Raw genomic sequence first — 55,219 nt, 5'->3', positions numbered from 1 at the left:
GGATCCGATCACGGACAGTAGCCACGTCGAGCGTGAAGTCCAGACGGATCCGGCGCATGCGTTCGCGCTGGAACAGCAGCGCCTGCTGCCCGGCAGCGTCGGCAGGGTCCGCTGCCAGCGCGCGGGTGATGGCGGCGTCGGCGTCACGGAAGCGCCCCTGGTCGACATCGGCGACGATCTCCACCAACGGGTCAACCGCCCCTGCGACCGGGGGAGCGAGGAGTACCATCGGCCACCCGCACAGGCACAGCCACGCCGCCAGCCGGCGCCGGGGGCGCCTGCCGCGTACTGCAACCGTGTGCTGGCGCTTGCTGGCATCCACGTCGTACATCCCCACGTCGACTGGTCGCGGTTTGTGTAACACGACATTAATACACGGGTCAATAATTTATTCTTGCTTTTTATCTCTGAAGAAATAAATATTCTTACGGAACCCACCCCCCGGCCATGGCGTCATGGCATGTCTGGCGGGGCAAGGCCTGACCAAGGGGAGCGGATGAACGCATCGACGCCATGCCGGCACACGGCGGGACGGAACACTCCGGGGGACATCCCCCTTCGCCGGTGGCTGCACTGCCTCGCCCTGGCGGCACTGCTGTGCGGCACGTCGTCCGTGCTGGCACGCGAGCGACTGCCACAACCGCGTCACGCCGTGATCGGCGTGGAGGACCGCCACCTGCTGGCCGACTACTGGATAGGCAAGCTGGCGCACCCGCAGCGCGCGCTGCTCGACAGCGCCGACGTGGCTGCGCAGAACCAGCGCATGCAGCAGACCGACCGTCACGTCCATGCCCTCGAAGCGCTGCCGGCGGAGCTGACCCGTGCGGAGGTGCAGGCATGGCTGGTGCCGCTTTCCGCGCCGCCAACCCGTACCCTCTACGACATGCAGGGTCGCGAGGTGACGAAGACACAGTTGGCCGCGATCGCGGCCAATGCCGCGGTGGATGGCGTCGCGGAGCGCGCGCCGGCGCGATATGGCCTGGTGGTGCACCGGGCCGACCTGCGCACGTTTCCGAGCCGCGAACGTGTCTTCAGCAGCCAGGGCGATACCGACATCGACCGCTTCCAGGAGAGCGCCCTGTTCCCCGGCACGCCCGTCGTCATCGCGCATACCAGCGCGGACGGAGACTGGTACTTCGTGGTGAGTCCGCTCTACGCGGCATGGATCGAGAAGCAGTACGTCGCCGAAGGCGAGCGCGGCGTGGTCTTCGGCTATGGGCGCAGCTCGCCCTCACTGGTGGTGACGGGTGCGACGGCACGCACCGTCCACAACCCGGAGGAGCCGGGCCTGTCCGAACTGCAACTGGACATGGGCGTGCGCGTCCCCTTGCTTGCAGACTGGCCGGCCGACATGCCCGTGAACGGGCAACACCCGTACACCTCGCATGTCATCCAGCTGCCCGTCCGGCGCGCCGACGGCGCGCTGGCATTGCTGCCCGCGCTGCTGCCGCGCACGGCGGACGTGGCACCGGACTACCTGCCGCTGACGCAGGCCAACCTGTTGCACCAGAGCTTCAAGTTCCTCGGCGAGCGCTACGGATGGGGCCATAGCTACAACACGCGCGACTGCAGCGGCTTCGTTTCCGAGGTCTACCGCAGCATGGGCATCACGCTGCCGCGCAACACCAGCGCACAGGCCGTCAGTCCCGCACTGGAGCGGGTGGGTTTCGATGCCTCCGACAGCCACGAGAAGCGCCTCGCCGTGCTGCGTACCCTGCAAGTGGGCGATCTGGTCTACATCCCCGGCCACGTGATGATGGTGATCGGCCATGACCATGGCACCACCTACACCATCCACGACACCACCGGCATCACCTATCGTGGCGCGGACGGGAAGACCGTGCGCACCCGGCTCAATTCGGTCGCCGTCACCCCGCTGGAGCCGCTGATGTTCAATGCCGAGCAGCCCACCGTGGACCGCATCACCGCCATCCAGAGAATCCGTGCCCAAGGGGCTCCATGAAGATCACCGACATCAAGTTCGGCATGCTGCGCGTGCCGCTGAAGACCCCGTTCAAGACCGCGCTGCGTACCGTCGACACCGTCGAGGACATCGTGGTGATCGTGCACACCGACACCGGGCACGTCGGCTACGGCGAAGCACCGGCCACCGCCGTGATCACCGGCGACACGCATGGCTCCATCATCGAAGCCATCGGCAAGTTCATCCGGCCACGCCTGATCGGGCAGGAGATCGCCAACCTCAACCGGATCACCGACCTCATCCAGACATCGCTGGAACGCAATACCAGCGCCAAGGCCGCGGTGGAGATCGCCATCTACGACCTGTGGGCCCAGCTGTACGACGCCCCGCTCTACAAGATGCTCGGCGGTGGCGACCCGGTCATCACCACCGACATCACCATCAGCGTGGACTACATCGACAAGATGGTGGCCGATTCCATCAGCGCGGTGGAGCGCGGATTCGAGTCGTTGAAGATCAAGGTGGGCAAGGACATCGGCCTGGACATCGAACGCGTGAAGGCCATCTATTCCGCCGTCGAAGGCCGCGCCCTGCTGCGGCTGGACGCCAACCAGGGCTGGACCGCCAAGCAGGCGGTGTTCGCCATGCAACACCTCGAAGACGCCGGCGTGGTACTCGAGTTGCTGGAACAGCCGGTCAGGGCGCGCGATCTAGAAGGGCTGAAATACGTCACAGACCGAGTGCACACGCCGGTGATGGCCGACGAAAGCGTGTTCGGACCCGCCGAAGTCATCGACCTGATCAAGATGCGCGCCGCCGACATCATCAACATCAAGCTGATGAAGACCGGCGGCATCTCCAATGCCATCCGGATCGCCGACATCGCCTCGCTGTACGGCGTGGAATGCATGATCGGCTGCATGATCGAGACCAGCATCAGCGTCGCGGCCGCCGTCCATGTGGCCGCCGCGAAGGCCAACGTGATCACCAAGGTGGATCTGGATGGCCCGTCGCTGGGCCAGTTCAACCCTGTCGAGGGCGGGGTGATCTTCAACGAATCCGAGATCACGATCACCGATGCGCCCGGCCTGGGCATCCGTGAGATCCGCGGGCTGGAGATGCTGCCGGGCTGAGCCCGGTGGCGATGGCCCGTTGTCAGTCCCGTCCACCGCCATCACACTCACGCCATGACAACGTCCCTGGTGAAGATCCGCTCCGAACGCGACCAGATGTCGGCCATCGAGCGCCGCATCGCCGACTTCATCCTCGACAACGCGCACCTGCTGCGCGACTACTCCTCGCAGCAGCTGGCCAGCGCGCTGGGCATCAGCCAGTCGAGCGTGGTCAAGTTCGCGCAGAAGTTCGGTTTCAAGGGCTATCCCGACCTCAAGTACACCATCGGCGAGGCGGTGGCGCGCAATGGCAACGGCCAGGCGCAGCCACAGGCCTCCACGCTGGACGATGCAGGCGATGCCTACCAGCAGCTGCAGGACGGGCTGCGGCGCAGCAAGGCCTCGGCCGAAGAGGAAACCCGCAGCCTCAACCCGCGTTCGCACATCGAGCCGATCGTCGACCTGATCGACCGGGCGGACAAGGTGTTCGTGTGCGGCCTGGGCGACGATGGCCTGTTCGCACGCGAGTTCGCGATGCGCCTTTCACTGCTGGGCGTGCTGACGGTGCACCATACCGACCCGATCCTGATGATGGCCAACCTGTCGGCGACGCGACCCGGCGACGTGCTGCTGATGTTCTCGGAGTTCGGCAAGTTGCCCGAACTGTCCCAGGTCAGCCGGCAGTTCCAGGCCTGCGAAGGCAAGGTCATCTCGATCACGCGACACACCGCCAATCCGCTGCGGGCGCACGCCGATGCCGCGCTGGTGATTTCCGCGCACGACCCTGCGCCGCACGTGGAACAGCTGCTGTACCGCTCCTCGCTGCAGTCGCTGCTGGATTTCGTCTTCGTGCTGTTGTGCCAGACCAATCCGGACCGGAACCGGCAACTCGCCATCAACCTTGAACGCATCCACCATCTGCTGGAGTCGTGATGCCCGCACTGCAGTCCATGCGCCATTCATTCCGCTCGTTCGCCTTCGCAGCCGTCATGGTCGCGTGTGCCAGCGCATCCGCCGCAGGCACGCAAGCGTCCGCATCGGCACCCTGGCGCGATGCACGCCAGCTGGTGCTGGTCCTGACCGATGGCTGGGATGCCACCACCGGCACGCTGCAGCGCTTCGAGATCAGGGATGGGCGCTGGCAGCCTACGACGTCCGCAGCCCCCATCACAGTGGGGCGGAATGGATCGGCATGGGGCCAAGGGCTGCACGAGGTACAGCCGCAGGGGCCGCGAAAGCAGGAAGGCGACGGCCGTGCACCGGCCGGCGTGTTCACCCTGGGTGAGGCATTCGGCTACGCAGCCGAGGCGGACACGGCCATGCCGTATCGCCCGATGCACGCGACCAGTTACTGCATCGACGTGCCGGATTCTCCGCTCTACAACCGCATCATCGATACACGTGAACAAGGCGAAGCCGCTGCGAAGGGGTCGACGGAACCGATGCGGCTGGACCTGCACAACAACGGCGACCCGCGCTACCGCAACGGCCTGGTGATCGGCCACAACCCCAACGCAACGCCGCGCGGCGGCAGCTGCATCTTCGCGCACCTGTGGCGCAAGCCCGGCGAAGCGACAGCGGGCTGCACCGCCATGGCATCCGAGACGATGGACGGCCTGCTGGCCTGGCTGCGGCCGGAGGCACGGCCCGTGTTCGTACTGTTGCCCCGCGAGGAGTACGCGCGCCTTGTGCACGACTGGCGGCTGCCGGAGACGGCGCCATGAGGTGGCCCGGCGCCACGGCGCGCGTATTGCTCGGACTGGGCGCGGGGGCTGTCGCAGGCCTTTCCCTGGCGCACTGGCTGCCGGACAGCGCCGGCGCTGCCGTCGCCATCGCGCAGCCGATCGGCAAGCTGTGGCTCAGCGGCCTGCAGATGACCGTGGTGCCGCTGGTGCTGTCACTGGTGATCCTGGGCGTCGCCACTGCCAGCGACGCGGCGGCCTCCGGTCGCGTCGCGCGGCGTGCCATGGTGGTCTTCATCACCTTGCTGTCCCTGTTCGCCGCCTATGCCGCGATCGTCGCGCCCCTCGTGTTGTCGCTGGTGCCGCCCAGCGCCAGTCTCACGGCCACCTTGCGCGGCACATTGCCGGCGGCGGGCGAGATCGCAACGCCGGGGCTCGCGGACTGGATCGGTTCGGTGGTGCCCAGCAACGCCATCATGGCGGCGGCGCAGGGCGCGATGCTGCCGGTGGTGGTGTTCGCGCTGTTCTTCGGGTTTGCGCTGACCCGTGTGCAGGAAGACCGGCGTGCACAGATCATCGCGTTCTGCCATGGCATCGCCGACACGATGATCGTGATCGTGCGCTGGATGCTGCTGGCGGCACCGATCGGCGTTTTCGCGCTCGTGCTGGCCGTGTGCGCACAAGCGGGCATCGGCGTGATCGGCGCGCTGGCGGGCTACATCGCCCTGCAATGCGGCATGTATCTGGGCGCCACCCTGATCTGCTATGTGCTGGTCGCGGTTTTCGCGGGCCAGTCGCCGCTCGCGTATGCGAAGGCGATCCTGCCCGCCCAGGTGGTGGCGGCCAGCACGCAGTCTTCCCTCGCCTCGCTTCCGGCCATGGTGGAGAGCGCGCGCTTCCGGCTGGGCCATCCGCGCGCGGTGGCTGCGCTGGTCCTGCCGATGGCGGTGACGCTGTTCCGCATCACCAGCCCGATCCAGTACATCGTCGCTGCATGCTTCGTGGCGTGGGCCTACGGCATCGACCTGAATGCCGTGACGCTCGCCGCGGGCGCCGCGCTGGCGGTCGTGATCAGCCTGGGCTCGATAGGCCTGCCGGGGCAGGTGAGCTTCATGGCGACGGTGATGCCGGTGACGCAATCGATGGGGCTGCCGATCGAGCCGTTGGGCCTGCTGCTGGCGGTGGATACCATTCCCGACGTCTTCGCGACCACGGGCAATGTCACCGGCGACCTTACCGCGACCAGCATCGTCGCGCGGCAATCACCCGATGCGCGCGATGCGGATGAAGTCGAGGGCTGAGGCGACGCACTTTCCCGGGCACGACCGTTGGACGCGATGCATCGGAGAAGCCTCTTCGCCACCGGTGATGAAGCTCGATGGTGGACATCCCGCTGACCTGCCGCCCAACGCCTAGAACGGCTGGTATCGCGGCATGGCGCGCCGTGCACTCGATGCGGGGTGGTTCGAGTTGCGGTAGGCACTGACAAGCCGCCGCAGCGGATCCGCGATGTCGGGGTGCAGGTTCAGCGACGCGATCACCACGTCCCAGATGCCTTCGTGGGTCCATCGCGTGAAACGGACGTAGACGCTGTGCCAGGGGCCGCAGGCCTTGGGCAACCGACCCCATGGCTGCTGTGTGACTGCCACCCAGAGTACGCCTTCGAGGAAGGACCGCGTGCGTACTCCATTCAACGCTCTTGCGCGCACCAGCGGCGGCAATGCTGCAACGATGGCACTCCATCGCATCTCATCGAGTTGAACGGCGGGCGAGTCCATGTCCTCGTTCCTGCTGTCTGGCGCCGGCCCACAACCTTGATCTTCCATCATCGTCTAGCTCCTGCCGCTCCGAAAAAGCCTGCACGTCTGCACGCGCTGCGAAATCCTTCCGCTCAACGTTCCATTCGCCACGGCCTGATCGAAGAGGACAGGAACACAGGGCGAATCCCGGGAGGCCGATAAATGCAACCGGCGAAAGTTCCTTGCCTCGCCCCCTAATTTATGTACTGGTAAGTTTGATATTCAGGGCGTGTTGTGAGCTGAAGCGGATACTTCGCCCACCGTCGCTTCCCCCGAGGCGACGGATACACAACAACAAAATAAAAGGCGTTTCCATGAAGAAGTCCTTGCTTGCCCTGACCTTGCTGGCTGCTGCTCCTTTCGCTGCTTCGGCTGCCGAAGGCGTTTCCTACAACTATGTGGAAGGCGGTTACACCGCGACGAACATCGAGGGCCCCGACGCCGATGGCTGGGCGCTGAAGGGTTCCGTCGCCCTGCACCCGAACTTTCACGTGTTTGCTGACTACAGCAAGCAAGAAGTCGATGACGTCAATGTCGATTTCGACCAATGGCGCGTCGGCCTCGGCTACAACCACGAGTTGTCGCAGCGCGTCGACCTGCTGACCCGTGTCGCCTACGAGAAGGCGAAGACGGACAGCTTCACCACGCCCTCCGGCATTCGCGTGCCCAGCTTCAGTGCCGACGGCTACAGCGTCGAAGTGGGCGTGAACAGCGCGCTGACCAACCGCCTCAACGGCTACGCGCTGGCCGGCTACGAAGACGGCGACGACTACGACGGCGAGTTCTACGGCCGCTTGGGCGCGCAGGTGAAGTTCACTCCGAACTGGAGTGCCTCGGCCGACGTCAAGCTTGTCGACGGCGACACCCAGTGGTTCGTCGGTCCGCGCTTCAGCTGGTAAGCCGCAACAGCGTTCCCCCGCGACGCGTCCCTCTCTCCCCGCGTCGCACCCAGCCCGGCCCTTGTGGCCGGGCTTTTTCATGCGCCAAAGAAAAAGCCCGGCGGTTGAGGCCGGGCTGATTCGATACGCCGCGTCGGATTACTTGAACAGTGTTTCCGGATACTCCGGTTTCTGCTCACGCGACAGCAGGTGCTGCAAGCCGGCGGCGGGCGTGAGATCGCCATGCAGTACGGCACGCACCGCGCTGGAAATCGGCAGGTCGATGCCGTGACGGTCCGCCTGGCGCATGACTTCGTCAGCGGTCTGCACCGATTCGACCACCTGCCCGATGTCGCGCACCGCGTCCTGCAGCGACTGACCACGACCCAGCGCGAGGCCAAGCCGGCGGTTGCGCGACAGGTCGCCGGTGCAGGTCAGCACCAGATCGCCCAGGCCGGCGAGGCCCATGAGGGTTTCCGGCTTTGCACCGATGGCGGCGGACAGGCGCAGCATTTCGTTCAAGCCACGGGTGATCAGCCCGGCACGGGCGTTGAGGCCTAGCTGCATGCCGTCCGCCACGCCCGTGGCGACCGCCAGCACGTTCTTCATCGCGCCACCGAGCTCGGCGCCCACCATGTCATCACCGGTATAGGCGCGGAACGCCGGACCATGCATGACATCCGCCACCGCCTGTGCGAATTCCGCGTCGGCACCGTGGACGGTCACGGCAGTGGGCAGGCCCAACGCGACTTCCTTGGCGAACGACGGACCGGTGACCACGGCCAAGGGCACGTCCGGGCCCAGGATGTCTTCGGCCACTTCGTGCAGGAAGCGGCCCGAGCCGGTTTCGAAGCCCTTGGTGGCCCAGGCGACGCCGGCACGCGCCGGGCGCAACGGAGCGACCAGCTTCAGGGTCTCGGTGAAGGCATGGGACGGCACCACGACCAGGACCTGGTCCGCATCGGCGAGCGACGCAGCCAGGTCGGTGGTGGCGCGCAGGTTTTCCGGCAACGGGATGCCCGGCAGGTAGCGGGTGTTCTCGTGCCGCTGGTCGATGGCCTCAGAAACGACGGGATCGCGGCCCCACAGGGTGACCGCGTGCCCGTGCCGGGCCATCAGGGCCGCCAGTGCGGTGCCCCAGGAACCGGCACCGAGGACGGCGATTTTCAGTGGATTATCCGGCGTCGACTCGGCCATCCGTCCCCCTGCGTGTTGCGTCGCGGTGTCCGACGGTTGCACGGTCAATCAGGCGTTGCCGACGGGTTCCGAATTGGCCAGCTGGCCTTCACCGCCCTGCGCGGCGCGCTGGCGCAGCGATTCGGCGTACAGCGCCTCGAAGTTGATCGGCTGCAGGAAGAACGGGGGGAAGCCGCCGGCCTGCACCAGGTCGCTGACCAGCTGGCGCACATACGGGAACAGGATGTTCGGGCACTGCGTGCCGAGCAGCACGTCCACGGCCTGCGGCTCCAGGCCGATCAGGCCGAAGATGCCTGCCTGCTGCACTTCCGCCACGTACGCCGTCTTGTCGCCGGCCTTGCAGCTCAGGGTCACGCCGAGCACCACTTCGAACGCATTCTCGCCCAGGCGCTGCACGCGCTGGTTGAGGTTGAGTTGCAGTTCCGGCTGTACGTTTTCGGCGAACACCGCCGGGGCGCCGGGAACCTCGAAGGAAACGTCCTTGACGTAGATCTTTTCGACAGTGAAAGCGGGGCCAGCGGCTTCGGCGGCAGGCGCGACCGCGCCGTTGGTGGTCTCGTCGGACATTTCTTGACTCCAGAATCTGGATTGCTGCGGTGAATGGAAATTATGTCATGGCGGCACGCGGGGCCCTGTTCAAGGGCGGGGCCGCGGCCAAAGCAGGCTCAGCGGCCCTTGACCAGCGGCAGGTCGGCCTGTTGCCAGGCGGCGATGCCGCCATCAAGCGCATAGACCTTCTCGAAACCCGCTTTCTTCAGGCGCTTGGCGGCGCCCGCCGAGGCCTGCCCGGTGCGGCAGACCAGCACCACGGGCAGGGCCTTCGACCCGGCCAGCAGCTTGCTTTCGGGGTCGAAACTGCTGGGCAGCACGTTGCGACTGCCCGCAATGTGGCCCTTTTCGAAGTCGTTGCTCGCCGACAAGTCGACCACCAACGCGTTCTCGCTGTTGACCAGATGGGTCAGCTCGGCCGGGCGCAGCGCCGTATAGCCGCGGAACAGGCGCGCGATTTCGGTGTAGATGATCGCGACCGTCAGGCCGACGAGGGCCAGCGACAGCATCTGGTTCCAGGGCGAACCGGTGGCAAAGGCCAGGATTTCTTCGAAATTCACGGGAACTGGAGGCAATGGAGCGGGCGGCGATTGTCGCACAGGACGTCACCGGGGCGGCGGCGGGCTACTCCCCGTCCCACAGGTCCGGCAGGCCCACCACCAGCCACCAACGCTTCATTTCCGGATCCCAGCGCCAGCGTTCGCGGTAGCGCAGGGTCCGCTCCGCCATGGTGTGCTTGTTGATCACGCGCAGCTCCACCGCACGCTCCACCGTCCCGTCCGGGCCGGCATGGGTCGAAACGTCGCGGTAGCCGGAGATCTGGACCTGTTGGTAGCGCTCGAACTCCAGTTCGGTCATCGGGTGTTCGAGCTTGTAGGCGGGGTCGACGGCCTGCCAGGCGTTCTCGAAATCGCCCCAGCGGATCGAGGCCGCATAGGTATCCTGCATCTGCTGCAGCTTGCCGCGCTGCAGGCGACTCTGCGCAGCAGCGGGCGCAAGCACCAGCATCAGCAGGCCCGCCACCAACAGCATCTTCCTTATCACGCGCATGGCACCCCCTCGGTCATGCCGGCATGCTACCGCTTTGAGATGGCGACGAACCGTCCCACCAGCGTGGTGGCACTGCCGCCTTCAGGTAGCAGAATCCTGGCATCGACCTGGATCCGCGCACGGCCGCGCTGCACCAGCGTGTCCAGAAAGGCCTCCCAGGACTGCCCTTCGCCGAACATGGCGTCGGCCACCAGGTCGGCATACAGCGGTGCGAGATAGCGGATCTGGCTGTCGGCCACGTAGACCTCGGCTTTCAGGCCCGCCAGACGGAGTTTCAGCGTCACCAGTCCCCACCCTGCCACGGTCATCAGCGAGGTCAGGCTGCCGCCGAAGGCGTTGCCCTTGTCGTTGACGTTGGCCGACAACGGAGCGGTCAGGCGCAATGCCCCGTCGTGGAAACCGTCGACCTCCACGCCCATCGCCGCCACCGGCGGCATGCCACGACAGTACTCACGCAGTTCCTGCAAGGCTTCTTCCGCACTCATCACTCATAATCCGCGCATGGGACACCCAACGCCGCCGGCATGGTACGTCATCTCGCTGCGGCCCCAGGGCGGCCACGATGCACTCCGCCGTGCTGCGCGACGCCAGGGTGCCGGCTTGCTGGCCATGTCGCCCTGGCGCATCCAGCCATGCGATGACAACGCTACCCGTGCCGATCTGCGTGACGCCCTCGCCTGCGAGACCGTCGTGTTCACCAGCCCCGCCGCGGTCTCGGCGGCGCACGCCCTGCAACCACTGGACGCGCGACCCGGCCAATCATGGCTGGCGGTGGGTGCCGGTACTGCGACGGCGCTGCGCCGCGCCGGCATCGCGCACGTGTCGTTCCCTGCACGCATGGATAGCGAAGGCCTGCTCGCGCTGCCGGCGCTCACCGACGTGCGCGGGACCGACGTCGGCTTCATCACTGCGCCCGACGGCCGCAACCTGCTGATGCCCACGCTGGAATCCCGCGGCGCCCGCCTGCACCGCGCCGAGGTCTATCGGCGAGAGCCCGTCGCGCTGACACCCCGCACCCTCGCGGCACTCGCCGGCCTGCGTGCGCCCGCCTGCCTGCTGGTGAGCAGCGGCGGCGCCCTGGAGCAGGTCCTCGCACAGCTGCCGGGCCCGTTGCAGGCGCGCTTGCGGGCTGCCACCGTGGTCGCCGCAAGTGCACGCCTGGCCGACGCTGCGCGCGATGCCGGGTTCGCGCATGTCCTTCAAGCCGCCGGTCCGCGCCCGGCGCAGATGATCAGGACGGCCTGCACGGCCATGCTTCCCGGCATCCGGTAGCATCTGCGGCGCCCATCACGTTTTCGACCGCCGACAAGGATGCTTGTGTGAACGACGAACCGTCCCCTCCCCGCCGCGCCGATGGTGCGGGCCGCCTCATCGCCGTGTCGTTGGTGGTGCTGGCCATGGGCGTCGGCGCATGGCGTGGCTGGGCGTGGTGGCAGGCCCGCCATGCCGAGGAGCAGACCGCACAGTCGGCGGCCATGCAGCGCATCGAGGCACTCGAAGCGCGCACGGACGCCCTGCGGCGCGATCAGCGCGCGCAGGCGCAGCGCCTGCTCGATGCGGCGGCCACCAACCGCGTGTTGCGCGACGAAGTGCTTGGCCTGGGGCAGCGCGGTGCCTTGCTGGAGGAGAGCGTCGCCAAGCTGACCGACCCGAACCGGCACGGTGCGCAGGCACTGCGGCTGGACGAAGTGGAGCTCCTGCTTTCACAGGCGGCGCAGCGACTGGACATTGCGCGTGACCTGGACGGCGCGCGACGCGCTTACGCACTGGCCGCGGGCACCCTGGACGGGATGGACGATCACCGCCTGTTGAATCTCAAGCAGACGCTGACGCAGGAGCGCGCTGCGCTGGATGCGCTGGGCGCCGGCACGCAGGCGGCATCGCTCGCGCAGCTGGGCGCCCTCGCCGATGCGCTCGCGGGCCTCCCGCGCGACAGCATGGTCGACGCACCGGCGCACGCTCGCCCGGCATGGCAGCGCATGCTCGCGCCGTTGGTCGACGTGCGGCCCACGCGCGACACCACGCTGGTGGCGCCCGACGACCGCGCCACGGCCGACGCGGCGCTGCAGATCGAAATCAGCCTTGCGCGGGCTGCGCTGGAACGCGGGGACGCTGCCGGCCAGCGCGCCGCCCTCGCACGCATCGCCACATGGGTACCGCGGTTGTGGCCCGATTCACCGCAACGACGGCAGGTTCAGGTCCAACTGCGCACATTGCAGCAAGCGCCCGCACCTTCGCGACCGGCTGTGCTGGGCAGCACGCTGCTGCAGTTGCGCGCATTGCGTAACGCCGGCATGCGACTGTCGGTGCCGGCCGCGAACACGCCGGAGGTGACGCCATGAAACCATTCCGCACCGTGATGCTGTTGTTGTTGCTGGTCCTGGCGGGCGTGCTGGCCGCGCAATGGATGGCGGGTACCGACCGCGACCTCGGCGAGGTCTTCATCCGCTTCGGCGGTTACGACCTGCACACGAACGTGCCGCGTGCGCTGCTTTCGCTGATCCTGATCTGTGCAGTGGCATGGCTGGCCTGGCGCCTGGTTTCACTGCCGTTCCGTGCATGGGGTCGCCATCGCCGCAAGCAGGCGCGCGCGCGCCTCATCGACGGCCTGGACGCGCTGCACGCTGGACACTGGCAGAAGGCCGAGAAGTTGCTGGAGCGCGCCGCGGACGATGGCGAAGTAGGCCCCGTCGCACGCACCGCAGCCGTGCAGGCGGCGCAGGCGCGCGGCGATGAAGCCGCGATGCAGCGCCATCTCGCCGCGCTGCGGGAGCGCTCCGTGACGGCGCATGCGCTGGCATCGGCACAGATCGCGCTGGACGCGGGCTGGCCGGACGAGGCTCTCGCCATGCTCGATGGCGCAGACGTCCAGCCGCTCCCGCCGCGCGGCCTGGTGTTGCGTACGCAGGCGTTGGCCGCCACCGCACATGCGGGTGAAGCCTATGGCCTGTTGGGCGCACTGAAGCAGAACCAGGCCATGGCGCCTGCTGCGTTCGACGCGCTGGAGATCCGCCTCGCTTCGCAGTCGCTGCTCGAAGCGGCCGATCCCAACGTGTTGGCGGAGCGCTGGGAAACGCTGACCAAGCCGCTGCGGCTGCACCCCTCCGTGGTCGCTGCCTACGCCGAACGCGCTGCGGCACTGCGCTGGGAAGATGCCGCGACCCGCAGTATCGAGCAGGCACTGGAAGCCCGTTGGGATGAATCACTCGCCGCGCTGTACGGTCGCCTGCCGGTCGGGAAGCTCGACTCCCGCCGTGCCAGCGCGCAACACTGGCTGGCGGCCCATCCCGCCAGCCCTTCGCTGCTGCTTACCCTGGGTCGACTTTCGCGCCTGCAGGGGCAGTGGATGCAAGGACAGGAATTCCTGCACCGTGCGATCGCGCAGGGCGCGGGTGCGGAAGCATGGGAAGAGCTCGGCGATGGTTTCAGCGCGGCCGGCGACACGGCGATGGCGCAGCAGTGCTACGGCAATGCGCTGAAGGCCGCACGTGGCGGCGCGACCATGGAATTGCCCGGCCGCGACATGAAGCAGAAGATCCACGATGAGGCTGTCGTGGAAGAACGCGACGCGCACGGGTTGCCGCGACTCAGGGACTGAGCACGCGGCGTGCGGTCAGCCGACCGCCGGCTTCCGGCGCCAGCGCCGCCAGCCCAGCCACAGCGCAAGCACGCAGAACCACAGCGGCCACAGCGCCGCCAATGCGACGACGACCTCCAGCCCACCCCGCCAGCCGATGGCAAGCGCATCACGCAGCCGGTTGAAGAAGCCGGGTCCGTTGTCGCGGAACACCGCATCCACATCGACGCGTTCGGCCTTCCGGACCTGTGGATCCTGGCTCAGCGAAAGCGTGATCGTGCTGAAGGCGACCCGGTCTTCGAACTCTTTCTGCGCGATCAAAGCCTCGTCACGGCTGGCGCGCGCCGCACTACGTGACTGGATCGCATCGGTCTTATCGCCCAGCTTGCCGCCCGCCTGCACGGCCTCGCCCAGTTCCTGCTGCTCGTCCTGCGCGCGCTGGCGTGCCAGCTGCTGGCGCAGCAGGTCGAACTGTGCATCGCGGGCCGAGAAGCTGCGCCGGTCCAGGAATGCCATCTGCGCGGCGACGGCGCGCAGGAACGCCTGCGTGCGCTCGCTGGGCACGCGGACGGTCAACTCGCCCTGCAAGGTGTACTCGGTCAGTTCCAGTCGCTTGCCCTGCCCGAGCGGGCGGCTCAGCACGCGCTGCACCTGCGAGGCGATCTGGTTGTCGACGACGAATCCGCCCTGCGCGACGACCTCATCCTCGATCACCAACGCGGTGCCGTAGACATCCACCACCTGGAACCGTGCCTGCGCGGTGCGGATGAAGCGGCGTTGCGGGTCGATCTGGGTAGACACATCCGAGGCCATCTGCGAAGGGTCGACGCCGGGCGCCTGCATCGCGGGGGCCTCGACACTCTTCCGAGGTGCAGCCGCGGGGGCACTGTCCGACGCCGCTTCGGCCATGATCGCAACGCCGGCGTCGGCACTCGACTCGGCCGCCGCGGAGGCATCGGACTCGGCCATCTCCCGCTTGCTGCACGCGGCGACCATGAGCAACAGGATCAGGAAGGAAAAGGCGCGGGACATCCTGCACATACGATTGCGAGCTCCAGTGTGGCGGAAGGGAACGGTCGTTGAGTCGTCTCTCGTTGCAACGCTTGGTTAAGTTCAGTGGGGTTGGAACGCGGGGCCGCTAGAGCTCTGGCTCGCAGATGGCGCACTGGCCGTCTCGGTGCTCCGCTCTGGGAGCGGCCTTCAGCACACGGCGCGCCTCTGTCAGACGTCGGGCGATGGTCGCGGTCTCCTGGACGCCGTAGCGTCTGGCCTGGGCATACAGCACGACGACGTTCTCCATCGGCCCGCCTGCCATGTTCAATGCCGCCCAGTCCGACAGCAGATTGGCCACCACCGGATCCTTCGGCGCGACGAACTGCATGCGCTCACCGAGCTGGTAGGCGAACGCATGGTTGAGGTCATACGCGCTGACAGGCCGACCCTCGTTGCCCGCGGGTAACGGCGCGGGAAATGGCGGAACCGTGGCGTCGCCGAATTGCAGGCCGGCGATCGAGTGCCGCGCCAGGTACGCAGGATCCCTCGCGGCAGCCAACTTGCTCTCAAGGATTCTCGCGTGCAGCCACTCGGTACCGACGTGTTCTGCAGGATTGCGCTGGATGCCCAGGCGGATCCAGGCGAGCGCCGGTGCATCATGACCCGACAGCTCCAACGCGGTACCCAGGTTGGCGGCGGTTTCATGACGACCGGGATAGCGCCGCTCAAGCGATAACAGCAGACGCACGGCCCGTGGATGCTGGCCTTGGTACATCAGCAGGATGGCCAGGTCGGTCAGGTTCTCCAAGTCCGGCTTTGCGGTTGCCCGCGCCGTGATGTCGCGCCCGGCGCATGTAGTCTTTGCGGACCGCTCCGGAGGTGAGTCGCGCCTCCAACTGCTCACCGACGTCGATGTGCGCATCGAAGTGGCGTCCCTGGTGGTCGGTTCCGATGGCATTGATGCACGCCTGCACCGGACCCGCCAAGCCAAGCGCGAGGGCGCCCAACAGCACCCATCTCCTGTTCCGCATCCCGCTGCTCCCCCATCTCCCTATTGACGGGAACGCTAACCGATGGCGGGCCACAGGGGAACGGGCAGGCCGGGTGGAAGGCGTGTGACAATCGGATCGCCTGCCCTTCGGTGATCCGCGATGACCCGATTCCTGCGTGCCGTCTTACTGTTCACCCTGCTGGCCGCCACGGGCACGCATGCCAAAACGCCGGTCGCCACCGGCACCGGCGGGGGTGCGGCGACGATCAGCGAACAGGCCACGCAATCGGCGATCGCGGTCCTCGACCGCGGCGGCAATGCGGTCGATGCCGCCGTCGCAGCGGCAGCCACGCTCGGGGTGACGGATCCCTTCAGCTGCGGGATCGGCGGTGGCGGCTTCATGGTGGTGTACCTGGCGAAGGAGAAGCGCGTGGTCACGCTCGACCATCGCGAGACGGCACCCGCCGCCGTTACGTCCGCCCTTTTCATCGAAGACGGTCGGGAAATGGACTTCGACACCGCCGTTGCCAGTGGCCTGTCGGTCGGCGTGCCCGGCACCGTGCGCGGTTGGCACGAGGCGCTGCAACGCTACGGCACGATGTCGTTCGAACAGGTCCTGGCACCGGCGATCTCGGTAGCGGAGCAGGGCTTCATCGTGGATGCGAACTTCTCGGGGCTGGTCGCGCGGAACGAAGGCAAGTTCCGCCGCTTCCCCGCCACCGCCGCGCTGTACCTGCGGGAAGGCAAGGCACTCCCTGCGGGTACGACGCTGCGCAATCCCGATCTTGCACATACGTACCGCCTGCTGGCGAGCGGCGGCGTGGACGCGTTCTACGAAGGCACGCTGGCGCAGGCGATCGTCGATGCGGTCAATCGTCCACCGACGGCCGCCGGCGTTTCCGTGCGCGGCGGTCGCATGACCCTGGCGGACCTGGCCGACTACGAAGCCCGCGTGCGCGCGCCGGTGCGCTCCACCTACCGGGGCTATGAGCTGTACGGCATGCCGCTGCCGAGCAGCGGTGGCGTGACGGTGTTCGAAGCGCTGAACATCCTGGAAGGCTACGACCTGAAGGCGCTGCCGCGCGCGCAGGTCGAACATCTTTACCTGGAAGCCAGCCGTCTCGCCTTCGCCGACCGCGATGCCTACCTGGCCGATCCCGAATATGTGGATGCGCCCGTGGCCGGCCTGCTGAGCAAGGATTACGCGGCCCGGCGGCGCGCGCTGATCGATCCGGCACGCGCTGCTCCGGGTGCTGTCGCCGCGGGCGATCCGTTCGACTTCCAACAGGATGCGAGTTATCCGCTGCGGCCCGCGCCGCGCGCGCTGGTGCCGGAGAGCGCGCACACCACGCACCTGACCGTGTCGGACAAGGACGGCAACGTCGTCGCCTACACCTTCACCATCGAGGACTGGGGCGGCAGCGGTATCGTCGTGCCGGGTTACGGCTTCCTGCTCAACAACGAGCTGACCGATTTCGATTTCACCGGCCCGCATCCGAACGTGCCCGAAAGCGGCAAGCGCCCGCGCAGCAGCATGACGCCGACGCTTGCGCTGAAGGACGGCAGGCCCGCATTCTCGATCGGCAGCCCGGGCGGGTCCACCATCATCACCACGGTGCTGCAGACCATCGTCAACTACGTGGACCTGGGCATGGACATGGACCAGGCCGTGGACGCGCCGCGGCTATCGCAGCGCAACGGTGCAGCGACGGACATCGAGCCCGGCTACGCGGACAGCGCGCAGGCGAAGGCGCTGCTGCAGCGCGGACAACGCTGGTCGGACCTTGCAGAGGAAATCGGCGCAGCCAACGCGCTGGTGTTCAACCCGGACGGCACCGTGACTGCGGTCAGCGAAGGGCACCGCCACGGCATCGGCAGCGCACAGGTGCAGACGCCATCGCGGTGACGCGGCACCCGCTACCCGCAGAAAACGATGGCGGCACGTATCGCGGCATTCATGCCGCGACCATTCAACGCTCGACAATCGCCACCACGCCCATGCCACCGGCGGTGCAGATGGAGACCAGCGCACGGCCGCCGCCACGCTGTTTCAGTTCCTTGGCCACGGTGGCGACGATCCGCGCACCCGTGGCAGCGAACGGATGGCCCGTCGCCAGCGAGGAGCCGTTGGGGTTCATCTTGGCGGGATCGATCCTGCCCAGCGGCGCATCCAGGCCCAGGCGGTTGCGGCAGTAGTCTTCGCTTTCCCACGCGCGCAGCGTGCACAGCACCTGGGCGGCGAAGGCTTCGTGGATCTCGTAGATGTCAAAGTCCTGCAGCGTCAAGCCGTTGCGCTTGAGCATTTCCGGCACGGCCACGGTCGGCGCCATCAGCAGGCCTTCGCCGTGGACGAAGTCCACCGCCGACACCTGCGCATCCTTCAGGTAGGCGAGCGGCTCGTGGCCATGCGCCTTCGCCCACTCGTCGCTGGACAGCAGCACGGCGGCGGCGCCATCGGTCAGCGGCGTGGAGTTGGCGGCGGTCAGCGTGCCACGGCCAGAGATCTTGTCGAAGGCCGGCTTCAGCGTGGCCAGTTTTTCCAGCGAGGTGTCGGCGCGCAGGATGTTGTCGCGCTCCAGGCCGCGGAACGGCGCGATCAGGTCATCGAAGAAGCCGCGCTCATACGCGGCGGCCAGCTTCTTGTGCGACGCGACGGCGAGTTCGTCCTGCGAGTCGCGTGAGATGTTCCACTCCTTCGCCATGTCCTCGCAGTGGTCGCCCATGCTCTTGCCGGTGCGCGGCTCGGCCACGCCGGGGAACTCCGGCTTCAGTTCGCCGAACTTGAACCCGCTGACCAGCGCCTTGATCTTGTCCTGCGTGGTCTTGGCACGATTCGCGGCCAACAGCCGCGCACGCAGCTTCTTGCCGTAGACGATCGGCACTTCGGACGTGGTGTCCGAACCGCCGCCGATGCCGGAATCGATCTGGCCCAGTGCGATCTTGTTGCCGATGTGGATGATGGTGTCCAGACTGGTGCCGCAGGCGCGTTGCAGGGTGATGCCCGGCGTCAGCGGCGACAGGCCGGACGACAACGCGGCTTCGCGGCCCAGGTTCCAGTCGGAGGAATGCTTGATCACCGCACCCATCGCCACTTCACCGAGCTGCTGGCCGTGCAGGCCGAAGCGCTCGACCAGCGCGCCCAGCGTGCGCACCGACATGCCCAGGTTCCCCACATCCGCATAGGCCGTGTTCTGGCGGCAGAACGGAATGCGGACGCCGCCGAGGATGGCGACGGGGCGGGGTGCGGGCATGGGGACCTCTTTGCAGGCGATGGTGATGGGGATGGAGTGAAGATGCCGTGCACGCGGCAGGCATAATGGGGGAGTGTAATGCGCCCCTCCACCACGTCCAACCGCTGACATGACGCCAACCACAACCAGCCCCGTCGTGATGGGCGTGATCGCCCTGGAGTTGGCCGCCGGCAGCACGCCGCAGCGCGCAGCGCTGGCCGCTGCCGAAGCGAGCGAGCTGGCCGGGAAACTGGGGCGCGACCTCGCCGCGCATGCGCCGCAGGTGCGTGACCTGGATCTCGTCTTCGCCGCCGCGCATTTCGATCCCGCCGAAGCCCTGCGCCCCGGCTGGCCGCTGCACCAGCGGCTGCGCGAGCTGCACCAGCGCGCGCCGGGACGCGGCGAAGGCGCACGCCTGATCGCGTTCGGTGCCGATGAGTCCGGTGACATTCCGATGCCGTTGCAGGCGGACGATGGCCTGCGCGGTGGCCTGCTGCGCGTGGTGCCCTTCCTGCTCAGTGGCGATGACCATACGGTCGACGCCGTCAGCGAACGGTTGGAGAGCGTACTGCTCGAAACCGGCATGGCCCAGGCCGATACCGCGTTACTCGCGCAGACGGCCTTCGGTGCGCAGATCGAGCACGCGCGCTACATGACCCTGCACGACCTCGCCGCGATGACCGCGATGCAGTACGAGCACGGCGGGCTGGGCGCACTGTGGCCCGTCATCGAAACCGCGCTGATGGCGCCCGCGGAAGAACAATGGCTGGATGCGCTGCCGGAACCGCTGCTGCGCTACGCGGGCGGCGAAGTGCACATTGCACTGTTCGAACCACCGGCATGGCGCGCGCGGTACGCGCCGCAGGAAGCCACCGATGAGCGACTGGAACGCGCGTACCAGCACTTCCAGGCACGCCAGCAGCAGATCGCCGCCGTGCTGGAAGCGCACGGCATCCCGGTGACGTTCGCGCACTGCCCGGGCAACGCCGATCCGCGGACTGCGATGGCGTGAAGGCGGACCTCCGCCCCACGCAATCCCTGCAGGAGGGGCTTCAGCCCCGAGGCTTTTTGCGAGGATGTCTTCGAAGCAAGCGCGTCGGGGCTGAAGCCCCTCCTACAGCACGAGGCCGGGTTACTGGGTGATCTTGATGATGCCGCAGGCCACGCGTGCCCCCGCGTTGCCCGCAGGTTGGCTGGCGTAGTCGTCCGGCGCGGCGTGCACGATCAGCGCGCGCGTGGCGACATCGTTCACCGCGCCGCCGCCCAGCGTGACGCCTTCCACATGCGCGTCCACCTTCGCTACGCCGTCCGCGTTGGCGGTGAGGTTGTTCATGTCGCCTGCATGGTGCGCGCCGCTGCCGGCCTTGCCGTGCGCCGTGTTGAACGGATTGAAGTGCGGGCCCGCGCTGCTGGCGTCGGCGGCGCTGCAGTCGCCCTTCTCGTGGACATGGAAGGCATGCGTGCTGTTGGCCTGCAGGCCACCGATTTCGCCGGTCAGGTGCAGCCCCTTGCCCATCGGGGTGAGCGTGACGCTGCCGCTGACCAGGCTGCCGGAGGCGGAGGCCAGTACTGCGACGGCCTGCCTGGCGGTGCTGGTGGTGGGCACGTCCGGCGCGGCGGACGGCGAGGGCGAAGACGAGGACGGCGTGGTGCCGCAGGCGGCAAGCGTGAGGGCGGAGGCGGCGGCCAACAGGGCGATGCGCATGGGGAGCTCCAGGTGCAGGTCGTGGCCCGCTACCGTAACCATCGCTACCTTCATGTTCAATGAAAGCAGCGGGGGAACGCCTATCCGCGTTTGCGGCCTGGACCCAGCTTCCGTGTCACGGTGTTGCGTCCGACGCCGAGCCGGGCCGCGGCTTCGGCGCGGCGGCCGTGGGTCAGCTCCAGCGCGACCTCGAGCAGTGTGCGGTCGAGTCGCTCGCGCGCCTCGGCATGCAGTGACTCGGCGCCTTCCAGCAGGCGGCGGCGCGCCCATTCGCCCAGCGCATGGTCCCATTCGCCACGTGCGCCCGTCGCAGGCGCATGCAGCAGCGCGCCCTGCAGATCGGCCGTGTTGATGAGATCGGCCGGTGCCAGTGCGGCCAGTCGCCAGCACACGTTCTCCAGTTCGCGCACGTTGCCGGGCCAGTCGTGGGCCTGCAGCAGGTCCAGCGCCGGTGCACTGAAACGCTTCGGTGCGATGTCCAGTTTGCGGGTGGCCGTCGCGAGGAAGTTCTCGGCCAGCTGCGGCACATCCGCGCGCCGCTCGCGCAACGGCGGCAGTTGCAGCCGCACCACGTTCAGACGATGCAGCAGGTCGGCACGGAAGCGGCCCTCAGCGACCAGTCCGTCGAGGTCCTGGTGGGTGGCGGCGATCACGCGCACGTCCACGCGGATCAGCTCGCGTCCGCCGACGCGGAAGAACTCGCCCTCCGCCAGCACGCGCAGCAACCGGGTCTGCAGCGGCAGCGGCATGTCGCCGATCTCGTCGAGGAACAGCGTGCCGCCGTCGGCCTGTTCGAAACGCCCGATGTGCCGCTTCTGCGCGCCGGTGAAGGCGCCGGCCTCATGGCCGAACAGTTCGCTTTCCAGCAACTCCGATGGAATCGCGGCGGTGTTCAACGCCACGAAAGGTTTGCGCGAGCGCGGCGACTCATGGTGCAGCGCATGTGCGACCAGTTCCTTGCCGGTGCCGGTCTCGCCGGTGATCAGCACCGACAGCGGCGCCTGCGCCAGGCGACCGATCGCACGGAACAGCGCGCGCATGGCGGGCGTGTCGCCGATCAGCTGCGGCGTCGCCGATGCCGTCACGTCGCCATCCTGCGCCGCGTCGGCGGCCTCCTCCGCATCGGGCAGCGTGCGTGCCGCCAGCGCCACCGCATCGTCCAGATCGAATGGCTTGGAAAGGAATTCATGCGCGCCGCCGCGGAATGCACCGGCCGTGCTGGCAACATCGGTGTAGGCGGACATCACGATGACGGGCAGCTGCGGATGCGTGGCCTTCAGCTTGTCGAGCAATACCAGGCCGTCGTCGCCGGGCATGCGCACGTCCGTGAAAAGCAGGTCGGGGGCGCCGCGCGCGCCAAGCGCGTGCAATGCCGCGGCGGCGCTGTCGAAGCCGTCCACCGTGTAGCCGGCGTCGCGCAGTGCGGTGGCCAGCACGAAGCGCACCGAGCGGTCGTCATCGACCACCCAGATCCGGCGTGCGTCGGTGGCGCCGCTGGTGGCGGCCAGGCGATCAGTGGACATGACGTTCCTCGTCGGGGTCGTGCAGCGACTGCGGCAGTAGTAGGGTGAAGACCGTATGGCCGGGGCGCGACCGGTAGGTCAGCGACCCCCGGTGTTCGCGCGCCACCTGCTGCGACAGCGCCAGGCCCAGGCCGCTGCCTTCGGCGCGGCCGCTGACCAGCGGCAGGAACAGGTGTTCGGCGAGCTCTTCGGGCACGCCGCGGCCGTCGTCGACGATCTCCACCCGCAACGCCATCGTGTGCAGGTGGTCGTGGATGCGCGACCCGTGTTCGACACGGGTGCGCAGGATGATGTTGGCGGCCCCGGCCTGGATCGCGTTGCGCACCAGGTTCCAGACCGCCTGGGTCAGGCGGTCGCCGTCGCCGGACAGTTCCGGCAGGCTGGGGTCGTAGTCCCGCTGTAGGCGTACCGACCAGCCGCCTTCGTTCTCGGCCAGGCGCAGCACGCGCTCCAGCACGGTATGGATGTTCAAGGCAGCGTGCGGGCGCTGCGGGGATGGCGAAAGCAGTTGTTCAAGCAGGGTGTTGAGGCGGTTGATCTCGGACTCGATCAGTTCGATCAGCTCGCGCTCGTCGTCGTTGTCGTTGCGATGCGCGGCCCGGCGTGCCAGCAACTGCGCGGCGCCCTTCAGGCCGGCCAGTGGATTGCGCAACTCGTGCGCCAGCCCCTTCAGCGCGGCGCTCAACGCATTCGGCAGGACCTGGGTGGGATCGAGCGCGGGGAATTCGTCCACCGGGTGCGCCTCCAGCAGCCAGCCTCCGCCGTCCAGCCGCGACAGCCAGCCCTCGGCGAAGCACGGCGACTCGCCGGGCATGCCCAGCGCCATGCGGTGCAGCCGCAGGACGTCGCGATCCGTGTTGTCCAGGAACCTTGCCATGGCGTCGCCTTCGATCTCCAGGGCCGCCAGGGGTTGTCCCAGCAGGCGGCGGCTACTGACGCCCAGCCAGCGGGCGAAGGCAGGATTCACGCCGCGGATCAGACCGTCGGCATCCGCCCAGGCCACCGGCGTGCTGAGCGCGTCGGTGGTGGGTTCGAAACGCATGCGGGACGGGGCCGGGGACGACATTGCACCAGTTTAGTGCAAAGCCGTCCCCGGCATTCCATCAGGCCTCGTAGGCCGATTCACCGTGCGAGGCGATGTCCAGGCCCTCACGCTCGGCGTCTTCAGCCACGCGCAGGCCGAACACCAGCTTGGCGATCAGGAAGCCGATCACCGACACCACGCCGATCCAGGCGATCGTCAGGCCCACGCCCGTCGCCTGCTTGATGACCTGCGCCACCAGGTCGAAGTCCTCACCGCCCTGGCCGCCCCACGCGGGGTTGTAGAACACGCCGGTCAGGATCGCGCCGACGATGCCGCCGACCGCATGCACGCCGAACACGTCAGCGGTGTCGTCGACCTTCAGCAGGCGCTTCAGGCCGGTAACGCCCCATACGCAGGCGATGGCGGCGATGAAGCCGATGGCCACCGCACCGAACGGACCGACCAGGCCCGCGGCCGGGGTGATGCCGACCAGGCCGGCGACCGCACCCGAGGCCACACCCAGCGCGGACGACTTGCCCTTGAAGATCTTCTCAGCCAGCGCCCAGGCGATCACCGCAGCGGCGGTCGCGACCAGCGTGTTGATGAAGGCCAGCGCGGCGCCCGCGTTGGCTTCCAGGTTGGAACCGGCGTTGAAGCCGAACCAGCCCACCCACAGCAGCGAAGCGCCGACATAGGTCAGGGTTACGTTGTGCGGCTTCAGCGCGGTCTGGCCATATCCCAGGCGCTTGCCGACGAAGTACGCGCCGATCAGGCCGGCGACGCCCGCATTGATGTGCACCACGGTACCGCCGGCGAAATCCAGCGCGCCCAGTTCGAACAGGTAGCCACCGGTGGCCCACACAATGTGCGCGATCGGCAGGTAGCCGAGGGTGAACCAGATCACCGAGAACAGGATGACGGCGGCGAACTTCATGCGCTCGGCGAACGCACCGACGATCAGCGCGCCGGTGATGCCGGCGAACGTCGACTGGAACGCGACGAACACGTATTCCGGCAGGCTGATGCCATCGCTGAAGGTGGCCGACAACGTCTCGATGGTGACGCCCTTCAGGAACAGCTTGTCGAGGTTGCCGATCCACTGGCCTTCACCGGAGAACGCCAGGCTGTAGCCGTAGACGATCCACAGCACCACCAGCAGCGAGAACACGGTGATGACCTGCACCAGCACGGACAGCACGTTCTTCGAACGCACCATGCCGCCGTAGAACAGGGCCAGGCCCGGCACCACCATCAGCAGCACCAGCAGCGTGGAGGTCAGCATCCACGCCACGTCGCCCTTCTCCACCACCGGCTCGGCGGCGGCTTCTTCGGCCGGTGCGGCCTCGGGCGCAGGCGTGGCGGCGACCGTCTCGGTGACGGTTTCGGCAATCACTTCAGCCGCAGGCGCGGCCTCGGTGGTCGCTTCGGTGGCCGGAGGCGTGGCGTCCTGCGCGATGGCGGTCGCCGCCACGCCCACGGTCATCACGCCGCACAGCGCGGCCAGGCACAGCATCTGTGCACGGGTTTTCCACCCGGAGAACAGTCGAGTCTTCATGTGGGGCTCCGAGTGTTAGAGCGCGTCCGCGCCGACTTCGCCGGTGCGGATGCGGATGACCTGGTCGATGGTGGTGACGAAGATCTTGCCGTCGCCGATCTTGCCGGTGCCGGCGGCCTGCTGGATGGCCTCGATGACGGCGTCCAGTCGCTCGTCGGTCACGACGGTTTCGATCTTGATCTTGGGCAGGAAATCGACGACGTACTCGGCGCCGCGGTACAGCTCGGTGTGGCCCTTCTGCCGGCCGAAGCCTTTGACTTCGGTCACGGTGATGCCGGACACGCCCGCTTGCGACAAGGACTCTCGTACCTCGTCGAGCTTGAACGGCCGGATGATGGCGGTGATCAGTTTCATGCGCATACCCCGATGGTGGATGGAACCGGCCGACCGGAGCCGGCCGGCGGTTTCAGGTCACCCGTGCGCGCAGCCCCCTGGCGGCGGACACGTTGTCGGTGCGGATCGATGCATGAACCGCATCCGTGCCCACCGCGATCATGTGCGGCAGGAACGGATGACGTGGGAGGGAGCAGCGGTTCATGGACCTCTCCTGTGTTTCCCCTGGTACAGCGTTGTTGCGATCTCCGGAAATCGAAGACGGGTGGTGCCCCGGTTCCCCAACCGGGCGGACGCATCGCGGGACGATGCGCCCGATGAGGTGCGGCGATGGCGACGGGTGGGAGGGGAGATCCGTCGCCATCGCCGCGAGAACTCAATGTCCGCCAGCCGCGCTGCCGGGGACCGATGCACGGTCCCCGGCGAGCTGGGCGATGACGGTGCGCGCGTGCATCAGTTGGCGTAGTACAGCTGGTATTCCAGCGGGTGCGTGGCCGCGCGGAACTTGGTCACTTCCTGCATCTTCAGCGCGATGTAGGCATCGATGAAGTCGTCCGACATCACGCCGCCGGCCTTGAGGAAGTCGCGGTCCTTGTCCAGCGCGTCCAGCGCCTGGTCCAGGCTGGAGCAGACCTGCGGGATGTTCTTCTCTTCTTCCGGCGGAAGGTCGTACAGGTCCTTGTCGGAAGGCGCGCCCGGGTCGATCTGGTTCTTGATGCCGTCCAGGCCGGCCATCATCAGCGCGGTGAAGGTCAGGTAGCCGGACTGCAGCGGATCGGGGAAGCGGATCTCGATGCGGCGCGCCTTCGGATTGGCCACCCACGGAATGCGGCACGAAGCCGAACGGTTGCGCGCCGAGTAGGCCAGCATCACCGGCGCTTCGAAGCCCGGCACCAGGCGCTTGTAGCTGTTGGTGCCCGAGTTGGCGAACGCATTGATCGCCTTGGCATGCTTGAAGATGCCGCCGATGTACCACAGCGCCAGCTGCGACAGGCCGCCGTAGCCGTCGCCGGAGAACAGGTTCTGGCCGCCCTTGGCCAGCGACTGGTGCACGTGCATGCCACTGCCGTTGTCGCCGACGATCGGCTTGGGCATGAAGGTGGCGGTCTTGCCGTTGCGGTGGGCGACGTTGCGCACCACGTACTTCATGCGCTGCAGTTCGTCGGCCTTCTGCACCAGCGTGTTGAACTTGGCGCCGATCTCGCACTGGCCGGCGGTGGCGACTTCGTGGTGGTGCACTTCGACTTCGATGCCGACCTGTTCCAGCGTCTTGCACATCTCGGCGCGCAGGTCATGCAGCGAGTCGGTCGGCGGGACGGGGAAGTAGCCGCCCTTGATGCCGGGACGGTAGCCGCTGTTGGCGCCGTCGTAACTCTTGCCGCTGTTCCACGCGCCCTCTTCGGAGTTGATCTTGAAGAAGGTGTTGCCCATGTCGTTGGCGAACTGCACCGAGTCGAAGATGAAGAACTCGGGTTCCGGACCGAAGAACGCCACATCGGCGACGCCGCTGGCCTTCAGGTGGGCTTCGGCGCGCTTGGCGATGCCGCGCGGATCGCGCGTGTAGCCCTGCATGGTGGCCGGGTCCAGGATGTCGCAGATCAGCACCAGGGTCGGGTCGGCGTAGAACGGATCGATATAGGCGGTGGTCGGGTCCGGCAGCAGCACCATGTCCGACTCGTTGATGCCTTTCCAGCCCGAGATCGACGAGCCGTCGAACATCTTGCCGTCTTCGAACAGGGACGCATCCACGATGCTGACGGGGAAGGTGACGTGCTGCTCGACACCGCGCATGTCGACGAAGCGCAGGTCGACGAACTCGACCTTGTGGTCCTTGATCAGCTTCTCAACGTTGTCCAGTGACATCTCGGAACCTCGGGTTGGATAAATGTGTGCAGGGATACAGCAATCCCCGTGCCAACCCGGATGATCGGACAAGTTATTGATTCATATGGCTTGACTTGACAAACTCATCACGTGAAATCCCTATTTTGGTGCGTGCCGCTTCAGCTTTGAACCAACGCGGTGCATCGCCGTTTCCACTATTCTTTGCCGCCTTCCCTTCCGCGCCGCACCCTGATGACCGACCTGCTCGCCGCGCTGCTGCTCGGCATCCTCGAAGGCCTGACCGAATTCCTGCCCATCTCGAGCACGGGCCATCTGCTCATCGCGCAACACTGGCTGGGCGAGCGCTCGGACTTCTTCAATATCGTCATCCAGGCCGGCGCGATCCTGGCCACCACGCTGGTGTTCCGCCGCCGGATCTGGGAACTGACGACCGGCTGCTGGCGCGATGCCGAAGCCCGCGACTACTCGATGAAGCTGGCGGCCGCCTTCCTGGTCACCGCGCTGGTGGGCCTGCCCGTGCGCCTGGCCGGCTGGGAGCTGCCCGAGACCGTCACCCCCATCGCGTGGGCGCTGATCCTGGGCGGCGTGTGGATGCTGCTCGCCGAGCACTTCGCCGAAAAACGCGGCGACGTGGCCACGATCACCTGGAAGGTGGCGATCCTGGTGGGTCTGGCGCAGGTGGTGGCCGGCGTGTTCCCCGGCACCTCACGCTCGGCGGCGGCGATCTTCATGGCGATGCTGGCCGGCACCAGCCGGCGCTCGTCGGCGGCGGAGTTCGTCTTCCTGTTGGGCATTCCCACCATGTTCGCCGCCAGCGGTTACGCCTTCCTGGAACTGGTGAAGGATGACGCGCTGGGCAGCGAGAACTGGAGCGAGGTGGCGCTGGCGTTCGCCGCCGCCACCGCCACCGGCTTCGTGGTGGTGAAGTGGCTGCTCGGCTTCATCAAGGCGCACCGCTTCACCGGCTTCGCGATCTACCGCATCGTGCTGGGCGCACTGCTGCTGTTGCTGATGCCCGTCGGCAGCTGAGCCGCCCCGCTCCCTGCTCCCTGCTCCCTGCTCCCTGCTCCCTGCTCCCTGCTCCCTGCTCCCTGCTCCCTGCTCCCTGCTCCCTGCTCCCTGCTCCCTGCTCCCCGCTCGCCGCTCCCTGTAGGAGCGACGTCAGTCGCGACCGCACGGCCGGCATGCCCTGAAGCGGCTGTTCGCCATCCGGGCGCGCTGCGGCGCGTTCATCCCAATGCACGGTGAATGGCTATCGGGGCGCGGTCGCGACTGACGTCGCTCCTACAATCAAGCACGATGCCCGGCCTTCACCCCATTCCAACCTGCCGCGCGTTTGGATTGGGCCACCTTCGACGGAGAACGCCATGAAACGACTGCTGCTGCTTGCCTTGCCCCTGGCCCTTGCGGGCTGCCCCAAGCCGGCGGAACAGGCCGGCGCGCCCGCGCCCACCGTGGCCGCCACCCCGGACGCACCGGTTGCCGCGTCGGTCGACACCGCTGCCTTGCTCCCCCAGTACCACTGGCAACTCATGGACGCCACCGACGCGCAGGGCAAACGCATCGATGCTTTGTTCGCACGTGCCGACAAGCCCGTGCAGCTCGACTTCAAGGACGGCCGACTGGGCGTGACCAATACCTGCAACCGCATGGGCGGCACCTACACGCTGTCGGACACCAGCCTCACCATGGGTCGCCTGGCGTCCACGATGATGGCCTGCACCGACAATGCGCTGATGGCGCTGGACCAGGAGGTCGGCAAGCGGCTGGAAGGCACCTTGACGGTCGCCGCCACGCAGGACGGCGTCACCCAACTGACGCTCACCACCGCGACGGGCGACAAGCTCTTGTTCGCCGGCAACCCGACCGCCGAAACCCGCTACGGCGGGGCCGGCGAACGCGTGTTCCTGGAAGTCGCCTCGGAAACCAAGCCCTGCAGCCACCCGCTGATCCCCGACAAGCAGTGCCTGCAGGTGCGCGAGATCACCTACGACGACAAGGGCCTGAAGGTCGGCACGCCGGGCGAGTTCCAGCACTTCTACGACAGCATCGAGGGCTACACCCACGAGCCGGGCGTGCGCAACGTGCTGCGCGTGGACCGTTATACGGTGAAGAACCCGCCGGCCGACGCCTCGGCGAACGCCTACGTGCTCGACATGGTGGTGGAGTCGGCGAACGAGAAGAAGTGACGGTCCGCCGCACGATGCGCGCCTTGCACGCAGGGCGCGCATCGATGCTGCAGGCCAGCCGCTATAGTGGCGCGTCATTGGCTTCGACGTGCGATTGATGAACCACCCCGCAAGGAACGCTTCCGCCCTTCCCTGGATGGCCACCGCCCTGTTGGCGGCCTCCGCGCTCCTGATGTGGTGGCCAGCGCTGGACACGCCGTTCTGGGGCGATGACTACGTGTTCCTGCACGCCGCGCATGCGACCAATGCGGCCGGCGCGCCATGGTGGTCGGATTTCTGGCCGTCGTCGCCGCCGCGTTTCTGGCGACCACTCTCGCAGGAGGGTTATTGGCGCTGGATCGATGCGTCGCTGGGTGGCAGCGCGCACGCCGCGCACGTGGTCAGCCTGGTCCTGCATGTCCTGGCCACGCTTGGCGTCGCGCTGTTCGCTTTCCGCCTGGCGCGCGCCTGCCGCTGGCCACATGCCGGGCGCATCGCCGCTCTCGCCGCCGCCGCGTACGGTGCACTGACGATGCACCTGCTGCCCGTGCATTGGGCAGCCGCTGCGAACAACGCCATGCTGACGCTGTTCACCACGCTGCTGCTGGCCGCCTGGATCAGCGCACGCGACACCGTGGGCATGCTGCGCATCGCGCTGCTGGCCTCGCTCCCGGTGTGGCTTGCACTGGCGCTGCTGAGCAAGGAGTCTGCGGTACTGACGCCTGCGCTGATGCTGGTGGTGGCATGGTTCGTCGCCGCGCGCCGGCCCGATCGCGATGAATGCTTCGCCTGGTTGGCCTGTGTCGCCGTCGTCGCGGTCTGGCTGTGGCTGCGCGCGCGCTTCACCGCCAATACCGATGACGCCTACGCGTTGAGCCTGGGAAGCAACGTACTGCGCAACGCCGCATCGTTCGTCGCTTGGCTGCTGAATGTCCCGCGCGAGGCGATGCGGATGGCGGTCGCCGGTGACCGCATGCAGGGGCTGGCCTGGATCGCGGCTACCGCACTCCCGATGCTGGCCGCCTGGGCGATCGCCGGCTGGCGCGGACGTGGCCTGTTGGCACCGCGGCAATGGGCATGCGTTGGCGTGTTCGCGATGCTCGCCTACGCGCCGTACTTCCTGTTCGCATGGAACAGCTACGAGTACTACGCCGCCATCGCCGTGATCCTGCCGGTCGTCGCACTGGCGCGTTGCGTGGCGACCGATCGCGCCGCGCTGCTGGTGGGCGCGCTGATCGCTGTGTCTTCGTGGATCGCGGTGGAAGGCACGCGCCGGCTGGACCATCCCGGCCTCATCGGCCGCGCGCACTGGGCGGAGTCGACCCTGCTGGCACTGGAGCGGCAGCCCGTTGCTTCGCCACTGCACGTGAGCGTGGCCGATGACCAACGCTTCTATGCCATCGGCCAGATGGGCCTGGCGTGGCGGCTCGGTATCGCGCCGGGCGCCATCCACGTGGCGGCGACGTGTCCGCCCACTGGCGCCTGCCTGGTCATCGAGCGCGACGGACGCTGGCGCTGGCGCGATCCGAACGGATGACGCGATCGCCGCGCGTCAGGCCGTGAGTGCCGCCGCGCGGCGCTTCCGCACCACCCGCGTCCGCGGCCAGCGGTCATGCCAGCCTCGCGGATCCTCCTCGTCGGCGAGCAGGACGGAGAACGCTTCGAACGGCACCACCCGCGTCACGCTGCGCAACAGTGCCTGGCGGAACGTCGCCTTGAGCCCGCTCTCATCGACGACGCGCGTGCCGGTCAGCAACTTGCCGAGGGTGGTGCCGGTGAGGCCTTCCATCAGCGTGTAGTAGACGATGATCGCCCCGAACCCGATCAGCTGGTCCTGCCACCAGGTGAGGCGTTCGGCCCACGCCAGCGCCTCGTCGCCACCCACGATGCCGGCCACGATCATGGCCAGGAAGATGATGCCGACCACGATGACCCGGTCGATCAGCCAATGGACGAAACGCCGCAGCTTCGTGGCCGGCGTCAGCGGCCCGATCTCCTCGATGGCGTCCGCCACCAGGCTCCGGGGACTTTCGTACGGGTTGTCTCCGTCGCCGGCCGTCATCCGCGCAGCGTGGCGTTCAACGAATACGTGCCGTATACCAGCGCCTCCGCCAGCACATGCCCCTGCATCGCACGCTCCACATCACCGGCGGTGAATCGCGCCGGCAGGTCGAGCTTCGCCACGTCCAGGGCGAACAGGCGGAAGAAGTACCGATGCACGCGCAGGTCGTTGAAGGGCGGGTACGGACCGTCGTAGCCGTAGTAGTCGCCCCCCATCTGCGCGTCACCGGCGAACCAGCCGGTGTAGTCGTTCAGGCCCTGCCGTGCACCCGCCGGCCCCGCAGGCTGCTGCTTGCCTTTTGCAGTGACCCCATTGCTGCAGCTGCCGGCGGCGATCTCCTGCACCTCCGGTGCGATGTCGGCCATCGCCCAGTGGCTGAAGTGCCCGCGCGGCTGCTCGACCGGGATCTGCAGGTCGTCGCGACCGACCGTCTCCGGCACGGTCGGTGCGTCGGGATCGATGCACAGCAGGGCGAAGGACTTCGTCCCGGCAGGCACGCCGTCCCAAGCCAGGTGGGGATTGCGGTTCGCGGCGAATCCGTCGGGCTGGCCCATCGCGAAGCCGGCGGGAATGGGCTTCGCATTTTCGAAACTGTCGCTCCAGAGGCGCATGCATGACTCCTGCAGATGCGGGAAAAGAGATCAGGCTTCCGGGTAACCCAGTCGCACCGCCACCGGCGTCAGCGCGGCGAACGGGCCGGCCAGCACGTCGGCGTAGTGGCGCCAGTGACCCGCCGGGAAGCGGCGTGCACCGGAAGACGGCGGTTCGGTCAGCTGCGCGCCCAGCGCCCGGCCCAGCGCCTGCGCCACGGCCGCGGCATCGTCCTTGATCGCATCCATCGCGATCAGCCGGCTCGGGAACAGGTCATGCTCGTGCACATCGGCGACCTGGTCGAACAGCTGCGCCAGCCAGCGCGCGCCGGCATCCAGGTCGTCCAGTGCCAGCGGTGCCGGGGCGCCGAACGCCAGCCAGTCCAGGAAGGCATCGCGTGGATCGCGCACCGCGATGATCAGCAGTGCCTCCGGCAGGTGCGGACGCAGGGCCAGCAGCAGCGCGTTGTCCCACCACGGCAGCCAATCGACGATACCGCCATCTTCCGAGCGGTTGGCCAGCGTCTCGCGCCACCCTGCCACGCAGTCTTCGCCCGACAGTTCTCCGGACAGGAGCCGTGCCGGCGTGTGGTAGTTCTGGAAGGCGTCCACCGGCGGATTGGGCAGGAAGCGGTCACCGCGCAGGCGATGGCTGATCGCGCCCAGGACGCCGGCGATCGATTCCACCACGGTGCCCGGCGCGCCCCACAGCAGGATGGGGTATGGGCGGCCGGCGGACGACATCGGAATCGGCGCCACGTCGGGCCAGGGGCCCTGGGCACCGCTCGGGGTCCACAGCGGCAGGCGCGTGGGGGCCAGTTCGCGGGCCAGTGCGGCCCAGGTAGCGGCGGCATCGGCATACCGGCCGGCGCGGTCGCGGACGAAGGCCTGCCAACTGCGCAGGCTGCGCTTGTGGTGCGGTTCGGTGGCCTGGTCGACGAGTTCGCCGACGCGTGCGATCGCCGATACCGGATCGCGTTCGAACAGCGCCTCGACCAGCCGCTGCTCGGCGCTCGCACGGCCCGGGTCGAGCGCGACGATCCGCTTCGCCACGGCTTCGGCCGCATCACGCTCGCCTGCCGCATCCAGCACCGACATCTGGGCCTCCATCGCGGGCACGTGCTGCGGCATCGCCGACACCCAACGCTCGACCACCGCACGCGCCTCGGCGCTGCCCACGGCCTCGAACAGCAGGCGCGCCAGCCACAGATCGTGCTCGTCCGGCGTGGTGGCCAGGGCCGCATCCAGCGTGTTGCGCGCATCATCCTGCATCCCCAGGCGACGCCACGCCTCGATGATCGCCAGCACGGTGTCGCGATCGCGTGGCTGTCCGGCCAGGGCGATCCGCAACGAAGCCAGCGCTTCCTCGTCCTGGCCTGCGGCAAGGCGCAGGTGGCCGATGTAGCGATGCAGCGCGGGCGCGTTGTTGCGCGCCACCAGCGGGACCAGTTCGTCGGCGGCATCGCCGGGACGCCCCTGCCGGCGGATCAGGTCCGCGATCAGGCTGCGCAGGCTGTCCGCGCCCGGCGTCCGCTCCACCACGCCACGGAACGCCTGTTCGGCGAACGCCCAGTGTCCGAGTGCCATGTGGATGAAGCCGAGCGAGTAGCGCAGCTGCACTTCTTCGGGTGCCACCTGCAACGCCGCACTCACGATCTTCAGGGCCGTGTCGGCATCGCCACGACGCAAGGTGACCATGCCTTCGACAGCGGCAAGCTGCGGATGATCCGGGGCCACGCGAGCAGCCAGACGGTTGAGGCGTTCGGCCTCGTCCAGGTCGCCGCGGCCCAGCGCCAGCTGTGCCTGCACCAGGTACGCGGTGAACTGGTTGGGATCCAGCCCGGTGGCCTGGGCCAGCGACGCCTGCGCCTCGTCGGGACGCCGGCTGCCCACCAGCACGCCCGCGCGTGCCAGGTGCAGGTCGGCGTTGTCCGGCGCCAGCGCGATGGCGCGGTCGATGCTGGCCAGGGCGGCGTCGGGCTGGCCGCCCTGAAGCTGGGCGGCGGACAGCCAGCGCAACGCCTGGGCATCGTCAGGGCGTTCGGCCACCAACGCTTCCGCAGCGATCAGGGCATCGGCCACTGCGCCGCGGCGAAGGGCATCGAGGATCGGGTCGTACATGGAGAACTACCAGGATTCGGGCAAACGCCGATTGTACCGGCCGTTCCCCGGCTCAGGCGGTGCCGCCGGCCAGGCGTTCGGCCACCCAGCGCTCGGCGTAGCCGTCACAGGCGGCGTTCTCGATGAAGGCGCAGTGCCCGCCCCAGGGGGCGATCTCCAGCGTGGCCTGCGCCGGCAGCGCCCAGTCACGGAAGGTCTCGAACGGGATCACCGGGTCATCCTCCGCCATCAGGATGTGCGACGGCACGGTCAGCCCGGCCAGGCGGCCACCGGCGATGGCATAGCCGTCGAAGTAGTCCTCCAGCGTGCCGAAGGCCGTGTGCCGCTGCACCAGCCAGTCGGTCAGCGCGCGGATGTCCAGCGCCAACACCGTGTCGTCGAAGTCATGCCGCTGCGGGAACAGGCTGCGCTTGCGTTCGAGCGAACGGCGCCATTTGCGCGCGAAGTACCAGTCGTACAACGGCAGGCCATTCTCGATGCGGTCCATCGTCGTGGCCGGATCCAGCAGCGGGCAGACCGCCGCCACGTGCGCCAGCGCCAGTCCCGCCTCCGGTGCACGCAGCGCCAGCCGCAGCGCGAAGTTGCCACCCAGCGAATAGCCCGCCACACGCATCGGCACGTCGCCGGCGAACCGCCGCGACACGTCGAGCGCCGCGTGCACCACTTCATCCAGGCGGTTGGAGTGGAACAGGTCTTCGTTGAGGTGATGGGTATCGCCGTGGTCGCGGAAGTTCAGGCGGAACACGTCGAACCCGCGCGTCAGCAGCTGCGCGGCGGTCAGGCGCATGTAACTGGAATCGGCGCTGCCTTCCCAGCCGTGCAGCAGCAGCACCAGGCCACGCGGGGCCTGCCCCGACATCCGGCTGAGGAACCCCTGCAGGCGCACACCGTCGCCGCCATCCACGATGTGCTCCACCGTCACCGCACCGCTGCCGGCCAGCGCGCGCAGCCCGCGGCGGCGGCGCAGCGCACTCGAACCCAGCACCGATTGCAGGTGCGGATTGCGCAGCCAGCGTGGCGGGCGGTAGTCGGCGGCAGTGATCATGGGGTCATCGCAGCGGCGTCGTGACGAGAGTGGCACCGCAGTGTGGAGTATTCCTTCGATTCCGTCGCAATGCCGCTGGAACGCACCCGCTCAGCCTTCGGCCATCGCCTGCACGATGCGCTCGCGCGACAGGTCGGCGATGCGGCGGCGTCCTTCCACATCGGCGACGCGGATCGGTTCCAGGAAGCAGATGTCGGCCGTGCGGGCCGGCTCCCCCAGCAGGCGCACGAAGTTGGCGAAGAAGCTCTCCTTCGGCCCGAACGCCACCACCGGCTGTGCACTGCCGCGCGCGCCGTAGCGCAGCGCTACGGGCTGGACCGGCACACCGGCTTCCACCGCCGCCAGGAAAATGCGGGCATGGAACGGCCCCACCGAGCGGCCGTCGCGCGTCCGTCCTTCCGGAAACACTCCCACCGGCCGGCCCTCGCGAAGGCGCTGCATCATGGCCTGCAACACGCCACCCAGGGACTCCTGGCTGCCGCGTTGGTGGAAGATGGTGTGGCCCTGCGCCGCCAGCCAGCCGACCACCGGCCAGCCGCGGATCTCATGCTTGGCAACGAAGCCCATCATGCGCTGGCTGTGCAGCGCCTCGATGTCGATCCAGCTGACGTGGTTGGCCACGAACATCGTGGCGCCGGGGAGTGGCGTGCCCACCCGACGCAGGCGGAACCCGAAGATGCGCATCAGCCCGCTGGACCACCAGCGCACCGCCACCTCGCCCACGCTCTCGTCGCCCACCCGCACCCAGGCCAGCAGCGGCGACAGGCACAGCAGGATGATCGGCAGGAAGACCAGCAGGTGGACCAGCAGCAACGGCACGCGGTAGAGGTAGCGGATTGCCCGCGCCACACCGCTGCCGCCAGCAACATGAACAGGGGGCGGCGTCATCCCGTCACGATAGCAGGAGTGGGGGGAGAGGAGCGAGGAGGGCATCAGCAGGATGCCTGCGCTGCGCTCATTCCCGACTCTTCTCCGCGCCCATCAACCCTTCACCACCGGCACCACCGCCAGCGTCAGGCGCGACACGCATACCAGCTTGCCTTCGTCGTTCTCGATGCGGATTTCCCACAGCTGCGTACTGCGGCCCACATGCAGCGCACGTGCGGTGCCGGTCACCACGCCACCCCGCATCGCGCGCACGTGGTTGGCGTTGATTTCCAGGCCCACGACCATCTCCTTCGTGGTGTCCAGGCACAGGTTGCCGGCCACGCTGCCCAGCGTTTCGGCCAGCGCCACCGACGCACCCCCATGCAGGATGCCGTAAGGCTGCACGGTGCGCGCATCGACCGGCATCGTGCCGCGCAGCCAGTCCTCGCCGGCCCCGGTGATGACGATGCCGAGGTTGGACACCAGCGTGTCGGCGGCGTGTGCGTTGATGGCGGCGAGATCGACGGGAGCGCGGAAAGCCATGGCGTGCAGACCAGGAGAGAAGGTGCCCGGATTCTACCCACGGACCTGTAGGAGGGGCTTCAGCCCCGATGCTTTTCCATTACCGTCCGACAGGCCCGCGGTCGACCAGGCTGCATTCGGGGGCTCTCTGTCGTCTGGTCGAAAAGCATCGGGGCTGAAGCCCCTCCTACAGACCTGCAGACCTGCAGACCTACAGGATCGGCACCAGTCCCGCACCGAACGCGGTCAGCACGCGCGTGTACAGCCATTTCGGCCCGACATTGACCTCGGGGAAGTCGCCCACCGCTACGTAGCACCGGTGGAAGGCGGGATCCTTCGGCCCGACCGGCAGCGGGCAATCGGGACCGGGCTGGAACTCGTAGCTGGTCGCATACCGCCACGGCCAGACGTCGAAGATCGGCAAAGCCTCGGACACCTTGCCCAGGCTGTAGTCCAGGCCGGAGAACACCGGCGGCTTGGCCCGTGGCGCGATCACCCACGCGTTGCGCGGCGACATATCGCGGCGGATGCTGTCGGCGAGCGCCTGTGCGAAGGCGGGGTCCTGGATCACCACGGCCGCCTCGGTGTTGTAGTTCTCCGAGCGCGGATCGAAGTTGTGCGTGCCGATCACCGCCGTGCCGCCGTCGATGACCATCGATTTCGCGTGCAGGCCCATGCGCACGCCGGCACGCTTCAACGGCAGCGGCTCGGAACCGGCGCCGCTGCTCAGGAACGACGGCCGCGACTCGGTTCGCTGCAGGCGACGCGTGGTCTCGCCCCCGGAGCCGGCCGACGGCCCGATGGATCCCGACGGCCCGCGAACGCGCCCGCTGCCGCCGCTGCCGCTGCCGCGACTGCCACCGGCACCGGCACCGCTGGCCGAGGTCGCCAGCGGTGGTCCTTCCGGCATCAGCGCGGCGTAGTCCACCGGCGCATCTTCCGGGAACGGCTTGTACTCGTGGATCTGGAAACCGAACTCGCGCAGGTAGCGGCGCTTGTACTTGAACGACATCGAATACACCACCGGGTTGTCGGTCGCGGCCAGGCTGTTGGTCGACACGATCACCTGCGGCGGCGGTTCGCGCGTGCGCATGTCGCGGAACATCGCCTGTGCCTGTTTCGACATCACCAGGTAAGGCGTCTGCAGCAGCACTTCAGACTGCGCGCTGCGGATCAGCGCCTCCAGCTCCGGCGCCGCGGGCGCATCGTCGTCGCGGCGCTCGCGCCGGTGCTTCTGCGGCAGGTCGGCGATGTAGCGCACCGCACCGACCGGGAAAGCCGCATCGACGAAGCGCTCCCGCATCACGGCCGGGTCGCTCGCTTCCTCGCGCGCCGCCTGGACCCGTGCCGGGCGCAGATAGCGCGGCACCGGCATCGCCGGCACGCCCTCGTGCAGCAGCGTACGGCCGACATCGTTCAGTCGCTCCGCCGGCACGCTGCGCCGTGCTTCCCAGAAAGCCTGGAAATTGGTGGCCATCGCTGCCGCCTCCGGACCCGCGACCAGCACGTCGCGGTCGCGGAAGTTGTATTCCGCGTCCCAGTCGAAATAGTCGTCCTGGTAGTTGCGTCCGCCGCTGATGCCGATGCGGTCGTCCACCAGCAACAGCTTGGTGTGCATGCGCTGGTTGAAGCGGCGGAAGCAGCACAGCACGCTGCCCGCATAGTCGAAGTAGTTCAGCTTGGCCTTGCCGAAGCTCGGGTTGTAGATGCGGATGGCGAAGTTCTCGTGCGCGCCGGACAGCGCGGCCAGGATCTCCAGGTCGGCGATGGCCGACAACTGGTCGATCAGCACCCGTACCTTCACCCCGCGTCGCGCCGCCGCCAGCAGTTCATCCAGCACCAGTCGCGCGCTGTCGTCCTTGTCGAAGATGTAGGTCTGCAGGTCGATGCGCTCGCGCGCGCTGCGGATCAGGTTCAGGCGCGCCAGCAACGCATCGGAGCCCTGGTCCAGGATCACCGCATAGTGGCGCGGCGCCTCCGGCGTGGACGCAGCGCGTGCCTGTCCGGCCAGGTCGTAGAGCGGCGACGACAGCGCGCAGGCATCGGCCTGTTCGCATTCGACCACCGTTGAACGGGCGCCTTCGGCGATACCGGCGGCACGATCACGCTGGCGGTCGGACAGGCTGGCGCAGGCGCTGCCCAGCAGCGCGACACACAGCACCGCGCACCGCGCGGCCAAGGCGGGGAAACGGCGGTTCACGGTGTCTTCGCACTCCGGATGCGCGCACGCAGTACGAACACCACGCGGTCACTGACCGCCAGCATCCAGTCGTCCATGTCGTAATCGCTGCGGCGCACCGCGCCCGTCGCCACCACATCGCAACCCACCGCGGGGTGCGAGCAGGTGGCCGGCGCCACCTCCAGGCTGCGCGGCCGGTTGATGCCCTTGATGCTCAGGTCGCCCTCCAGTTTGCCGCCGTCGTACAGCAGCATCGGGTCATACGGCCTGGAGGTGAACGTCACCACCGGGTAACGGTCGGCATCGAAGAACTTCTCGCTGCGCGCCCACTCGCTGTAGCGCGGATGCCCGGCGATCTCCACCTCGCGCGTGTACATGCGCAGGCGGACCTGTTGGCGGCCATCGGGCAGGTGTTCCACCGAGCCCTCGTAGCGCTGGAACACCCCATCCAGCACCTGCCCCCAGCGCGTGCGCAGTTCGAACCCCAGGCGCGTGTGCGAGGGGTCGAAATCGTTGCGTCCATCGGCCAGGGCAGGCGTTGCCAACAGCGCGCCCAGCCCCAGCGCGGCCAGCCGCATGATCCCCGGGGCTGCCTGTGTCATGGCCACCAGAAAGCGGAAAGCTGCGCCACTCCCGGCTCGATCGCGGTGTCCACCGGCAGCGTCAGCACCACCACGCCGGCGGGCGGCATGCCGCGGTATTCGCTGGTCACGCCGGAATACATCAGCGCGGCCAGCTGCTCGAAGCCGGGGTTGTGGCCCACCATCAGCAGGCGCTCGGCTTCACGATGCTGGTCGGCCAGGTCGGCCAGCGTTCCCGGCGTGGCTTCGTAGATGCGCTCTTCCAGCCGCTGCTCCACGTAGCCGACGGCACCCAGCACCGCCTCCAGGGTTTCGCGCGCCCGCCGCGCGGGCGAGCACAGCACCCGATCCGGCACCAGGCCCTTGTCCTGCAACCAGCGTGCGGCGGCCTCCGCTTCGGCCAGGCCTTGCGGCGACAGGGGACGATCCAGGTCCGACTGCCCGGTGGTTGCGGGTTCGGCATGGGCATGACGCAACAGGATCAGTTCACGCATGGGACAACGACTCCTTAGGCCTCAGGCCTTCTTGATCCATTTCAACAACGGTTCCCAGTCGGCCTGGTGATCGCGCACCTGGGCCGAGCGGTAGTCGAACAGGCTGCGGCCCAGGCCGGCCATCACGACATAGGCCTGCGTATCGCGCAACTGGGTGATCACCGGGTACGGCCAGGTCTTCAGCATTTCGACCGCCTGCTGCGATGCATTCGTCCACGGCTTGCTGCGGTTAACCACCAGGCCCACCGGCAGCTTGCGCTTGTGCACGCGCGGCACCTTGGCCATGGTGTTCAGGAAGCCCACCGTCGCCTCGATGTCCAGTGCCGACGGCAGCACCGGCACCACCACGGCATCGGCATGCTCCAGGAAGCCGCCCAGGTCGTCGGCCATCGCGCCGGCAGGCGCATCGATCACCACCCGCTCCGCGTCTTCCGGCAGCCAAGCGCGCCACGCGCGCTTGCCACTGGCATCGATCGGCAATACGGCGGTTTCCAGCTCCGCCCGGCGCTCGGCCCAGCGGGTGGAGGAATGCTGCGGATCGGCATCCACGAGGACCGTGCGCTTGCCGTCCAGTGCGAAATGTGCGGCCAGATTGGTCGCCAGGGTGGTCTTGCCCGCGCCGCCCTTGGAGCTGGCGACCAGAATCGTCTTCATGCGCGCACCTCGTTGCTGGAGAACCCGGAGGGTACACCGGGGCAAGTTAAGCGGGAACCGGCGCGGTGAAGCGCGACCCGTTGTCGCGGGCCGGTCGGCTCCCCGTTCCCGTGCGCGCTTGCTATCGTGCCCGTCCCCACGGACCGGACGCCCCATGAACGAGCTGCAGGACCTGACCGCGCTGATCCGCGCCAACACCCCGCTGATCGTCATCGAAACCCAGGACGAAGCCCGCGTGGTCGACCTGTTCCGGCAGGCCCTCGGCCAGGTGTGGCGGGCGCTGCACCGCTGGAGCATCACCGAAGGCCTGCGCCGGCTCGACATGGACCGCGAAGACGACGCCGTCGGCCCGCCCGACGCCAGCGCCGCCCTGCAGGCGATCAAGCAGGCCGACCAGCGCGGCATCTACCTGCTGCTCGATTTCCACCCCTACCTGGGCTACGCCAGCAGCCAGCGCCAGCTGCGCGACATCATGCAGCGCCGCCACAGCCTGCCGCACGTGGTGGTGCTGGTCGGCGCCAAGATCGAACTGCCGGCCGAACTGGAAGCACTGGCCGTGCGCTTCAACCCGCGCCTGCCCGATGGCAACGCCCTGCTGAAGATGGTGCGCGAGGAAGCCGAGCACTACGCCCGCGAGCACGGCGGGCGCCGTGTCGAAGCAGACGGCGAGGCCGTCAAGCAGATCGTGCGCAATCTGCAGGGCCTGAGCCTGGTTGACGCGCGCCGCATCGCGCGGCAGCTGATCTTTGCCGACGGCGCGCTGACCGCCAGCGACCTGCCGGCGCTGAACAAGCTCAAGTTCGAGCTGCTCAACCGGAGCGGCCACCTGCATTACGAGTACGACACGGCGAAGTTTGCCGATGTCGCCGGCGCCAGCCGCCTGAAGCGCTGGATCGAACAGCGCCGCGCCGTGTTCGTTTCCGGCAATCCGCCGCCCGGGCTGGACCTGCCCAAGGGCGTGCTGCTGCTGGGCGTGCAGGGCTGCGGCAAGTCGATGCTGGCCAAGGCCACCGCCGCCGGCTTCGGCGTGCCGCTGCTGCGGCTGGACTTCGGCACGCTGTACGACAAGTACCACGGCGAAACCGAAAAGAACCTGCGCGCCGCGCTCGCGTCAGCCGAACAGCTGGCGCCCTGCGTGTTGTGGATCGACGAGATCGAGAAAGGCCTGGCCAGCGGCGGCAGCGAGGACGGCGGCGTCTCCCGCCGCGTGCTCGGCTACCTGCTCACGTGGATGGCGGAACGCAAGGCCGGTGCCGGCAGCGGCCAGGTCTTCCTCGTGGCCACCGCGAACCAGGTGCAGGACCTGCCACCGGAACTGCTGCGCAAGGGCCGCTTCGACGAGATCTTCTTCGTCGACCTGCCCTCGCCCGACGCGCGCGTCGAGGTGCTGCGCGTGCACCTGTCGCGCCGCGCGCTGGATCCGGAAGCCTTCAACCTGCCCGCGCTCGCCGCCGCAGCGAACGGCTTCTCCGGCGCCGAGCTGGAACAGGCCATCGTCTCGGCGCTGTACGCAGCCCACGCCGAACAGAAGCCGCTCGACACCGATCTGGTCATGCACGAGATCCGCGGCACCCGCCCGCTCTCGGTGATGATGGCCGAACAGGTGCAGGCCCTGCGCGACTGGGCGCGGGAGCGCACGGTGCCCGCGGACTGACTGCCTGTTCCGTGGCGGGAGAGGCGCAGGTGGCAGGCGCACACCCCGCGCAGGCCACGGCATTCACCGGCCGCATACGCGCGCCATCGCATCATGCCGTTCCCACGGAGACCGCCATGAACCGCCCTCGCAGCGCTGTACGTGCCCTGGGCACGCAACTGGTGGAACTCGGCACCGCGGCACCGTTCGTCATCTCGCACCGCATGGCGCGGATGGCGACGGCCGGCCCCAACCCGTCGGTCCGCGACCGGCGCGAGTACGCCCTGATGTCGAACGAGAAGGTCGTCGCCGCCTGGGAATCCTGGCGCGCCATGGCCGGCTACGCGGTGACGTTGAACACCACGGCAACGCAGGCCGCACTGGCGTTCTGGATGCCATGGGCATTCACTGCGAAGCCCCTGCCGTCGCCTGAGGACGCCGTGGTCAACATGGCGAGCGCCGGTATGAAGCCCTACCGCCGCATCACCGTGGCCAACCAGCGACGCCTGAGCAAGCGCAAGCCGTCCCGCTGATCCGGGGTCGCAGGATGGTCGGCAGCAGGACCGCAGGATCGGTTGAGCCGCAGGCGATACCCGTCGATCCGTTCCTTTGTCGCAGCGTGAAGCCCCGACAGGAACGTCGCTGCGGCTGATCTGCACGTTGCACTCGGCACTTCATGGGATGTGGGTATTGCCTGCGGCTCAACCCATCCCGTATGCGGACCACGGCCCCTCAGGCATCCACGATGACGTTGAAGCCCCCGTAGATCATGCGCCGCGCGTCGAAGGGCGGGACTTCATCGCCGCGCTCCATCCTCGGGTCGACCATGACCTTGCCGTTTCCCTCGTCGCGCGCCTCTTTCGAAGGCCACGAGATCCACGCAAAGACCACCACTTCATCCGGCTTCCGTTTGACGGCCGAGTGGAACGAGGTCACTTCGCCCTCCGGCACGTCATCGCCCCAGCACTCGACGACATTGAGCGCACCGTGTTCACGGTAGATCGCAGCGGCCTCGCTCGCCATCTTCCGATAAGCCTCCAGGTTGGCTGCCGGTACGGCCGCCACGAATCCGTCGATATACATCTCGTCCTCCTGATGTCGTCTACGTTGCGTCGTACGTTCCGAAGCCGTGGCAAGCGTGGGCAAGGTGAAGACGCTCTACCTGGCCTGGTGCATGGGTGGCATCAGCTTAGCGCACTCCAATCAAGCCGCTCCCGAGTAAGTCGCCGGCCCGGAAGACCCAGCTGCGCTTTGCATACCCGGGCTACGCTGATCAATTGTCATGTGCGGTGACGACGCATGAGTTGGTCCGCGTCGCGAAGGGACTTCGGCTTGTGCGAACTGCTAGGGGACAAGCTGCACTTCTTCACGGCGTACATCCGAACCCGGTTCGCCATACACCTTCGTTGCCGTTGCACGCTTCATGAAGTCCGCTGCCAGAAGCGTCGGGCGGACGGCCTCAAGGAGGGCATCGGCATCCGGTCCGTAGAGATACAGATAAGCATCGCTGCCATCTGTCGCCACTTCGTTTCCGTCAAACTCTCCCGCGCCGGTCTTCTCCAGTACTTCTTCCAGCTGCGCTTCCAGCGCAAAAAGCGGCTTCAGGTCGGTTGATCCGTAGTCAAAGTAGACGATCACGGCCTGTTCTTCACTCACAGCCTCTCCTCCGACCCCACACGCGGCGAGCAATGCGCTTAATGCTGCACCAAGTACGGCGAATTTCACTTTTTGTCCCCTGATGCCTTATGTCGCCCGATGCACCGCGCCGCGAAGCGGCATCGGCTTGAATGAACTGTCAGGTGCCGCCCTCAAAGGTCTCGCTGTTGATCGTTATATCGAGTGAGGGGGCGCTGAGTGACCATGTGGAAAACACGCAGCCGTGATCTGCGGCGACGTCACACATGAACTCAACCCAAGCCAGATGGTCCGTAGCGGACAGCGTCACACCGTAAGGGCGGGTCGTGCCTTTCAGTAGCCAGTAGCCGCTCGGGCCCGGCTCTGTTGTGACAGTGCAATTCTCGGCAAGCTGTTGCCCCAATCGTTCAATCTGCGCTTGCGATCCCCCGAAATGCACGAAGTCAATTGCCAGCACCGTTTCAGAGTCGACACCGCCAGCAACCAATGCACTCCAAACCTGATCGGCTTCAAACAGTCGTTCAGCTCGCTTGCGTTGTCGGTACTCGTCCCACTCCTGCTGAGTCCCACTTTCCATGATGCCTCCTGTGTTAGCTAACACCTTATGTCTTCCGATGCGCAGTGCCGCGAAGCGGCTTCGGCTTGAATGAATTGTTAGAGCGCATCTGCGATCTGCCAGCCGGTATGGGTAAGTTCAAAAATGTTTCCGCCCGCCCCCATACTCCGCACCAACTCTTTGGAGACAAGTGATCGCAATGCGGAATCGTACTTAGCGAAGTCTTTTGTACTGTCGGCACCGAACGTGGTTGTTCCCACTTGGATGTTACGACCGCTTATGTACTCGTTCCTTGAGATCGTCCCGCTGCCGCTCTTCGCCGCTAGCGTAAGAAGCTCTCTCTCAGTTGGCGAAAGCTGAACTGCATCGCTGCCGTAAAGGCCGTGAGACATTCGATCACGCTCTTTGCGTAGTAGCTCAAGTTCCGCTCTTAGTTGTTCTTGCACTGACTCGTCTTCGATTTGTAGAACTTCTTCATCTCTCTTTGCTCGTTCTATCAGCTCCGTTTCCTTGCTGGCAAACAACTCTGACCTGGAGCGCTCTAGCTCAGTTCTTCTGATTGTCTTCTTGTGCTCTGCGTCGAGATGTAGATTATCAATGTATTCAAACGGTCTTCTGGAAAGATAGGCAAACGTGAGTTTGATCCATGGCGAGCATACGGCTACCACCGCACCTACTACTAATGGCCACACGATCAAGCTTGTAAAGCTTGTGGCTAAATCGAAGGCTTCCAGCCGAATTTGAGGGGATCCCGGCGTGGCTGCAAGCAGGAATATGCCCCGCCAGTTCAGTGCAATGAAAGACAACATCGCGTAGCCAAAGTATGGCGCCTTAATCCTTGCGCTTATCGCTTCGATGATGTCATTCACAAGGACCCCCGTTCAAATCAGTGCGCTCTAACGCTTGAGTTAAGCCGTGCCGCGAAGCGGCTTCGGCTTGAATGAATTGTTAGACCTAAGCCAAGGCACGGCTACAGGTCATCTCCGTGCTTGAAGGGCGGTTGCGTCGGGCCCAGCCAAACGGTCGAACACTCAGCCGGTTTTGGCGAGCCGTCACCGAAGTGCACGGCTCCAGACGCACGAACATGCTCAAGGTACCGAATGACGTTCTGATGCTTGGACGGTACTTGGTCCAATCTAGCGTCCTTTAGTAGCTGTCTAGAACCTGCCGCAATGACCGTATTGAAGCGCCAATTTAGGACACGATGAGCTGACTGAGCCGGTCCCTTCCACGGAACGGGGTACTCAAGGAAGTAGTAGTGCAGAGCATCTTCGGGATCCCGAGCAGCTGCCAGCAGGTTTGGAAATGTCTCCCATACGGAGTCTGCGATGCAAATGCCCGCCCACTCCTGCTGTTGCTCCATGAGGTATGCGTCTGTCAGCGCATCGCCTAGGGTCACTGCAGTCGCTGGGTTGTGATAGAGCTTTCCAGCAGCGACTGCTCCGCGAACTGGGAGTTTGCGAACAAGCATGAAGATGAAGAGTAGCCTGGCATAGAAGAGCAGCTTTAGGCAGCTTTCTTCCGTTTCGTCCAACGCGACCAGGATGATTGAATCCGAGAATATCTGGCGATGACACCACGGCTCGCCGGGCTTGTGGTTTGGCAGGTAGGTCGGCGCGGAACGATCCGTCTGGTGCCTCTGGTTAAGTGAGGCGGCTTGCTGGACAGCCCCCTCATAATCTTTTGCAAGCTCGGCCAGGGGTCGTTCTTGGAGCATCTGCTTGAAGCCGAGGATGTCGAGGAATGCAACCGCTCTCGCCATAATCTGTCCTTAGGTCTAACGCCTGAGTTAAGCCGACCCGCGAAGCGGCGTCGGCTTGAATGAGTAAAAAGGAAGCTCCCCATCCCTGCGGATAACCGCTCGGTCTTGAAGGACCATGATGGTTCTCACCATCGGTAGATCTGGAGGAGGAGCTTCCCATGCGCACTACAACCATCGGCGTGGACTTGGGAAAACAGGTGTTTTCCGTGTGCTCCGTGGACGCAGCCGGACGCAGCCGGACGCGTCGCAGCAAGTAGGATGGGTTGAGCCGAAGGCGATACCCATCTTCCTTTCGCCGATCAATCCACAAGGAAGCACGGAATAATGTCCTCATCAGACATGCGCATGATTCCGCGCACTTCACGAGGCGGAATTATCCATGATTTAGCATATGCCACGTCCTGGACAAACCGCGTCGCGCTCAGTTGAGCTCTCTGACTGCCACAGTTGCTTCGTTCTTGAACCAATCCGAGCGTACAAGAGTGATTCTGTAATTCGTTGACTTGTACGTAAAGTCCCACACGGACCCTGCCTTCGAATTCGGTTGGGATTGAGTCTTTCCATCCGGTGTCGTGATGTTGAGGTCGACTGTGAAATCCGCATGGAATCTTCCTACACCGATGATGGCCCCAGTGATCGGGTCAATCATTGACTCCCCCATGGTCAGGACAGCCGAACGCCCCTCCGACGTTGACATGCTGGGTTCCAACATCGGCGATGCGACCTTGATGGATGCCGCCTGTTCTTTGGCCTTCTTCAACTCGGACTCGAAGTAAGCCACCGTACCCGGCATTTCGGACAGCCAACTCAGATACCTTTGGTTATCGTCGGAAAGTTGCGCTATTCGTGCTTCAAGAACTTCGGTTTTTGCTTTGTATTGGTCGGCTTCCGCTTTTGCAGACGCCAGCTTCTTATCGTCAAGTAGTACGTTGAAGATCGCCCATGTTGAGCCGGCGACGAACGTCGTATAGATGATCACCGATTTTGTCTGATTGTCCTCAAACCAGCTGGCCATGCCGCATTCCCTTTCCATTGAGTTCCGAGATCCGTTGGCTCCACCACGGAATTTTCGCCACCATCCTCACGAGGGGTGGGAGCGACGTCAAGGTAACAGCACTAATGATCGACCTAAAGTGCCCTTCATGACTCGGACGCAGCCCTTCCCCTGCGTCGCGACGGCCCTGAAGATCGCGCCGCCAGATCCCGCCGGGCCGTATCTGAGCCTTCCCGCTCACCGGTAACCCTAAAGGAAGGAAAAGGCCTGCGGCCTGCCGCGGTTGCAACCTCACGCGGGCATCTGGGATGCTCGCGCCTCACCCGGCAGGACGCACGACCGTCGTCGCCTTTCCCGCCCACGCGTCGGGAACCTTGGCGGGCCGCGATGGTCGACACAGACGAGGGAACGAAGGGGACACGATGATCGAGTTGCAGGGCGTACAGCGGCACTACGCCATGAGTGGACAGACGGTGCGGGCCCTGGCCGGGGTGGACCTGCGCATCGGCCAGGGCGAATTCGTCGCCATCACCGGGCCGTCGGGGTCGGGCAAGTCCAGTCTGCTGAACATCCTCGGCTGCCTGGACCACCCCAACGCCGGCCACTACCTGTTCGAAGGCCGCGACGTGGCCACCTTCGACGACGAGGCCAGCAGCGACCTGCGCAACCGGCGCATCGGCTTCGTGTTCCAGAGCTTCCACCTGCTGCCGCGGCTGAGCGTGCTGGAGAACGTCATGCTGCCGCTGCGCTTCCACCGCCAGCCGCCACCGGGCACGCACGACCGCGCCCTGGCGCTGCTGGACCGCGTGGGCCTGGGCGAACGGCGCGACCACCGCCCCAGCGAACTGTCCGGCGGACAGATGCAGCGCGCCGCCATCGCCCGTGCCCTGCTGCTGCAGCCGGCCCTGCTGCTGGCCGACGAACCCACCGGCAACCTGGATTCGAAGAGCGCCGCCGACGTGCTGGCGCTGCTGGACGAAGTGCATGCCGGCGGCCAGACCGTGGTGCTGGTGACCCATGACAACGACATCGCCGCGCGCGCCCCGCGCCAGGTGAAGCTGCGCGACGGCAAGGTGGAATCCGATGCGCTCCAGTAAGGCCCTGTTGGCCGCCCTGGTACTGGCTGCCGCCGCACCCGCGCACGCCGTGGTGCTGACCGGCGAGGTGCGCGCGATCGACGCGCAGCAGATCCTCACTCCACAGTCGAACAGCGCGCCGGTCGTCATCCGCTATTACGTCCCCGAGGGCGAGCGGGTGAAGAAAGGCGAGGTGGTGCTGCGCATCGACCCCGGCCAATCCGCCAGCCGCATCCCCGACCTGGAAGCGCAGATCGAACAGGGCCGCGCCAAGGACGCCAAGGACGTCGCCGAACTGCAGGTCAAGGCGGTGCAGGCCGAGATGGCGCTGGTGGAGGCCGAGGCCGAACTGGCCACCGCCAAGCTGGACGCCACCATCCCCCCGGACCTGATCTCCGGCCTGGACTACGACCGCCACCAGGGCGAACTGGACCGCGCCACCCGCGAGGTCGCGCTGAAGCGCAAGGACCTGGCCGCCGCCAACATGGCCGTGGAGCGGCGCATTCAGGACGGACGCCTGCAGATCGACAAGCTGGTGTTGCAGCGCGACTACCACGCTGCGCTGGTACGCACCTCGGAGGTCGTCGCCGACCGCGACGGCGTGGTGGTGCACGGGTTCAACAACAACTGGATCGGCGGACGCATCGACGAAGGCTCGTCGACCATGCCCGGCAGCAAGGCCGGCGAAGTGGTCAGCAGCGGCCGCATGAACGTGCGCGCCTGGGCCCTGGAACCCGACCGCCGCGGCCTGGCGGTCGACCAGCCGGTGGAACTGGCGTTCGATGCCATGCCCGGGCGCAAGGTGACCGGCCGCATCGCCTTCATCTCCGGCGCGCCCGACCGGCGTCCGGAATGGGGCGAAGGCCGCTACTTCACCCTCGACATCACCCTGGACGCGCACGCGCTGTCGCTGATGCCGGGCATGAGCGTGCGCGTGATCGCGCGCCCCGCCACGGCACCGGCCGCGAAGGGGAAGGCGCCATGAAGCGTCATCTTTCCCTCCTCGCCCTGGCGCTGGCGACGAGCCTCCCCACCGCGCACGCCGCCTCCCTGCGCGTCGACGGCGAGGTCTATGCGCAACGCAGCGTGCAGCTGGTGCCACCGGCGGTGGATCGCCTGTGGCAGTTCAACCTGACCCAGCTCGCGCCCGATGGCAGCACGGTCAAGAAAGGCGACATCGTGGTCGCCTTCGACACCAACGAACTGGTGCGCCAGCTGAGCGAGAAGCAGAGCCTGTTGCAGGAAAAGAAGCGCGAGCTGGAGAACCTGACGCTCGACGTCGCCGAGCGCGAGCGCAGCCAGCGCCTGCTGACCGCACAAGCCGAAGCCGAGCGCGACAAGGCCGCCCGCAAGACGCTGCAGCCACGCGAACTGATCGCTGCGTTGGAGTACGACAAGCTGGTGGAGGATCGCCGCCGCACCGAGCGCCTGGCCGTGCTGGCGCAACAGGCCGAACGCGCCGCCGCCGAGCAGCGCCGGCAGGAACTGCGCCTGGTCACCGCCGAACTGCAGCAGGCGCAGGCCGATGTGACGCGCCTGCAGACCTCGATCGCCGCGCTCACCCTGCCTGCGCCGCGCGACGGCGTGATCATGCACAAGAGCAACTGGAACGGCGAGAAATTCGACGTGGGCTCGCAGGTCTGGCGTGGCCAGACCGTGGCCGAGATCCCCGACCCCGCCACCCTTGCGGTCCGTGCGCAGCTGCCGGAGCGCGACCTGCAGCGCGTACAGGTGGGCGCGCGTGCGCGCATCGTGGTGGAAGGCGGCGGCGGCAGTGCGTACCACGGCAAGGTGGCCGGCATCGGCCGCGCAGTGCGCAGCAAATCGCAGGTGCAGCCGGTGCCGGTACTGGACCTGGAGATCCACCTCGACGACACCCAGGCCAAGCTGCGCCCCGGCCAGGCGGTGCGCGTGGAGCTGACCGTGCCGGATATCACGGGAGGTGCGAAATGAAGCGTCCGTTGCCCGTGGTGATGATGCTGGCTTTGGCTGTATTGCTGACGGCCTGCGGCAGCGACGAGATGCCGATCGCCAGCGAGACGGTGGCGCAAGGCCCGCTGACGATCACCGTGCGCGGCGAAGGCGAGCTGCGTTCGTCCAAGCCGACGCCGTTGAACGTGCCGGGCAAGAACTGGGCCCAGCGCCAGGTGGTATGGATGGTGCCGGAAGGCACGTTGGTCAAGAAGGGCGACGTGCTGGCGCGCTTCGTGTCCCCGGAAGGCGAGCAGCAACTGGCGCAGGCGATGATCGACCTGCAGCGCAATGCCCTGGCGCGCGCGGCGAAGGAAAGCGGGCTGGATTCCGCGCAGGGCCGCGTGGAGGTGGACCTGTCGCTGGTGGCCGTGCAGTTGGGCATCGCCCAGCGCTATGCCGGTGCCGACCTCAGCACGGTGGCACGCAACCAGGTGCTGGATGCGATCGAGGACAAGGAGTACCTGCAGGTGAGGCAGGGCGTGCTGCAGTGGCAGCGCGACCAGTCGGACGTGCGCGGCGGTGCGGAACTGGCGGTGCTGGACGCGCAACGCGCCACCTTCGACATGAATGCGAAGACGCGCAAGGACGACCTGGACGCGCTGGAACTGCGCGCGCCCAACGATGGCGTGCTGCTGCTCGCCGCCAACTGGTCCGGCGACAAGCCGATGGTGGGCGCCAACCTGCGCGCGGGCTTCGAGTTCGGCAGCCTGCCGGACACCTCGGCGATGGAAGTGGAGATCGACCTGCCGCAGATCGAGGCGCAGGGCGTGCAGGCCGGCGATGCGGTGGTGCTGCATCCGTTGGGTCGCCCGGACCAGCGCATCGACAGCAAGCTCGCGTGGGTGGCCAGCGCCGCCAAGGTGCGTAACCGCGAGAGCCCGGTGAAGTTCCTGTCGATGCGCGCGCCGATTCCCGCGCACGCCATCGAACGCTATCGCCTGATCCCGGGCCAGCGCTTCGCCGCCTCGGTGGTGCTGCTCGATGCGAAGGACGCGATGGCGGTGCCGAACGTGGCTATCGAACAGCGCGACGACCGCCATTGGGTGCAAGTGAAGCAGGGCAACGACTACGTGGCACGCGAAGTGAAGCTGGGCGTGCGCGGCACGGCCCGGTCGCAAGTCCTGTCGGGCCTGAAGGCCGGCGACCAGGTGCGCCTGTCGCAGGTCGACGTGCCCGCGCCCGGCGACGACGGCAGCGACAAGGACAAGGACGCGACGGACGCCGAGGGCGAAGAGACCGCCACCGATGACGCAGAAGGAAAGACCGCATGACCGGCCTGTTCAACCGCCTGCCCACGGTCTGGCGCGAAGCGGTGGAGGAACTGTGGCGGCGCCGCCTGCGCACGCTGTTGACGCTGCTCGGCATGATCTTCGGCGTGGGCGCCATCGTGGCGATGCAGGCGGTGGGCGAAGGCAGCCGGCGCGAAGCGCTGCGCCTGGTGGAAGGCCTGGGCCTGCACAACCTGATCGCCGAGGCCAAGCCACAGGACGAGGACACGCTGAAGGAGACGCGCGAGCGCAGTGTCGGCCTGACCGTCGCCGATGCGGACGCCGCGCTCAGCGTGGTGCCCGGCGCGGAACGCCATGCCGCGGAGAAGCAGGTGCGCACGCATACCGTCTTCAGCGATACCGGCCGCAGCGATGCGCAGGCCAGCGGCGTAAGCGCGAACTGGTTCGACCTGTCGTCGCTGAAGGTCGCCAAGGGCCGCGCGTTCAACGCTGACGACGAGGCTGCGCTCGCCGCGGTCGCGGTGCTTGGCCACCAGGCGGCAGCCGACCTGTTCCCGAAAGGCGATGCCGTGGGCGGGCTGGTCAAGGTCAACCACGTGTGGCTGGAGGTGATCGGGGTGCTGGCCGACCGCGATCTGGGCCAGGACGATTTCGAAGGCGTGCAGCTGGGCTCGGAAAGCAACCGCATTTACGTTCCACTGGCGAGCGTGCGGGCGCGCTTCCGCTTCCAGCCGCAAGAAGACGAAGTGGACCGCTTCCTGCTGCGGCTGGACGATCCGCAACGCCTAGCCGCCGGTGCCGGCGTGCTGTCGGCGGTGCTGGACCAGCGCCATGCCGGCATGGCGGACTACCAGTTGATCGTGCCTCAGCAACTGTTCCAGCAGCACCAGCAGACACAGCGCATCTTCCAGATCGTGATGGGCGCGATCGCGGGCGTCAGCCTGCTGGTCGGCGGCATCGGCATCATGAACATCATGCTGGCCAACGTGCTGGAGCGGCGCCGCGAGATCGGCCTGCTGCGCGCACTCGGCGCGCGTCGTCGCGACGTGATCGCGCAGTTCCTGCGCGAGGCCACGGTCATCTGCATCGCGGGTGCTGTGCTGGGCCTGGTGTTCGGCGGCGTGCTGGCCTACCTGATCGCCACCTTCGCCGGCTGGCAGGTCGCGTGGGCCCCGGTGCCGATCCTGCTGTCGGCCGGTTTCTGCGCGGTGGTCGGCCTGGGCTTCGGCGTGTATCCCGCACGGCAAGCCGCGCAGTTGGATCCCATCGCGGCGTTGCGACACGACTGAGCCAACGCATTCGCCATGAATTCGTAGGATGGGTTGAGCCGCAGGCGGCTTTCAACGGCGAAGCCGGTCTACCCATCACGCGCAATCCGGAAGGCCCAGTACGAATGAAGCATCCGGCATTGCGCCGCTCCAGCATGCGTCCCCTCGAACGGAAACGAAGGTGATGGGTATCGCCTGCGGCTCAACCTATCTTACTCGCTCGCTCAATCGGCGAGTTCGCGCGTGTCCGATTCCAGTTCGGCGATCCACCTTGAAACGTCCGCATGCAAGGTGGCGGCCTCGCTTGCATCTTCCTTGCTCAGCGAATCTAGCGCATTCACCAGACCAATGATCTTGTGCGCGCGTGTGCCGGGCGCGGGTGACCATGCGGACGCGCATTTATCGTCGTACCGCAGGATGTATGTGACCCCATCAAGCCCCATCGATCCGGCAGCATCCGCATGATCTATTTCCGCTTTCAGCGTCTCCAGCGCGCGCGTTCCGAGTGCTTGCGGCAGGACGACGGGCGGGAACGTCTTGTAACTGGGCGCTAGCGGTTCAGTAGCCTGGTTTACTTCGGCACGCTCGGGTGGCGGAGGAGGTGGCGGCAGGTAACCGGCGGCAGAGGCCCCCGCATGGCCCGACAAGGATGCATGGGAAAGCCGGAATCCCTCCGGCGCAGCGAATGCCGGGAAGATGTCCACCCCGATTTCACCGGGTCTGGGTGCAAGCTCCTCAATACCGATTGAATCGACGCCCCCGGAGCACGGCTCAAGACGCGCCCGATACAGCGCTTGCTTTTCAGCCCGGATCGCACCAAGACGCGCCCGCCTGTCGTCCCAGCGCTCCAGTACGACCGGAACGACCACGACAGCGCACAGTACAAGCGCCACAGGCGTCACCATCAGCAGGACGCGCTTTACGTCGATGCCTGCCTTCATGCTTGATCCTCCCCGGTCGTGTCGTCAGTCTAACGCGATGGTCTGAGAAGGCGTGGTGGTCTCCGCAGGGCAAGCAGGGCAAATGGACCCGATCAGGGCGTTGCGGCACGACTGAAGCGCCGCATACGCAGACGAATTCGTAGGATGGGTTGAGCCGCAGGCGGCTTTCAACGGCGAAGCCGGTCTACCCATCACGCGCAATCCGGAAGGCCAAGCGCGAATGAAGCATCCGGCATTGCGCCGCTCCAGCATGCGTTCCCACGAACGGAAACGAAGGTGATGGGTATCGCCTGCGGCTCAACCCATCCTACTCACTCGAAAGCAATGGCTGGTTGCTGCGGAACCATTCCGATGCCGCCGACTCCCACGGCCATACGCCCGAGGTGGTGGGCCAGATGAGTTGCACGGCCTCGAAATCGGGGCCGTCGTGCAACCAGCAGGCGGAGCGCATGTAGCCGGCGCGATGCTCCCGCGCAACCGGGCCGAATTGAACGGCGAATCCGTCGAGGAAGCCCAGGTAGAGAACGCCGGGCTGGAACCGTTCGCCCGCCTGGCACCGGCGGTTGTACTCGTTGACCACCGAGTGCGACAGCTTGGCGTTGAGCCCGACGATGATGATCTCCGGCGCGCCGGATGACCTGGCGATGCCAATGGAGTACGAGAACGGCGGCTCCTTCTCGTCCGGGTCGAAGACGGAGGTGACGCTGCACCCGTGGTCTTCGATGTGCTGGAGGATATTGCGCTCGTATTCTTCCATTGGCTCGTTCGTACCTGTATCAAGCCGAGCAGCACAGCGGGTGTGGCTTGAATGAATCTTTAGACTCGTAGGATGGGTTGAGCCATAGGCGATACCCATCACGTGGATCTGAAAGGTCCAGCGCAAACGAGGTATCCAGCATTGCGCTGCTCCACCATGCCTTCCCACAGACGGGAACAATTGTGATGGGTATCGCCTGCGGCTCAACCCATCCTACGCGCTACGCCCTGCCTCCCCACCAGAACCAGAGTCGAAGACTGCCCTTGCCGATAGCGTAGTCCCCGCGACCCTCTGGAATGCCGGCGATGCCTTCGCGAAGCGCCTGAAGCCAGGTCGAGCCTACCTCGATTGCGGCCGGATCCAGGTTAGGAGGAAAAGACCACTGCTCCGCGACTGGGGAAAGCGTAAGCCGCAGCTTTTCCGGAGCGACCCAGGCAGCTTGGCCACGCATGTTGTTTGGCACGCCAAGCTCGGCCTTCGTCGGTGCAGTGATGGCGATCGAGCGGGAGCCAGTCCCGTCAGCGGTCAATGCGTCGAGCAGCGTCAGGAGTGACTGACACCCGACACGATCTGCATTGAGATGCCACCCCGGATAGCTCCGCTCGTTCTCGGTGTATCGCCAGATCGAGATGCGGCCGGATTGTTTCCAAGCGTTTGCGGATTGCATCTTGAGCTGCCTCCTAAACTTGACTGCGCCGCGAAACGGCGTCGGCTTGACTTAGTCCGCGCCGGCAGAACCGTCAGCCTTAGGCTTATTTGCTCCAGCCGCCGCGAAAACTACGATGTTGGCTAGTTTTGTCACTAGGTCCGTTAGCTTGGCGATTTCTTCGGCTGAAGCACCGGTGTCGATTGCGCGGCGCTTTGCGACCATGGCATGTGCCAAGTGCTCTCCAGCCGGCTCCGCAGCGTTCTTGAACGGTGAGGGGCTAGTGGTCTGCTTGAACTTGGCTTGAGCGATGCGCCCCTTTAGCACGTAGAGAAGGAACAAAGTCGCCTCCTCAAACATAGCGCGAGGATCCTCGGTCAGCGAGAGGCGTCTTGAACTCACGAAGCCGTTCAATCTCCAACTTCTCGGGAACAAAACGGGGAGGAACAAGCTCTGAAGGAGGAGAGAGCTCTCGACACCTGTCGGCAACTCTAGGAC

At 66.8% G+C, this 55,219-nt stretch carries 59 protein-coding genes (2 of these 59 only partly in view); 21 read left to right on the top strand and 38 right to left on the bottom strand.

Annotated elements, in window-relative coordinates:
- A protein-coding gene (locus OY559_RS00840) for a transglutaminase-like domain-containing protein (RefSeq protein ID WP_277729874.1) crosses the window boundary here: on the bottom strand, positions 1-229 show its 5' end (the start). It extends 1,193 nt beyond the left edge of the window; 229 of the gene's 1,422 nt are visible here — the first part of the coding sequence; its start codon is at positions 227-229; its stop codon lies off the left edge, out of view.
- A gap of 267 nt (positions 230-496) precedes the next feature.
- On the opposite strand from OY559_RS00840, the gene OY559_RS00835 reads away from it, so the two are divergent.
- Genes OY559_RS00835 through OY559_RS00815 form a run of 5 tightly spaced genes read left to right on the top strand, consistent with a single transcriptional unit; the run spans position 497 to position 6,019 of the window.
- Positions 497-1,963 (top strand): C40 family peptidase, encoded by a 1,467-nt coding sequence (locus tag OY559_RS00835; RefSeq protein WP_277728202.1) that lies wholly within the window; start codon positions 497-499, stop codon positions 1,961-1,963.
- Entirely contained in the window at positions 1,960-3,057 is a 1,098-nt protein-coding gene (locus OY559_RS00830) for a dipeptide epimerase (RefSeq protein ID WP_277728201.1), read from the top strand. Before OY559_RS00835 ends, OY559_RS00830 begins: the two co-directional genes overlap by 4 nt.
- 54 nt (positions 3,058-3,111) lie before the next feature.
- Positions 3,112-3,969, top strand: coding sequence for a MurR/RpiR family transcriptional regulator (locus tag OY559_RS00825; RefSeq protein WP_277728199.1), 858 nt, complete (start codon positions 3,112-3,114; stop codon positions 3,967-3,969).
- Between the two features lie 17 nt (positions 3,970-3,986).
- Positions 3,987-4,760, top strand: a complete 774-nt coding sequence (locus OY559_RS00820; protein WP_277729873.1) for a L,D-transpeptidase family protein — start codon at positions 3,987-3,989, stop codon at positions 4,758-4,760.
- Complete coding sequence (locus tag OY559_RS00815) at positions 4,757-6,019, top strand: dicarboxylate/amino acid:cation symporter (protein ID WP_277728198.1); 1,263 nt, start codon at positions 4,757-4,759, stop codon at positions 6,017-6,019. The genes OY559_RS00820 and OY559_RS00815 overlap by 4 nt, the downstream gene beginning before the upstream one ends.
- Positions 6,020-6,130: 111 nt before the next feature.
- Here OY559_RS00815 and OY559_RS00810 read toward each other — a convergent pair whose 3' ends face one another.
- Positions 6,131-6,496 carry a transposase gene (locus OY559_RS00810; protein ID WP_185741929.1) on the bottom strand — a complete coding sequence of 122 codons (366 nt, stop codon included), beginning with the start codon at positions 6,494-6,496 and terminating at the stop codon, positions 6,131-6,133.
- 335 nt (positions 6,497-6,831) lie between these two features.
- Between OY559_RS00810 and OY559_RS00805 the strand changes: the two genes are divergently transcribed.
- Entirely contained in the window at positions 6,832-7,416 is a 585-nt protein-coding gene (locus OY559_RS00805) for an OmpO family porin (protein ID WP_277728195.1), read from the top strand.
- Between the two features lie 138 nt (positions 7,417-7,554).
- Here the strand turns inward: OY559_RS00805 and OY559_RS00800 are convergent, their stop codons facing one another.
- The 5 genes from OY559_RS00800 to OY559_RS00780 all read right to left on the bottom strand — a co-directional run bounded on the left by OY559_RS00800 (position 7,555) and on the right by OY559_RS00780 (position 10,676).
- The gene (locus OY559_RS00800; RefSeq protein WP_277728194.1) at positions 7,555-8,592 is read right to left on the bottom strand and encodes an NAD(P)H-dependent glycerol-3-phosphate dehydrogenase; all 1,038 of its coding nucleotides are present in this window, start codon (positions 8,590-8,592) and stop codon (positions 7,555-7,557) included.
- A gap of 48 nt (positions 8,593-8,640) precedes the next feature.
- Positions 8,641-9,159, bottom strand: coding sequence for a protein-export chaperone SecB (gene secB, locus OY559_RS00795; RefSeq protein ID WP_277728193.1), 519 nt, complete (start codon positions 9,157-9,159; stop codon positions 8,641-8,643).
- Between the two features lie 98 nt (positions 9,160-9,257).
- A complete protein-coding gene (locus tag OY559_RS00790) occupies positions 9,258-9,701 on the bottom strand; it encodes a rhodanese-like domain-containing protein (RefSeq protein WP_277728192.1) in 444 nt (147 codons plus the stop codon).
- A gap of 64 nt (positions 9,702-9,765) precedes the next feature.
- A complete protein-coding gene (locus OY559_RS00785) occupies positions 9,766-10,191 on the bottom strand; it encodes a hypothetical protein (protein WP_277728191.1) in 426 nt (141 codons plus the stop codon).
- Positions 10,192-10,217: 26 nt separating this feature from the next.
- Positions 10,218-10,676 carry a YiiD C-terminal domain-containing protein gene (locus tag OY559_RS00780; protein WP_277728190.1) on the bottom strand — a complete coding sequence of 153 codons (459 nt, stop codon included), beginning with the start codon at positions 10,674-10,676 and terminating at the stop codon, positions 10,218-10,220.
- A gap of 16 nt (positions 10,677-10,692) precedes the next feature.
- On the opposite strand from OY559_RS00780, the gene OY559_RS00775 reads away from it, so the two are divergent.
- From OY559_RS00775 to OY559_RS00765, 3 genes are read left to right on the top strand one after another with little or no spacing between them, the layout of a single operon-like run.
- The gene (locus tag OY559_RS00775) at positions 10,693-11,463 is read left to right on the top strand and encodes a uroporphyrinogen-III synthase (RefSeq protein WP_277728189.1); all 771 of its coding nucleotides are present in this window, start codon (positions 10,693-10,695) and stop codon (positions 11,461-11,463) included.
- Between the two features lie 47 nt (positions 11,464-11,510).
- Positions 11,511-12,533 (top strand): hypothetical protein, encoded by a 1,023-nt coding sequence (locus tag OY559_RS00770; protein WP_277728187.1) that lies wholly within the window; start codon positions 11,511-11,513, stop codon positions 12,531-12,533.
- Positions 12,530-13,789: a heme biosynthesis HemY N-terminal domain-containing protein gene (locus OY559_RS00765; protein ID WP_277728185.1), complete on the top strand. Its 1,260-nt coding sequence runs from the start codon at positions 12,530-12,532 to the stop codon at positions 13,787-13,789. Before OY559_RS00770 ends, OY559_RS00765 begins: the two co-directional genes overlap by 4 nt.
- A 15-nt stretch (positions 13,790-13,804) precedes the next feature.
- On the opposite strand, the gene OY559_RS00760 is transcribed toward OY559_RS00765, so the two are convergent.
- Together OY559_RS00760 and OY559_RS00755 are read right to left on the bottom strand one after the other, a co-directional pair.
- Positions 13,805-14,800, bottom strand: coding sequence for a DUF4349 domain-containing protein (locus OY559_RS00760; RefSeq protein ID WP_277728184.1), 996 nt, complete (start codon positions 14,798-14,800; stop codon positions 13,805-13,807).
- A 106-nt stretch (positions 14,801-14,906) separates the two neighbouring features.
- Positions 14,907-15,569 (bottom strand): tetratricopeptide repeat protein, encoded by a 663-nt coding sequence (locus OY559_RS00755; RefSeq protein ID WP_277728182.1) that lies wholly within the window; start codon positions 15,567-15,569, stop codon positions 14,907-14,909.
- Between the two features lie 343 nt (positions 15,570-15,912).
- Between OY559_RS00755 and ggt the strand changes: the two genes are divergently transcribed.
- Positions 15,913-17,658 (top strand): gamma-glutamyltransferase, encoded by a 1,746-nt coding sequence (ggt, locus tag OY559_RS00750; RefSeq protein WP_277728180.1) that lies wholly within the window; start codon positions 15,913-15,915, stop codon positions 17,656-17,658.
- Between the two features lie 64 nt (positions 17,659-17,722).
- Here the strand turns inward: ggt and OY559_RS00745 are convergent, their stop codons facing one another.
- The gene (locus tag OY559_RS00745; RefSeq protein ID WP_277728179.1) at positions 17,723-19,003 is read right to left on the bottom strand and encodes an acetyl-CoA C-acetyltransferase; all 1,281 of its coding nucleotides are present in this window, start codon (positions 19,001-19,003) and stop codon (positions 17,723-17,725) included.
- A 109-nt stretch (positions 19,004-19,112) separates the two neighbouring features.
- On the opposite strand from OY559_RS00745, the gene OY559_RS00740 reads away from it, so the two are divergent.
- Positions 19,113-19,994 carry a hypothetical protein gene (locus OY559_RS00740; RefSeq protein WP_277728178.1) on the top strand — a complete coding sequence of 294 codons (882 nt, stop codon included), beginning with the start codon at positions 19,113-19,115 and terminating at the stop codon, positions 19,992-19,994.
- Between the two features lie 120 nt (positions 19,995-20,114).
- Here OY559_RS00740 and OY559_RS00735 read toward each other — a convergent pair whose 3' ends face one another.
- From OY559_RS00735 to glnA, 7 genes are all read right to left on the bottom strand, one after another.
- A complete protein-coding gene (locus tag OY559_RS00735) occupies positions 20,115-20,687 on the bottom strand; it encodes a superoxide dismutase family protein (RefSeq protein ID WP_277728177.1) in 573 nt (190 codons plus the stop codon).
- Between the two features lie 80 nt (positions 20,688-20,767).
- Complete coding sequence (ntrC, locus tag OY559_RS00730) at positions 20,768-22,210, bottom strand: nitrogen regulation protein NR(I) (RefSeq protein ID WP_277728175.1); 1,443 nt, start codon at positions 22,208-22,210, stop codon at positions 20,768-20,770.
- Positions 22,200-23,252, bottom strand: coding sequence for a two-component system sensor histidine kinase NtrB (locus OY559_RS00725; RefSeq protein WP_277729872.1), 1,053 nt, complete (start codon positions 23,250-23,252; stop codon positions 22,200-22,202). Before OY559_RS00725 ends, ntrC begins: the two co-directional genes overlap by 11 nt.
- A gap of 61 nt (positions 23,253-23,313) precedes the next feature.
- A complete protein-coding gene (locus tag OY559_RS00720; protein ID WP_277728174.1) occupies positions 23,314-24,789 on the bottom strand; it encodes an ammonium transporter in 1,476 nt (491 codons plus the stop codon).
- Between the two features lie 15 nt (positions 24,790-24,804).
- The gene (locus OY559_RS00715) at positions 24,805-25,143 is read right to left on the bottom strand and encodes a P-II family nitrogen regulator (protein ID WP_056880236.1); all 339 of its coding nucleotides are present in this window, start codon (positions 25,141-25,143) and stop codon (positions 24,805-24,807) included.
- 52 nt (positions 25,144-25,195) lie between these two features.
- Positions 25,196-25,327 carry a hypothetical protein gene (locus tag OY559_RS00710; protein ID WP_277728173.1) on the bottom strand — a complete coding sequence of 44 codons (132 nt, stop codon included), beginning with the start codon at positions 25,325-25,327 and terminating at the stop codon, positions 25,196-25,198.
- A gap of 248 nt (positions 25,328-25,575) precedes the next feature.
- Positions 25,576-26,985: a type I glutamate--ammonia ligase gene (gene glnA, locus OY559_RS00705; RefSeq protein WP_277728171.1), complete on the bottom strand. Its 1,410-nt coding sequence runs from the start codon at positions 26,983-26,985 to the stop codon at positions 25,576-25,578.
- Between the two features lie 213 nt (positions 26,986-27,198).
- Here glnA and OY559_RS00700 point away from each other — a divergent pair, with 213 nt between their 5' ends.
- The 3 genes from OY559_RS00700 (at position 27,199) to OY559_RS00690 (ending at position 30,672) form a co-directional block, all read left to right on the top strand.
- Complete coding sequence (locus tag OY559_RS00700) at positions 27,199-27,996, top strand: undecaprenyl-diphosphate phosphatase (protein ID WP_277728170.1); 798 nt, start codon at positions 27,199-27,201, stop codon at positions 27,994-27,996.
- Between the two features lie 338 nt (positions 27,997-28,334).
- Positions 28,335-29,156: an META and DUF4377 domain-containing protein gene (locus OY559_RS00695; protein ID WP_277728169.1), complete on the top strand. Its 822-nt coding sequence runs from the start codon at positions 28,335-28,337 to the stop codon at positions 29,154-29,156.
- A 136-nt stretch (positions 29,157-29,292) separates the two neighbouring features.
- Positions 29,293-30,672: a hypothetical protein gene (locus OY559_RS00690; protein WP_277728167.1), complete on the top strand. Its 1,380-nt coding sequence runs from the start codon at positions 29,293-29,295 to the stop codon at positions 30,670-30,672.
- Positions 30,673-30,687: 15 nt separating this feature from the next.
- On the opposite strand, the gene OY559_RS00685 is transcribed toward OY559_RS00690, so the two are convergent.
- The 10 genes from OY559_RS00685 to OY559_RS00640 form a co-directional block, all read right to left on the bottom strand.
- The gene (locus OY559_RS00685) at positions 30,688-31,197 is read right to left on the bottom strand and encodes an RDD family protein (RefSeq protein ID WP_277728166.1); all 510 of its coding nucleotides are present in this window, start codon (positions 31,195-31,197) and stop codon (positions 30,688-30,690) included.
- Positions 31,194-31,808 (bottom strand): YbhB/YbcL family Raf kinase inhibitor-like protein, encoded by a 615-nt coding sequence (locus OY559_RS00680; protein WP_277728164.1) that lies wholly within the window; start codon positions 31,806-31,808, stop codon positions 31,194-31,196. Before OY559_RS00680 ends, OY559_RS00685 begins: the two co-directional genes overlap by 4 nt.
- A gap of 30 nt (positions 31,809-31,838) precedes the next feature.
- Positions 31,839-33,908, bottom strand: coding sequence for a tetratricopeptide repeat protein (locus OY559_RS00675; protein ID WP_277728163.1), 2,070 nt, complete (start codon positions 33,906-33,908; stop codon positions 31,839-31,841).
- 52 nt (positions 33,909-33,960) lie between these two features.
- Positions 33,961-34,950 (bottom strand): YheT family hydrolase, encoded by a 990-nt coding sequence (locus OY559_RS00670; protein ID WP_277729871.1) that lies wholly within the window; start codon positions 34,948-34,950, stop codon positions 33,961-33,963.
- Between the two features lie 93 nt (positions 34,951-35,043).
- Positions 35,044-35,841 (bottom strand): lysophospholipid acyltransferase family protein, encoded by a 798-nt coding sequence (locus tag OY559_RS00665; protein WP_277728162.1) that lies wholly within the window; start codon positions 35,839-35,841, stop codon positions 35,044-35,046.
- A gap of 93 nt (positions 35,842-35,934) precedes the next feature.
- Positions 35,935-36,363 carry a hotdog fold thioesterase gene (locus tag OY559_RS00660; protein WP_277728161.1) on the bottom strand — a complete coding sequence of 143 codons (429 nt, stop codon included), beginning with the start codon at positions 36,361-36,363 and terminating at the stop codon, positions 35,935-35,937.
- A gap of 190 nt (positions 36,364-36,553) precedes the next feature.
- Positions 36,554-38,542, bottom strand: a complete 1,989-nt coding sequence (locus tag OY559_RS00655) for a phospholipase D family protein (RefSeq protein ID WP_277728158.1) — start codon at positions 38,540-38,542, stop codon at positions 36,554-36,556.
- Positions 38,539-39,123, bottom strand: coding sequence for a YceI family protein (locus tag OY559_RS00650; RefSeq protein ID WP_277728156.1), 585 nt, complete (start codon positions 39,121-39,123; stop codon positions 38,539-38,541). The genes OY559_RS00655 and OY559_RS00650 overlap by 4 nt, the downstream gene beginning before the upstream one ends.
- Positions 39,120-39,596 (bottom strand): SixA phosphatase family protein, encoded by a 477-nt coding sequence (locus OY559_RS00645; protein ID WP_192199678.1) that lies wholly within the window; start codon positions 39,594-39,596, stop codon positions 39,120-39,122. The genes OY559_RS00650 and OY559_RS00645 overlap by 4 nt, the downstream gene beginning before the upstream one ends.
- 21 nt (positions 39,597-39,617) lie before the next feature.
- A complete protein-coding gene (locus tag OY559_RS00640; protein ID WP_142122952.1) occupies positions 39,618-40,250 on the bottom strand; it encodes a nucleotide-binding protein in 633 nt (210 codons plus the stop codon).
- Positions 40,251-40,404: 154 nt separating this feature from the next.
- Between OY559_RS00640 and OY559_RS00635 the strand changes: the two genes are divergently transcribed.
- Positions 40,405-41,904, top strand: a complete 1,500-nt coding sequence (locus OY559_RS00635; RefSeq protein WP_277728152.1) for an AAA family ATPase — start codon at positions 40,405-40,407, stop codon at positions 41,902-41,904.
- Between the two features lie 116 nt (positions 41,905-42,020).
- Positions 42,021-42,416, top strand: a complete 396-nt coding sequence (locus OY559_RS00630; protein ID WP_277728150.1) for a polyhydroxyalkanoate granule-associated phasin — start codon at positions 42,021-42,023, stop codon at positions 42,414-42,416.
- Between the two features lie 199 nt (positions 42,417-42,615).
- Here the strand turns inward: OY559_RS00630 and OY559_RS00625 are convergent, their stop codons facing one another.
- The 6 genes from OY559_RS00625 to OY559_RS00600 all read right to left on the bottom strand — a co-directional run bounded on the left by OY559_RS00625 (position 42,616) and on the right by OY559_RS00600 (position 46,851).
- Positions 42,616-42,966 (bottom strand): DUF1428 domain-containing protein, encoded by a 351-nt coding sequence (locus OY559_RS00625; protein WP_277729870.1) that lies wholly within the window; start codon positions 42,964-42,966, stop codon positions 42,616-42,618.
- Between the two features lie 261 nt (positions 42,967-43,227).
- On the bottom strand, positions 43,228-43,539 hold the full coding sequence (locus tag OY559_RS00620) for a hypothetical protein (protein ID WP_277728149.1): 312 nt from the start codon (positions 43,537-43,539) through the stop codon (positions 43,228-43,230).
- A gap of 139 nt (positions 43,540-43,678) precedes the next feature.
- Positions 43,679-44,095 (bottom strand): hypothetical protein, encoded by a 417-nt coding sequence (locus OY559_RS00615; RefSeq protein WP_277728147.1) that lies wholly within the window; start codon positions 44,093-44,095, stop codon positions 43,679-43,681.
- Between the two features lie 77 nt (positions 44,096-44,172).
- Positions 44,173-44,943 carry a hypothetical protein gene (locus OY559_RS00610; protein ID WP_277728146.1) on the bottom strand — a complete coding sequence of 257 codons (771 nt, stop codon included), beginning with the start codon at positions 44,941-44,943 and terminating at the stop codon, positions 44,173-44,175.
- Positions 44,944-45,044: 101 nt separating this feature from the next.
- On the bottom strand, positions 45,045-45,836 hold the full coding sequence (locus OY559_RS00605; RefSeq protein ID WP_277728145.1) for a hypothetical protein: 792 nt from the start codon (positions 45,834-45,836) through the stop codon (positions 45,045-45,047).
- Positions 45,837-46,257: 421 nt separating this feature from the next.
- Complete coding sequence (locus OY559_RS00600; RefSeq protein WP_277728144.1) at positions 46,258-46,851, bottom strand: hypothetical protein; 594 nt, start codon at positions 46,849-46,851, stop codon at positions 46,258-46,260.
- 401 nt (positions 46,852-47,252) lie between these two features.
- On the opposite strand from OY559_RS00600, the gene OY559_RS00595 reads away from it, so the two are divergent.
- Genes OY559_RS00595 through OY559_RS00575 form a run of 5 tightly spaced genes read left to right on the top strand, consistent with a single transcriptional unit; the run spans position 47,253 to position 52,398 of the window.
- Positions 47,253-47,927, top strand: coding sequence for an ABC transporter ATP-binding protein (locus OY559_RS00595; RefSeq protein WP_277728143.1), 675 nt, complete (start codon positions 47,253-47,255; stop codon positions 47,925-47,927).
- Positions 47,914-48,891 carry an HlyD family secretion protein gene (locus OY559_RS00590; RefSeq protein WP_277728142.1) on the top strand — a complete coding sequence of 326 codons (978 nt, stop codon included), beginning with the start codon at positions 47,914-47,916 and terminating at the stop codon, positions 48,889-48,891. The genes OY559_RS00595 and OY559_RS00590 overlap by 14 nt, the downstream gene beginning before the upstream one ends.
- Positions 48,888-49,859, top strand: coding sequence for an HlyD family secretion protein (locus tag OY559_RS00585; protein WP_277728140.1), 972 nt, complete (start codon positions 48,888-48,890; stop codon positions 49,857-49,859). Before OY559_RS00590 ends, OY559_RS00585 begins: the two co-directional genes overlap by 4 nt.
- Complete coding sequence (locus OY559_RS00580) at positions 49,856-51,151, top strand: efflux RND transporter periplasmic adaptor subunit (protein WP_277728138.1); 1,296 nt, start codon at positions 49,856-49,858, stop codon at positions 51,149-51,151. Before OY559_RS00585 ends, OY559_RS00580 begins: the two co-directional genes overlap by 4 nt.
- A complete protein-coding gene (locus tag OY559_RS00575) occupies positions 51,148-52,398 on the top strand; it encodes an ABC transporter permease (RefSeq protein WP_277728137.1) in 1,251 nt (416 codons plus the stop codon). Before OY559_RS00580 ends, OY559_RS00575 begins: the two co-directional genes overlap by 4 nt.
- A gap of 203 nt (positions 52,399-52,601) precedes the next feature.
- On the opposite strand, the gene OY559_RS00570 is transcribed toward OY559_RS00575, so the two are convergent.
- From OY559_RS00570 to OY559_RS00550, 5 genes are all read right to left on the bottom strand, one after another.
- The gene (locus OY559_RS00570; RefSeq protein ID WP_277728136.1) at positions 52,602-53,318 is read right to left on the bottom strand and encodes a hypothetical protein; all 717 of its coding nucleotides are present in this window, start codon (positions 53,316-53,318) and stop codon (positions 52,602-52,604) included.
- A 307-nt stretch (positions 53,319-53,625) separates the two neighbouring features.
- Complete coding sequence (locus OY559_RS00565) at positions 53,626-54,075, bottom strand: DUF4262 domain-containing protein (RefSeq protein ID WP_277728134.1); 450 nt, start codon at positions 54,073-54,075, stop codon at positions 53,626-53,628.
- 220 nt (positions 54,076-54,295) lie between these two features.
- A complete protein-coding gene (locus OY559_RS00560) occupies positions 54,296-54,742 on the bottom strand; it encodes a hypothetical protein (RefSeq protein ID WP_277728133.1) in 447 nt (148 codons plus the stop codon).
- Positions 54,743-54,793: 51 nt separating this feature from the next.
- Complete coding sequence (locus OY559_RS00555) at positions 54,794-55,063, bottom strand: hypothetical protein (RefSeq protein ID WP_277728131.1); 270 nt, start codon at positions 55,061-55,063, stop codon at positions 54,794-54,796.
- Positions 55,064-55,073: 10 nt separating this feature from the next.
- A protein-coding gene (locus OY559_RS00550; protein WP_277728130.1) for a hypothetical protein crosses the window boundary here: on the bottom strand, positions 55,074-55,219 show its end. The gene runs 301 nt beyond the window's last position; 146 of the gene's 447 nt are visible here — the last part of the coding sequence; its start codon lies off the right edge, out of view — the gene reads right to left on this strand; the stop codon is at positions 55,074-55,076.

It is taken from the genome of Pseudoxanthomonas sp. SE1, from assembly GCF_029542205.1.
GTDB lineage: Bacteria > Pseudomonadota > Gammaproteobacteria > Xanthomonadales > Xanthomonadaceae > Pseudoxanthomonas_A.
The sequence above is the reverse complement of the archived record's forward strand: the minus strand, read 5'-3'. Positions and strand labels throughout refer to the sequence as shown.

Excerpts from the sequence above, each read along its gene's own strand:
- OY559_RS00835 (WP_277728202.1), top strand. The coding sequence starts at position 497 with ATGAACGCATCGACGCCATGCCGGCACACGGCGGGACGGAACACTCCG.
- OY559_RS00830 (WP_277728201.1), top strand. The coding sequence starts at position 1,960 with ATGAAGATCACCGACATCAAGTTCGGCATGCTGCGCGTGCCGCTGAAG.
- OY559_RS00825 (WP_277728199.1), top strand. The coding sequence starts at position 3,112 with ATGACAACGTCCCTGGTGAAGATCCGCTCCGAACGCGACCAGATGTCG.
- OY559_RS00820 (WP_277729873.1), top strand. The coding sequence starts at position 3,987 with ATGCGCCATTCATTCCGCTCGTTCGCCTTCGCAGCCGTCATGGTCGCG.
- OY559_RS00815 (WP_277728198.1), top strand. The coding sequence starts at position 4,757 with ATGAGGTGGCCCGGCGCCACGGCGCGCGTATTGCTCGGACTGGGCGCG.
- OY559_RS00810 (WP_185741929.1), bottom strand. The coding sequence starts at position 6,496 with ATGGACTCGCCCGCCGTTCAACTCGATGAGATGCGATGGAGTGCCATC.
- OY559_RS00805 (WP_277728195.1), top strand. The coding sequence starts at position 6,832 with ATGAAGAAGTCCTTGCTTGCCCTGACCTTGCTGGCTGCTGCTCCTTTC.
- OY559_RS00800 (WP_277728194.1), bottom strand. The coding sequence starts at position 8,592 with ATGGCCGAGTCGACGCCGGATAATCCACTGAAAATCGCCGTCCTCGGT.
- secB (WP_277728193.1), bottom strand. The coding sequence starts at position 9,159 with ATGTCCGACGAGACCACCAACGGCGCGGTCGCGCCTGCCGCCGAAGCC.
- OY559_RS00785 (WP_277728191.1), bottom strand. The coding sequence starts at position 10,191 with ATGCGCGTGATAAGGAAGATGCTGTTGGTGGCGGGCCTGCTGATGCTG.
- OY559_RS00780 (WP_277728190.1), bottom strand. The coding sequence starts at position 10,676 with ATGAGTGCGGAAGAAGCCTTGCAGGAACTGCGTGAGTACTGTCGTGGC.
- OY559_RS00775 (WP_277728189.1), top strand. The coding sequence starts at position 10,693 with ATGGGACACCCAACGCCGCCGGCATGGTACGTCATCTCGCTGCGGCCC.
- OY559_RS00765 (WP_277728185.1), top strand. The coding sequence starts at position 12,530 with ATGAAACCATTCCGCACCGTGATGCTGTTGTTGTTGCTGGTCCTGGCG.
- OY559_RS00760 (WP_277728184.1), bottom strand. The coding sequence starts at position 14,800 with ATGTCCCGCGCCTTTTCCTTCCTGATCCTGTTGCTCATGGTCGCCGCG.
- ggt (WP_277728180.1), top strand. The coding sequence starts at position 15,913 with ATGACCCGATTCCTGCGTGCCGTCTTACTGTTCACCCTGCTGGCCGCC.
- OY559_RS00745 (WP_277728179.1), bottom strand. The coding sequence starts at position 19,003 with ATGCCCGCACCCCGCCCCGTCGCCATCCTCGGCGGCGTCCGCATTCCG.
- OY559_RS00740 (WP_277728178.1), top strand. The coding sequence starts at position 19,113 with ATGACGCCAACCACAACCAGCCCCGTCGTGATGGGCGTGATCGCCCTG.
- OY559_RS00735 (WP_277728177.1), bottom strand. The coding sequence starts at position 20,687 with ATGCGCATCGCCCTGTTGGCCGCCGCCTCCGCCCTCACGCTTGCCGCC.
- ntrC (WP_277728175.1), bottom strand. The coding sequence starts at position 22,210 with ATGTCCACTGATCGCCTGGCCGCCACCAGCGGCGCCACCGACGCACGC.
- OY559_RS00725 (WP_277729872.1), bottom strand. The coding sequence starts at position 23,252 with ATGCGTTTCGAACCCACCACCGACGCGCTCAGCACGCCGGTGGCCTGG.
- OY559_RS00720 (WP_277728174.1), bottom strand. The coding sequence starts at position 24,789 with ATGAAGACTCGACTGTTCTCCGGGTGGAAAACCCGTGCACAGATGCTG.
- OY559_RS00715 (WP_056880236.1), bottom strand. The coding sequence starts at position 25,143 with ATGAAACTGATCACCGCCATCATCCGGCCGTTCAAGCTCGACGAGGTA.
- OY559_RS00710 (WP_277728173.1), bottom strand. The coding sequence starts at position 25,327 with ATGAACCGCTGCTCCCTCCCACGTCATCCGTTCCTGCCGCACATGATC.
- glnA (WP_277728171.1), bottom strand. The coding sequence starts at position 26,985 with ATGTCACTGGACAACGTTGAGAAGCTGATCAAGGACCACAAGGTCGAG.
- OY559_RS00700 (WP_277728170.1), top strand. The coding sequence starts at position 27,199 with ATGACCGACCTGCTCGCCGCGCTGCTGCTCGGCATCCTCGAAGGCCTG.
- OY559_RS00695 (WP_277728169.1), top strand. The coding sequence starts at position 28,335 with ATGAAACGACTGCTGCTGCTTGCCTTGCCCCTGGCCCTTGCGGGCTGC.
- OY559_RS00690 (WP_277728167.1), top strand. The coding sequence starts at position 29,293 with ATGGCCACCGCCCTGTTGGCGGCCTCCGCGCTCCTGATGTGGTGGCCA.
- OY559_RS00685 (WP_277728166.1), bottom strand. The coding sequence starts at position 31,197 with ATGACGGCCGGCGACGGAGACAACCCGTACGAAAGTCCCCGGAGCCTG.
- OY559_RS00680 (WP_277728164.1), bottom strand. The coding sequence starts at position 31,808 with ATGCGCCTCTGGAGCGACAGTTTCGAAAATGCGAAGCCCATTCCCGCC.
- OY559_RS00675 (WP_277728163.1), bottom strand. The coding sequence starts at position 33,908 with ATGTACGACCCGATCCTCGATGCCCTTCGCCGCGGCGCAGTGGCCGAT.
- OY559_RS00665 (WP_277728162.1), bottom strand. The coding sequence starts at position 35,841 with ATGACGCCGCCCCCTGTTCATGTTGCTGGCGGCAGCGGTGTGGCGCGG.
- OY559_RS00660 (WP_277728161.1), bottom strand. The coding sequence starts at position 36,363 with ATGGCTTTCCGCGCTCCCGTCGATCTCGCCGCCATCAACGCACACGCC.
- OY559_RS00650 (WP_277728156.1), bottom strand. The coding sequence starts at position 39,123 with ATGACACAGGCAGCCCCGGGGATCATGCGGCTGGCCGCGCTGGGGCTG.
- OY559_RS00645 (WP_192199678.1), bottom strand. The coding sequence starts at position 39,596 with ATGCGTGAACTGATCCTGTTGCGTCATGCCCATGCCGAACCCGCAACC.
- OY559_RS00640 (WP_142122952.1), bottom strand. The coding sequence starts at position 40,250 with ATGAAGACGATTCTGGTCGCCAGCTCCAAGGGCGGCGCGGGCAAGACC.
- OY559_RS00635 (WP_277728152.1), top strand. The coding sequence starts at position 40,405 with ATGAACGAGCTGCAGGACCTGACCGCGCTGATCCGCGCCAACACCCCG.
- OY559_RS00630 (WP_277728150.1), top strand. The coding sequence starts at position 42,021 with ATGAACCGCCCTCGCAGCGCTGTACGTGCCCTGGGCACGCAACTGGTG.
- OY559_RS00625 (WP_277729870.1), bottom strand. The coding sequence starts at position 42,966 with ATGTATATCGACGGATTCGTGGCGGCCGTACCGGCAGCCAACCTGGAG.
- OY559_RS00615 (WP_277728147.1), bottom strand. The coding sequence starts at position 44,095 with ATGGAAAGTGGGACTCAGCAGGAGTGGGACGAGTACCGACAACGCAAG.
- OY559_RS00605 (WP_277728145.1), bottom strand. The coding sequence starts at position 45,836 with ATGGCGAGAGCGGTTGCATTCCTCGACATCCTCGGCTTCAAGCAGATG.
- OY559_RS00600 (WP_277728144.1), bottom strand. The coding sequence starts at position 46,851 with ATGGCCAGCTGGTTTGAGGACAATCAGACAAAATCGGTGATCATCTAT.
- OY559_RS00595 (WP_277728143.1), top strand. The coding sequence starts at position 47,253 with ATGATCGAGTTGCAGGGCGTACAGCGGCACTACGCCATGAGTGGACAG.
- OY559_RS00590 (WP_277728142.1), top strand. The coding sequence starts at position 47,914 with ATGCGCTCCAGTAAGGCCCTGTTGGCCGCCCTGGTACTGGCTGCCGCC.
- OY559_RS00585 (WP_277728140.1), top strand. The coding sequence starts at position 48,888 with ATGAAGCGTCATCTTTCCCTCCTCGCCCTGGCGCTGGCGACGAGCCTC.
- OY559_RS00580 (WP_277728138.1), top strand. The coding sequence starts at position 49,856 with ATGAAGCGTCCGTTGCCCGTGGTGATGATGCTGGCTTTGGCTGTATTG.
- OY559_RS00575 (WP_277728137.1), top strand. The coding sequence starts at position 51,148 with ATGACCGGCCTGTTCAACCGCCTGCCCACGGTCTGGCGCGAAGCGGTG.
- OY559_RS00570 (WP_277728136.1), bottom strand. The coding sequence starts at position 53,318 with ATGAAGGCAGGCATCGACGTAAAGCGCGTCCTGCTGATGGTGACGCCT.
- OY559_RS00565 (WP_277728134.1), bottom strand. The coding sequence starts at position 54,075 with ATGGAAGAATACGAGCGCAATATCCTCCAGCACATCGAAGACCACGGG.
- OY559_RS00560 (WP_277728133.1), bottom strand. The coding sequence starts at position 54,742 with ATGCAATCCGCAAACGCTTGGAAACAATCCGGCCGCATCTCGATCTGG.